Genomic DNA, 56,572 nt, shown 5'->3' with positions numbered 1-56,572 from the left:
TTCTCGTGCCACAGATGCGTGGCGTAATCCATGTTGAGCAAGGCCTCACGGTCAGCCACCTCCTTGCGGATGGCGTTGATCACCAGCCGGCCGCCGGGCCTGAGGTTCCTGAGCGCCTCCACCACCGGCGTCCAGGCCGGCGTGGTATCGATAATCCGGTCCAGCGGTTGTGGTGCCGTGGCCTTGGTGTCCCCGGCCCAAACGGCTCCCAGGCTGCGGGCAAACTCCTGCTCGCCGGGACTCCTGGCAAATACGTAGACCGCCACATCCGGGAATTGGTGGCGGACCATCTTGAGCACCAGGTGGGCGGAGGCACCGAATCCGGTCAGGCCGAGACGCTGGCCATCCTTGAGCTGGCAGAGGGAGAGCGAACGGTAGCCGATGGCACCGGCACACAGCAATGGGGCCGCCTGGACATCGGAAAAGCGCTGGGGAATCGGGAAGGCGAAGTCCTGATGCACGGTCATGAATTCGGCATACCCCCCATGGGCATCCCGACCGGTGGCGGCGAATTCGGCACAGAGGTTTTCCAGCCCGGCCCGGCAATGGTCGCAACGGCCGCAGGCCCGATGGATCCAGGCCACCCCCACCCGCGCCCCCAAGGCGAACCGGTCGGCGCCGGAACCGGCAGCAGCCACCCGCCCCACCACCTGATGGCCGGGAATCACCGGAAAACGGGGCGGCGGGGTACGGCCTTCGATTTCGTCCAGTTCGGTATGGCAGACCCCGCAGGCGGTGATCTGAATGAGAATTTCGGCGTCACCGGGATCGGGGACGGGAACGGTCCGGGGAACCAGGGGGGCATCCCCGTCCGCCAGATCGTGGACGCGGGTCAGCATCATGGCTTTCATTTGATTCATGGTCGCATCGCATTTGGGGTTGGAATGATAGGTTCGACAAATATATTATATTTTACCACGGGCCGGAGCAATTGGCCATCACTACCGCATTTGGATTGATTATGGACGCCGGTCGCCCGAAAAAACACTCAAGCCGACCCGGGCGGCGGCCGATAGCAAAACAAACCGCAACCAAGGAGTAACCAATGGATGTGAGTACCGTTTCCTCGAATACGCTGGCCATGGCCAGTGCGTCACAACAGATGCAAACCGTCATGCAAGCCCAGATGGCCATGCTGAGCGAACTGGCCGAAAACCAGCAGGAGGTCGCTCAGCTGCTTACGCAAAGCAGCCTGGGACAGAATATCAATGTGATGGCCTAGCCACCGACGCCCCCTATTGACCATCCATGAAATATGCCAGATCCGATCGCGAACAGGCCGCCGCCCAGGCCATCACGGGCCTGGCGTAACGCCCGAGGGCGGCAAGGCGCGCAAAATGGCGGTGCATCCGATCTTCCGGCAATCGCCCGCAGAAAAATAGCAGCCGGGGACAAAGCAGGGCATTGATGTGGAAAATGCCTTGCCGGCGGCACACCTTGACCGCTTTTCCGTCATCGATGATCACGAAACGGCCCCTGCCGTTCAGATAATGGTGCAGCGTATCGCGTTCCCCTTGATGCAGTCGCTGGAGATCGGCGCATGCCCGGGCGGGAAGGGCCCCCATGGGGTCGCCCAGCAGGCGGAAACCCGATCGCCGGCCGACCAGCCGGCGCAGTCCATCGGCCCCCGGCCGGTCGGGCACGGTGACCTCTTTAAAAACGGAACGGGTCATGAAAAGCTGCAGCATCGCACAGCAATCGGCGATCAGCTCCGCCTTGAACAGCAGAATCGCCGAGGACGCATCGATGATCGCCGCTGGCAGTACTGGGCCACAATCGCATCCAGGGTCATTCATGGCATCGGTTCAGGCCGGCTGAAGAAACAGATCAGATAAGCAGCCGCATCGGCAGCGGCCGTAAATCCCTCTCCCCCCACCTGCCAAATTTCGCTGGTAATCTGCAAAACGTCACCTCTGTCGGGTGGCCAAAGGAAAGCCGTCTCAGTCGAACAGGGCGCCGACACTTTCGCCGGTGTGGATCCGCCGGATGGCCTCGGCAAAAAGGGGCGCCACGGAAAGGGTGTGAATCTTCTCCCGCTGCTTGTCCGGCGGCAGGTAGACCGTGTTGGTCACAACCACGGAGGCCATATCGCTGTTCACCAGCCGTTCCACGGCCGGACCGCAGAGCACCCCGTGGGTGGCGCCCACGTGAATGCTGTTGACACCGGCATTGGTCAGGGTCTTGACCGATTCGGCCAGTGTCCCTCCGGTTGAGATTTCGTCTTCAAAAATGATGGCATCACGCCCCTTCACGTCACCCACCACCAGTCCCTGGACCACCTTGGTGTCGGCAATGCGCCGCTTGTCGATAATGGCCATGGGCAGATGAATGCGTTTGGCGAAACGGCCGGCCCGCTTGGCACCGCCGGCATCGGTGGCCACGACCACGGCGTTGTCCAGATCCAGCTGGCGGCGAAAATGCTCGACAAAATAGGGCACGGCGGTCAGATGGTCCACCGGCACGCTGAAAAACCCATGTACGGCATCCGAATGCAGGTCCATGGTCAGCACACGGTTGGCCCCGGCGGTTTTGATCAGGTCGGCCATGAGCCGGCCGGCGATGGAGATCCGCGGAGCATCTTTCTTGTCCGAACGGGCGTAGGAGAAGTAAGGGATCACCGCCGTGATCCGCCGCGCCGACGCACTGCGCAACGCATCCAGGATAATGAACAGTTCCATGATGGTGTCGCCCACCGGGGCCGTAAACGGCTGGACGACGAACACATCCTTTTCACGGACATTCTCCTGGATCTGGACAAACAGATTGTCGTTGGAGAAACGAGACACCTCCATCTGGCTGAGGCTGATCCCCAGGAATTGGCAGATCGATTCGGCCAGCTTCGGATTGGCGCTGCCACTGAATACCTTCAGATCGGTCGACATGGTTGAACCCCCTGGCTGGTATGGAAAAAGCCGTTTTATACGCCGGCAGGAAATAGGGATCAACCCTTTTCAGGCCATTTTTCGGCGGATCAACGCCCTTTGAGCGGACCGATTCCGACCAGATAGAGCAGGGCCCCGTCGCGGGTCAGCCCCAGCAGATCGGCCGCTTCCCGATCGTAAATCGCCCCGATGCCGCAGGCGCCCCAACCCAGTGCCGTTGCCGCCAGGTAGGCCTGCTGACCCAGGCGGCCGGCTTCGAGCATGGCGTAACGGTATCCCCGCGCCCCCCAAGCTTGATCCAGCGCCTTTGGATCGGACACGAAAAGCAGGTGGAAAGCGGCATTTTTCAGCCACATCTGATCCAGGCAGGCGCGCGCCATGGATTCCAGCATGGCGCCACCGGCCAGCTGACCCAGCCGGCGACCGTGCGGATCGAATAGATAGGCCCCGGGGGCGACGGGCGTGCCGGCACCGGCCAGCAGACCGATGGCAACAATTTCCCCCGTTGGCATGCAGGTGCCCGCGACAGACGTGGCCATCGGATCCAGAAAAGCGGCCAGGTGGTCCATGGATATGGATTGGGAAACGAAATTCCGCCGCGAGCGGCGCTGCCACAATAGCCGTGCGTAGTCCGTATGCCCGGCGGGTGACGATGGTGGCAGATCGATCCATGTCCGGGGATGCCAGCCGGGGCTGACAGGCTGGCGCTCCCTTCCGGTGGCTGTCGGCGCGGGTCCATAACCGGCACGATGGATCTCCTGAATTTCAGTGTAGGTCACCTCCCTGGCGGAGACTCTCGATGCGTCGCGGATATCGTTGGGCAACGGGGATGGGTCGGCGACCGGGGCAAGCCTGCCCTTTCCCCCCTCACTGGAAAAAAGATGAACGCAAACCAGCCCGCCCTCCCGGCCCTCATCCAGTCCCAACAGGGCCGCGACGCGGGCGTCATCGAAATCCGTATGAACGCAAAAGCCCAGCCCCAGGGCCGTCAGGGCCAGGCGCAGGTTCTCCAGCAGGTGCCCGGCATCCAGCAGCACATACCGATAGGCCCGGCCTCTGTACTTCCAGGCGCTGCGAAAAAAAATGCCGCTGATGTAAATGGTGGCCGCAACGCGCCTGGCGGAGGAGGGCGTCAACGGCACCGCCCCTTCGCGCAGGCGGGTCAGGGCGAAATCGAAAAGATCGTAGTGGTAAACCCCAGCCGCAACCCCTTGAACGTCGTGAACGGCCAGGTACATTTCAAAAGGATAGAGGGCGCCGGCCGAAGCGATGCTGCGATAGTAAAACGGCTGGTCCCCGTGCATGCTGCGGGCGGTCACGGCATGGGTCAGGTGAAAAAGGGCCGCCAGGGTGTTCAGATCCAGATCCGTTTGAGGCGCCGGCACCGATTGACCGGCTTGGCATACCAGATCGGCATAGTCCATCTCCGGCATGCTCAGATCGGTGGGAAACGGGATCCGGGCCAATTGCGGGTATGGTTTTCTCGGACGCGGCTGATGGGCCCAATCCAGGGCATGGGGCGTCAGTCGGCCACGCCGGTAGCCGGTCAACCGGTGATAGGCGCTGGCCGTGCGGGCGGACCGGCTCATGGCCGCCGGACCAGATCGGCCAGGGCACGGTCCAGGTCGCCAAAGCGGAATGGAAAGTGCTCCGCCAAAAGCTGCCGGGGATGCACCTTCTGGCTGGCCAGCAGCACCTGGGCCACCTCGCCCAGCACCAGCTTCAATGCCGGTGAGGGGGCCGGCAACCAGGCCGGACGGCCCAAGGCGTCGCCCAGTCGGCTGGCAAAATCTTTCTGGCGGACGGTTTGCGGTGCGCAAAAATTGTAAATGCCGGCGGCGGTCTCACCGTCCAGGAGATACTGGATCCCGGCCAGCACATCGGCCAGGTGAATCCAGGCGAACCACTGCCGGCCGCTGCCCAGCGGGCCGCCGGCAAACCGCCGAAAGGCCGGCAGCATCCGGGCCAGGGCTCCGCCGCCGGCCCCCAGCACCACGCCAAAACGCATGATGCTTACCCGAACGCCCTTTTCCCCGGCCTGACGGGCGGTCTGTTCCCAATCGACGGCCAGGCGGGCCAGGAAATCATCTCCCGGCGCAGAGTCCTCGGTAAGGTCTTCATCCCCCCGGCTGCCGTAATAGCCCACCGCCGATGTGCTCAGCAAGCGTTGATGCCCGCCTTTCATCGCCTCAACGATGTTGCCGGTGGTGCGGATCCGGCTGTCGACCATACGGGCCTTGTAGCCCCTCGTCCAGCGCTTGAAAATCGTACAGCCGGTCAGGTTGACCACGGCGTCGGCCTCGGCCACGGCCGTTTGCCATGGACCGGCCTGGGTGGTGTCGGCGGAAAGCCAGGTAAACGCCGGCACCGATTCAAAGGGGTGGGTGCGGGATCGTCCCACCCCCGTAACGGTGGTTCCGGCATCCAGCAGAAAACGGCTCAAGGCCGTACCGACAAACCCGGATGCACCGGCAATAAAGACATGCATGGGGGCCTCCTGAACGGCAAACGGGGATCAATGGTTTAAAAGCGGATACAGATAGCGTTCGATTTCCGCTTTGGGCAACGCACCGGCAGCCGTCTCCACCAATTTTCCGTCGCGGAAAAAGAGCAGTGTGGGCAGGCTCATGACACTATAACGGTTGGCGGTTGCCGGGTTCTGGTCGACATTGAGCTTGGCCACCTTCAGGCGGCCGGCATAGGTCCTGGCCAGATCGTCGAGGATCGGGCTCAGGGCCCCGCAGTAGGAACACCAGGTCGCCCAGCAGTCCATCAGCACCGGCAGCGGACTTTCCAGTACGTCACGGGCAAACGTGGCATCGGTGACCATCACCGGCCGACTGGTGACGGAAATGGCCGGAAAGGGCGTTTTGCAGCGCCCGCAACGGGGATTTTCCTGTAATCGGGCCACAGGAATCCGATTTCTCGCGCCGCAGTTGCGGCAGCGGATCAATACGGTCTCATCTGTCATTCAAACCTCCTTGCGCATCAAGCCTCAGATATCCTCCTCAACAAACCGCGTACCTTCACCGGGGTACACCGCCCGCTCGTCCGCCGTGGTTGCCCGGCGCACCGCTGGCCAGTGCCGGAAACGGGGCGTCTGGCGTAAGTCCACTCCAGCCACCGGCGCGCTGAACTCGATGGGAATATTAACACCCATCCCACCGCCGGCCATCCAGGATGGATCAACCTCCGGCCCGGCCATCGTCGCAGGGACCGTCGTCAGCCAACCCACGGGAATGCTCGGCCGTGGGAGACGCGGTGCAGGCCTGCAGCGGATCTTTGTCGGCAAGGGCGGCCAGGGCCTTGTCGTAATCGGGTTCCTGGGAGATCTCCTCCACCAGTTGGGTGTACGACACCTTGCCGGCACCGTCGATAACCACCACGGCACGGGCCATGAGACCGGCCATGGGGCCGTCACCGATCCGGGTCCCATAGACATCACCGAAACCGGGGTTGCGGAAGGTAGATGCCGAAACCACATGATCCAATCCTTCGGCCCCGCAAAACCGCGCATGGGCAAAAGGCAGATCCGCTGACACACACAGTACCACCGCGTTGTCATAATTGCCGATTTCGGCGTTGAATTTTCTCACCGACATGGCACACACCGGGGTATCGATGCTGGGAAAGATATTCAGGACAACGGTTTTGCCGGCGTAATCGCTCAGTGAGACATTGGACAGGTCACTCTTCGTCAGGGTAAAATCCGGTGCAAGGCTGCCCACCTGGGGCAGGTCACCGGCAAGCGTCACGGGGGTTCCTTTAAAAGCAGTCTTGGCCATAGGTTCCTCCTGTTGATATTTGATAGGATGGTTTCATTTTCGGATCAGTCGGGATTGTCAATGGCCATCGCACCGATCAGAAAAAAGGATTTGTTCAGGTTGTCACTCTAATTCATTCAACAAGCGTGCCAATTCGGAAACCGTTCTATCATCACTGGCATTGATATTGCTTGAATAAAATGTGTTCAATCCGAAAAACCTCAACCCCCAATCGGAGGACAAATCATGAGTAAAAAACGCTATCAAATCCAATCCGCCTGCCCCCAGTGCGGGTGCAGCTTTGCCCAGGTACTTTCCAAAGAGGAACTAATGAAACGGTATGGCGATACCCCGAATATCGAACTGGAATGTGGTGAATGCATGCTCAAGTTTCAGGCCGACCGGGAAAGCGCCTGTCCCGAGTGGGATGCGGAGTGTCGCATGAATGAGGAAAAAGCCTGATTTTTCAAGGCAGATTTCATTTTACGGTTGACAGCACTTTGCATAAGCGGGCATGTATCAGAAACGCTTCTTATGAAAAACATCCAGGTTGATGACTCACCCGATCCGAAAAGAAAGGCAAACCCCATCATGAGTTATGATTTTAATGCGGATGACGTCTTTGAGATGGCTGAGCAGATCGAAAAAAACGGCGCGGACTTTTACCGTGACGCGGCTGCCGGAACAACCGATCCGGATGCTAAAAAGTTCCTGTCGGATCTGGCCGCCATGGAAGATGACCACGAAAAGACCTTTGCCGCCATGCGTAAAAAACTGGGTACAACCGAAAAAGCCGAAACCGTATTCGACCCGCAAAATGAAGCCGCCGCCTACCTTAAGGCGCTGGCCGACACACGTATCTTTTTTAAGAAAGAAATTGACACCAGCTCCATGGAGGCGATTTTAAAGGCCGCCATTCTGGCTGAAAAAGATTCAATCGTCTTTTACCTGGGGATGAAAGAGCTGGTTCCCGAAAGCCTGGGCCAGTCCCGTCTGGACGATATCATCAAAGAGGAAATGTCCCACATCAAGCTTCTCAGCCACCGCCTCGTCGCCAGCAAATAGTCTTCATCCAATAGTGCCGGCAGGCGCACGCCAGTCGTATTCGGTTGGTGTGTCCTGCCGTTTTTCACCCCAACGTGTTTCATCCTTAGTATATGATACACCGGTGTATCATTTCCACACCTGATACGGTACATGGCCCCAATGGCGTGCAAGGCAACCGCCGCATAAATTGATCTCCCGGTGTCCAATGTATTTCAATACAGACATGTCTCACAATAAACCTGAGAATACAATTAACCCTTCGTTTTATTGTTGATTTTATCGGATTCAGCCCAATATTATTTTCTCATGTCCGGTATGCGGTCACCACACCCATTCGGGTTGGAGCAACCGCAGCAGTTCCAAAACATATATTTTTTTAAATAGTTAAATAGTATTTCGACGGCGTCTGAAGTCTTGGCACACATATTGATTGATGTATTGACATAACCGCTGATGCTGCCCTTGCACCGGCGGGAGCCAACCCCTTCGGAGAGTTTCAATTCGTGAAACGGTGCGACCACAATCTCAAAGAGACCATTCTGCTGGCCGAACGCATGATCAAGCTGGCAGACAAAGGAGACGGTGATCGGGAAGACACCGGTTGTGGCATTCTGTACGGCATGCTTCGCGATTCGGGCTACAAGATCAAACGAATGGCCGAGGACGAGAAAGTCAAGCACATCGCCAAAGGCTGGTGGGATAAAAAAACGTGTTAATCCGCATCAACAGGCAAACAAAAAACCCATAAAACTATACCGAGCAAGGAGGACAAAACGTGTCTAGCATTAAAGGAACCCAGACGGAAAAGAACATTTTGACGGCATTTTCCGGAGAATCCCAGGCCCGTAACCGTTACACCTACTTTTCCAAACAAGCCAAAAAAGAGGGCTTTGTCCAGATCGCGGACATTTTCGAAGAAACGGCCAACCAGGAGAAAGAACATGCCAAACGGCTGTTCAAGCTGCTTGAAGGCGGTGAGGTGGAAATCACCGGTGCATTTCCGGCCGGCGTGATCGGTACCACCACCGAAAACCTTGCCGAGGCGGCCGGTGGTGAGAATTATGAATGGACCACCATGTATCCCGATTTCGCCAAGGTTGCCCGCGAGGAAGGATTCGACCACATCGCCTTCATTTTGGAAGCCATTGCCGTGGCCGAAAAACAGCATGAGAAGCGCTATCTGGAACTGAAGGCGAATATCGAGTCCGGACGGGTATTCAAACGCGAAGCCGCCGTTACCTGGCGTTGCCGGAACTGCGGCTATCTGCATGAAGGCACCGAAGCGCCGGAAATGTGTCCGGCCTGTGCCCATCCCCAGGCCCACTTCGAACTCCTGGGCGAAAACTGGTAAATCAGACGAATTAAACCTTCCCCCAAACACTTAAAAAGGAGATAAAAAATGGCTGAAAGGTATGAGGTCTATAAATGCAATCTGTGTGGCAATATCGTTGAAGTCCTCGCTGGCGGTGCCGGTGAACTGGTCTGTTGTGGACAGCCCATGGAGAAGCTGACCGAAAATACCGTTGATGCGGCAAAAGAAAAACACGTGCCGGTCATCGAAAAGATTGACGGCGGATATAAGGTCAAAGTCGGTGATGTTCCTCACCCCATGGAGGAAAAGCACTTCATTCAGTGGATCGAACTGATTGCCGATGGTAAGTCCTGCTTCCAGTTTCTCCAGCCGGGGCAAGCCCCCGAAGCCGAATTCAAGATCGATGCGGCATCGGTTTCTGCCAGAGAGTACTGTAATATTCACGGGCTGTGGAAAGCCTGATTCCGTTTGGATTTTCCCTGGATGGCGGCGAGCGTTGGTTGCCGCCATCCAGTCCCCTCTTCTCCACCGTTCCGATGACGGTCCGGTGATCATTGATGAACCGCTGTCCGCCACGGGCAGACAAAGGCCATGTGATCAATTCACGCAAAGGAGGTTCTCATGGGCAACTGGAAATGCGGGAACTGTGGATATGAACTGCAGGCGGACGCACCACCGGAAAGATGTCCATCCTGCAAGGAAAAATGTGAATTTCTCGACAATACCTGTTACACCCCCGACTGCGCATCCGAGGGCAAGGATCCCCGGATTAAATAGCGAGCGCCCCGGAAAAAAGAAATTTCAGATGGATTAACAAAAAATGCAGCAAAGGAGCGATCAATGGCCAAAGCGCTGATTGTTTACGCCACCCGCACCGGTGCGACCGAGAAAATCGCCAACCTCATCGCCGAGGGAATTCGAATTTCCGGCCACGAAGCGAAAGTGGTAAAGGTTACCGACATCAAAAAAGAAGATGACCTGAATGGATATGACGCCGTTATCCTGGGTTCACCCACCTATCACGGCGAAATGGTCCAGGGGATGAAGACCCTTTTGTTCATGGCCGAAAAAGCGCAGCTGGAAGGCAAGGTCGGCGGAGCCTTCGGTGCCTTTGGCTGGAGCGGCGAAGCCCCCGATCGTATTTTTGAAACCATGAAAAACATCTACAAAATGGATATGGCCGGCAACCCGTTGCGGCTCAAGTCGGCCAATCTGGGCGGCGGGACCACCATGGCCCAGGATTACGGCCGTGAAATCGCCAAAAAGTTCACCTGACAACCAATAATCACCGTTACAACGACCCCGTTCCATATAAACGAATCAAGAAGGAGGAAACCATGACCACTCCCCAACATTGCCCCGGCTATGAAAATTTTAAGAACCTGAAATCGTTTATCTGTAAGTGCCCCGAATGTGGTGAGAGCAAAGAGATCTTTTCCGATGAATTCGATAAAAAACATACCTGCAGCAAATGCGGCAAACCCATCGACTTCACCCAATGCACTCTTGACGGCAGCGCCTGAAGCCGCCCGAAGACATCGTTTTAAGATACGGTATTCGTGAACTCATTTTCCGGCAGCCTTGCTTCCCGGGCAATGGCTGCCGCTTCTGCTCGAAGGAGGAATTTGTATGGACGTTGTCATGTTATCCCGGCTCCAGTTCGCCGCCGCGACCATGTTCCATTTTCTCTTTGTGCCTCTGACCCTGGGGCTGTCTGCGCTGGTGGCATACATGGAGACCCGATATGTAAAAACCGGGGATGAGACCTATCTGAACATGACCAAATTCTGGGGCAAGCTGTTCCTGATCAATTTTGCCCTGGGCGTGGTCACGGGCATCACCCTGGAGTTCCAGTTCGGCACCAACTGGTCCCGCTACTCCGCCTATATGGGAGATATATTCGGGTCGTTGCTGGCCATCGAAGCGTCCCTGGCCTTTTTTCTCGAATCGACCTTTATCGGCATATGGATCTTCGGCTGGAAGAAGCTATCCAAAAAGGCCCATGCCACGGTGATGTGGCTGGTGGCCGGGGCCGGCAACATTTCGGCCGTCTGGATCCTGCTGGCCAACGGCTGGATGCAACAGCCGGTGGGTTTCACGATTCGCAACGGCCGCGCCGAACTGACCGATTTCCTGGCTGTGGTGACCAACCCGTTCGGCCTGCTGGAAATCGTCCATACCATTCCTTCGGCATTTTTGCTCAGCGCTTTCTTCATCATGGGCATCAGTGCCTGGCACCTGCTCAAAAAAGAGCACATCGATTTTTTTACCCGTTCCTTCAACATCGGCCTGGTGGTCGGTCTGGTCACCTCCCTGGTGGTCGTGATCACCGGCGACCTGCACGCCGTTCACGTGACCCGGACCCAGCCGGCCAAGCTGGCCGCCATGGAATCGCACTGGGAAACCCAGGCCCAGGCCCCCATCGTCCTGTTTGCCATCCCCGACGAAGCCAATGAAGGCAATAAAATAGAAATCGGCAGCCTGCCCGGCGTGCTCAGTTTCCTGGGGCATCACGATTTCAACGCAACGGTCACCGGCCTCAGGGATATCCCCAAAGACGAACGGCCGCCGGTGCTGCCGACGTTTGTCTCTTTCCGGACCATGGTGGCGCTGGGTACCCTGTTCCCCCTGCTCACCATCGTGGGCATGTTTTTGAGGAAACGGCTGCTCGAATCCCGCTGGTACCTTTGGACGATGCTGCTTGCCATTCCCCTGCCCTACCTGGCCATGGAGATGGGCTGGGTGCTGGCCGAGGTCGGCCGTCAGCCCTGGATCGTCTACGGCCTGCTGAAAACCGCTGCGGCGGCATCGCCCATCGCTGAAGCACAGGTCATGACCACCCTGGTGGGATTCATTCTGGTCTACGGCCTGCTCGGCATCGCCGGGTTCTACCTGATTGCCAACTTTGCCGGCAAGGGCCCGCAAACGGCATCCGAAAACAGCTGATTCCATCGAACGGATAACAACAATCGATAAGAACACGGGGGTTTAAATGCTTTTACAATCCGTATGGTTTTTTCTATGGGGGCTTCTCTGGGCGGTCTTTTTCATGACCGATGGCTTCGATATGGGGATCGGCTCCCTCTACCCGCTGCTGGGCAAATCAGAACGGGACAAACACATGATGATCCATGCCATGGGGCCGATGTGGGACGGCAACGAGGTCTGGCTGATCACTGCCGGCGGCGTGACCTTTGCCGCCTTTCCGCTGGTTTACGCGGTGATGTTCTCCTCCCTCTACTCAGCCCTGATGCTGATTCTTTTTGCCCTGATCCTGCGCGGGGTCTCCTTTGAATTCCGCAACAAGGTGGAGAGCGCCGCCTGGAAAAAGGTATGGGACACCTGTATCTTTTTAGGCAGTTTTTTGCCGGCGCTTTTGTTCGGCGTGGCCTTCGGCAATATTTTCCAGGGTATCCCCTTTGACGGCGATGGGGTTTACCAGGGCACCCTTTTGACCCTGCTCAACCCTTACGGTCTCCTGGCCGGCGTACTCTTTGTCTGCCTCTTCGTGATGCACGGCGCCCTGTGGCTGGCCATCCGCACCGACGGCGACCTGGCTGAGCGTGCGGCGCGCCTGGCCGGCAAACTGTGGCCGGTGCTAACCGGTGTGGCCGTGGTCTTTCTGGTGGCCACCTTTATCTTCACGTCGCTGTATGACAATTATCTGGCTACCCCGGTGCTGTTCCTGGTTCCGCTGGTCGCCGTGGCCGGCCTGGTGGGCATCCGTTATTTCCTGATGCAGCAGGCATTCTTCAAGGCCTGGTTCTCTTCTGCGGCCACCATTGTCGCCTGCACCTTCTTCGGCGTCATCGGGCTGTTTCCCAGCCTGTTTCCCTCGAGCATCGATACCGCCTTCAGCCTGACAGCCTTTAATGCCTCATCCAGCCCCCTGACCCTGCAGATCATGCTGATCGTGGTCGTACTGTTCATTCCGGTGGTGCTGGCCTACCAAATCTGGGCCTACAAATTGTTCAGCGGCAAGGTCACCGATGACGATCTGGCCCATGAGGAAACCTATTGATTGAAAAGGAATTCCTGTATGAAGCGCATTCTTTTGGGGATAGCCCTGCTCATGGCCGTTGTGGGCGCTTTCACGGCAACCGGCACCGCCGCCAACCGGGGACCGGCCGAAATCGATATTTTCGGTGGCAGCCGGGGTAAGGTCCCGTTCCCGCATGCCCGGCATCAGGACCGTATCGGTGACTGCGATGTCTGCCACCAATACTGTTCGGCACAGTCATTGATAAGAGTATTGAGCAATAACTTTGGCGATATTCACATCAAATATTTCTAACAAATTATTTTTTACTGCTAATAACCAGTGAAGACCAATTTTATAAAACTGTTTTAATTTTTCTCCAAGAAGAGTTACTAACCCGCAAACATATGGTCTTTTTGCATTTGAATTGGAGCATGAAGATGAAGTTAGCAAGGTTTCGTTCTTATTATTTTCTTCAGATTCATGCTCATCTTTTTCATTTTCTCTGCTTATTATTTCCGTATCTTGTTTGAATGATAATAACAATAGATAAGCAATCATATACAAGTAGAATTGTATCTGTACGCCATGAGGAGATTGGCTCATTAAGTGAATTCCCTTGAAGGTTCTTTTTATGAAGCGAAAAAAAAGTTCCACTTGCCACCTGTAAGCGTAAAGCATTATAATTTCGTAAGTTGTCAAATCATTTCTGTTTGTGATCAAAATGTAGTTTTCGCCCATAGCCGTAAAGCTAACAATACGATAACTTGCTTTGTTTTCATCGCTATTGAATATTATATTTGAATCTGTGATGTCACTGAAAAATTTCAAGAATGTATCCGGTACGGTGGCAGTGAGACACTCTTTTACAGTGTACGTCATATTCGACTTTCCGCGAATAATAAAAAATGCATTGCTGTCGGATATCTGCTTGAACAGATTGAAAGCGATATAGCCTCGATCACAGACATATGTAATGCCTTCGCGAAGAATTTGCTTAACAAATTCTTTTTCGGAAAAGTTACCTTCCGTACTGATAAATTCGGTTGGAATCATTCGGTTGAGTTCAAAAGATAAATGCATTTTGATCGCATTAGCGGTTTTCTTGTAACAAGCCCATGCCATATTGGAAATGGCCGGAAAAAGCGAACCATCTACAATTAGCATTTTTCCAAGATGACTGATTTCCGGAATTTTATGCAAATCCAATTCTTTTACCAACTGATGGAATATATCTTTAAATATTTCTGGGGGATAACGATTAAACGCTTCATTATACATAGACTTCGATGCGACGACCAATCCTAATGCCTTAGCAGTTGGTGATGTTTTGATCTCAGTGACGATTTGTCCAACGCTTTTAATTCTGGTTATTATTCCAAAAAGCAAATTTGTGGTGAACGATGATAATGAAAGCTTGTAAGTGTCCAAATCATTATGGAGACTATTTTGAGTAACCTCAATCAATGGTAGCACCGGTGATAGAATTGTTTGAAAAACATTTTTGTCGATGTGTTCGCTCATGGAGACCTCCTGGTTAATTAATTGTACCCACCATGATTAAAACACAAAGCGATCTTTTTGTCCAGCGCTATTTTTTATTTTAATAACAAGATGTTACGGCAATATGTATGCCGAACGGTATTGGTCTGCCACAGTGTCTTTCCCCAGGAAACGGGTGCCATAGAGACGATGAAAGCCAGCGGTGCGCTGACGTCGAAACAGGTCATGAACGCCCAGTGCATCAAGTGTCACAAAGCGGAAAAGCGGGCCGGCAAACCCTTTGGTCCGCTAACCTGCAACACCTGTCACGTCAGGTAGGATCAACGAGGAAGCCATCGGTCATGTTTATTCTGGGACTTCAAGGCAGCCCCCGCAAAAACGGCAACACAGACACCCTGCTGGCCGCCTTTCTGGAAAAGGCGGCTGCGGCAGGGGCGGCGGTTCACACCGTCCAGGCGGCACGGGCCGGGGTCACCCCCTGCAAAGGCTGCGGATACTGTGAAACCCACGGAACCTGTGTAATCAAGGATGACCCCATGTCAACCGAACTGTTCGGGCTGCTGCGCCAGGCCGACATGGTGGTGGCCGCCTCACCGGTCTACTTTTACGGTGTCAGTGCCCAGCTCAAGGTGCTGATTGATCGCTGCCAGACCTTCTGGTCCCGGAAATACGTCTACAAGCTCAAGGATCCCTTGGTCGCCACCCGTGAGGGGGTGCTGCTCAGTGTGGCCGCATCCAGGGGACGCCAGCTCTTCGACGGCATCCAGCTCACCGCCAAATACTTTTTCGATGCCATCGATGCCCGTTTCAGCCATGCGCTGACCTATCGGGGGGTCGAAAGCAAAGGCGCCATCCGAAGCCAGAGCCGGCTGGCCGAAGACATCGAGGCCATCATCGAAAAAAGCGTCCGTCCCATGGTGGCGCGCAAGAAGATTCTTTTCGTTTCCCGCCAGGGCGGCTGTCGCGCCCCCCTGGCGGCGGCCATGGCCCAGCAGCGCTATGGGGATCGGATTCGTACGGCATTCGGTGGCCGTCAACCGGCCGCAACGCTGTCCGTCCCCATGGTTCAGGCCATGCAGAAAATCGGCCTGGACCTGGGCTACCGCACCCCGTTGGCCATGGATAAGGCGTTTTATGGGATTTCCCCCGATCTGGTGGTGACCATCGGCACCACGGATACCGAGCCCCCCATGGCCGGCGTGGAGACGGTCAACTGGCCCATCCCCAACCCACCGGGCATGGAAGAGGCACAGATGGAAGGGCTGCGCCTGGATTTAGGAAACCATGTCGATCGGCTGATTCAATGGATTGAGCGTCCGTCGCCATGAACCCGAAACGATAAACAACACTGTCATTCACTTTCCCCGTCAAGGAGCAACTCACATGGCCGAACCCCATGAAATGTACCAGTGCCAGACCGTCAACTGCGGCTATATTTACAACCCCGACAAAGGCGACCGCAAAGGCAAGATCGCCAAGGGAACATCCTTTGAGGATCTTCCCGATGATTGGAAATGCCCTATCTGCGGCGCCGGAAAAAAACTGTTCCGGCCGCTTGGATAGCGGCGCATCCAAGCACCACCGGCATTCGCTTTGAATTAGACAGCCCAGGTGCTCCATGGTACATGACCAACCGATTGAATCCGAAGGCAATGTGATTTGATTCCCTTTTGAAGCACCATCCCTGTTACATGATCTTTTCAACATAAAGGAGGCAACTGATGGACAGATATGTTTGTACGATTTGTGGCTATGTTTACGACCCTGAAGCGGGGGATCCGGACAATGGCGTCGCCGCCGGCACCAAATGGGAAGATGTTCCCGACGAATGGGAGTGCCCGGTATGCGGGGCATCCAAAGAGGATTTTGAGAAAGAGGAATAATTCCGCGATTCTCAGGACGCTAATGATTCGCCACTGAAAGCTTTCGGATGCCCTTTTTCTTCCTGCGGGAAAAAGGGCATTTCGATTCTCCATCCATGTTAACCCGGATCCCGGCCAACTCTCCGGATCCACGGCTGCATGGCAAACCATGCAGCCAATTATCACCATTAGGAAAAAATCCATGAAACCGACCCAAATTGCAGATGGCATCTATGATGTCGGCGTCATCGACTGGAACATCAGAGATTTTCACGGTTACTCCACCTACCGGGGCAGCAGTTACAACGCGTTCCTGATCATCGACGAGAAGGTAGCCCTGATCGACACGGTCAAGGCGCCCTTTGCCGATCAACTGATCGGCAACATCTCCCAGATCATCGACCCGAAAAAGATTGACGTGGTGGTCAGCAACCATACCGAAATGGACCACACGGGCGCCCTTCCGAAAATCATGGCGCTGGTGGGTGCGGACAAACCGCTTTACTGTTCGAAACTGGGCGCCAAGAACCTGGCCGGACATTTTCCCGACAAATGGAACTACCACCCGGTCAAGGACGGAGAAGAACTCAGCCTGGGCAAGCGTACCCTCTCCTTTATCGAGACGCGCATGATCCACTGGCCGGACAGCATGTTCAGCTACCTGAAGGAAGATCACATTCTCTTCTCCAGTGATGGTTTCGGCCAGCACTATGCCGGATTCGAAAAATTCGACGACCAGGCCGACAGCGAGATGATGCTGCAGGCCAAAAAGTACTACGCCAACATCCTGATGCTCTATGCCCCGCGCATTCTCAAACTGCTGGAAAAGGTGGTCGCCTCGGGAATCCAGATCGACATGATCTGCCCCGATCACGGTGTGCTCTGGCGTAAGGACCCCGGTAAAATCATCGACGCCTACTTCAAATGGAGCCGGCAGGAAACCGAGAATAAGGCCGTGGTGGTTTACGACACCATGTGGAAGAGTACCGAAACCATGGCCAACGCCATTGCCGAGGGCATCTCGTCTACCGGCGCAATGGTTAAATTGATCCATATCCGCAGTTCTCATCGCAGCGAAATCATGACCGACGTGCTCGACGCCGCCGCCGTGATTGTGGGGTCGCCCACACTGAACAATCAGATGTTTCCCACCGTGGCCGACACGCTCACCTACATGAAGGGCCTCAAGCCGTTGGGCCGGATCGGCGGTGCCTTTGGCTCCTACGGCTGGAGCGGCGAAGCGGTGAAAATGGTGGCGGCGGAACTGGAAGCCATGAAGTTTACGATGATCGACGCCGGTCCCCGGCTGCAGTATGTCCCCGACAAAGCCGGTATCGAGGCCTGCATCGACTATGGCAAAAAAATCGGCGAGGCCATTAACGCCCGATAAGGGATCTATGAAAATACCTGTGGTTGATATCGGCCGCTGCACCTTGTGCATGGGCTGCGTGGCCGTCTGTCTGGAGGTGTTCCGCCAAAACGACGCCGGGTACATCGAGGTCGTCGAAATGATCGAATACCCGGAAGCGGCCGTGGATGAAGCCATTAAATACTGCCCGGAAGACTGCATCTGCTGGGAAGAACAGTGAATAGAGGGAAAAGAGGAAGTATGAAAAAAGTCGCACTTTTCGTTTTCAACGGCGATCCGGTCTGTTTTATTCACGTCCTGCTTAACGGCCTTGACCTGCAGGCCAAAGGAATGGCCGGCCGCATCATTGTGGAAGGGGCGGCAACGGCCCTTCTGCCCAAGCTGGCCGACCAGGGAAACCCCCTGCACAAATTATGGGAAAAGGCCAAAAGCCAAGGCATCGTGGATGGCGTCTGCAAGGGATGCGCCCACAAAATGGGCACCGCGGAAGAAGCCGTCAAACAGGGGCTGCCCCTTCTGGACGACATGTCCGGCCACCCCTCCATGTCCGCTTACATGGAGGCGGGCTTTGAGGTGATCTCCTTCTGACCCATAGAAATGGTACATCCGCATGGCTTACCGTCAGCTTAAGCGCCGTATCGGGGATCTGCTCGGTCAGGATGATTTTACCGCCGCCTTGGAAACCATCGGGCAGCTACCCGGTCGCCAGGCCATCAATCCCCTCTTCGGGTTCTTTTACTCGGGAGACGAAACGATCCGCTGGCGGGCCATCACCGCCATGGGAACAGTGGTCTGCCAACTGGCCGAAACGGCGATGGAATCGGCCCGCGTGGTGATGCGTCGGCTCATGTGGAATCTCAACGACGAGTCCGGCGGCATCGGCTGGGGTTCGCCCGAAGCCATGGGCGAAATCACCGCCGGCCATGCCGGACTGGCCGGCGAATACGGCCGCATCCTGATCTCGTACATTGATCCGGCCGGCAATTTTCTCGAGTACGAACAGCTTCAGCGCGGGTCGCTGTGGGGGGTGGGCCGCCTGGCCCATGCCCGACCGGTGCTGGTCCAACCGGCGGCCGACCATCTTTGCGCATTTTTTGACGCTGCCGATCCCACCCTGCGGGGAACGGCCATCTGGGCCGCCGCACCCATCCTTAACCCGGACATATGCACCCGCATAGCGGCCCACGGTTCGGATGATGCACCGTTGCGGCTTTACCGGCAAATGCGCATCACCAAGACCACAGTGGCCGAACTGGCCCGGGCAGCCCTTGCCGGCTGCGGACAGCATGATTGATATGGAAGAGACCATTCACCATTTCGATGCCTCCGCCGCTTTCCGGAACAGGCGATAGCATTTTAAATGAGAAACATAGTGATTAAGGCGATTGGCGGAAAAGAATATACCAGGATGCGTAGGATTTTCATTCGTATTCAAGGCGGGCTTTTTTACGCATAGTGGGGCTATGTGTGGAAAAGCCCAACGCAGAAGACGGATGAAAAGACAAGCAGGCAGGTATATTCTTTGACAGAAATCGCCTAAGATAATGTTTTTGGCAAGGCCAGAGGGAGGAAGCTGTATAATAATTACCGCGACGACCGATAACGCCGCCCAAAAACATTATCTTGAATGCTATAGATCAACACGAATGAGGAGGAGATATGCCGAGAGTTTCACTGCTGTTCCTGGTTAGCGGTCTCTTTCTGTTGAGCACCGTGTTTGGCGGATGTGCACCTCAGGATCGTTATCGCTACGAGACGATTAAAAGTGAGTACGCCGATTTTGCCTGCAACCTGGCCCGGCCGGCCACGGATAATCCGTCCGCCCCCCGTTGCGCCATCAACAGCCAGTTGGGTCTGAAGGATGTCCTCGAAATCGCCCAGGCCAACAACCCGGATCTGCTCATGGCCCTGGCGCGCATCGAACGGGCCCGGGCCATGCTCGCCAAATCCGCCGCCCCATTCTATCCGCAAGTCAATTTTTACACCGAATACATCCAGGGTGACGCCCCGTCGGCTTATCTCTTCAAAGCGATCGACCAGCGCAAACTGCCGCAAGCCACTGTCGATTTCAACGATCCGGGATGGTTTGAGAATTATGAAAGCGGTGCCAGCGCGGGCATCAACCTGTTCAATGGGGGCAAAGATTTTCTCAACCGTAAAATCGCCGAGACCGGCGTGACCATCTCCGAACTGGATCGCGACGGCATCAAAAACCGGATCATGGCCACCGCCATCGCCACCTACTACGACGTGCTGGCCGCCGACCAATTCACCATGGTGGCCAAGGAGTCGCTGCAGACCACCCGCTCCCAGTTGGAAATCATGGATGTCCGCTTCCGCTCGGGCGGCGCCCTGAAAACCGACCTGCTCTCCCTTCAGGTGCGCATGGCCGAATCCAAGGAGCGGCTTCTGCAAAGCCGCAACCGCCACCGTCTGGCCCAGGCCGCCCTGGCGGAAATCCTGGGTGTCGAACCGGATGTGCCCTTCAGCATTGCCGAGACCCGGTCCTATGCCATCGACATTCCCGGGGATCCGCTGTCTGCCGTGGGCTATGCCCTGCTGCATCGGCCGGAACTGGCCGGCGCGAGGGAAAAACTGCGTCAATCGAAAATGGCGCTGGACGCGGCAAAAGCCGGCTACCTGCCGACCCTTGATTTCATGACCCGCTACTATGTGGATGATCCGGCAATGAAGTACAACGCCAATCGGGACAACTGGACCGCGGGCCTCTACCTGAACTGGAAAATCTTTGACGGCTTTGCCACCCGCAGTGAGCGGGCCGCATCCCTGGCCCAGCTTCAGGAGGCCATGGCGGCCGACCGGAAAACCCTGCTGGCAGTCAAATTCGACGTCAAAAAGGCCTATTTCAATCTCGACGAGGCCGAGGAACGCCTGCGGGTGGCCTCGTCCAACGTCCAAACCGCCGCTGAGACCTTTCGGCTGGTCAAACGCCAGTATGAAGGCGGGGCCGCCAACATCACCCGCTACCTGGAAGCCGAACTGGCTCACAATCAGGCGCGCATCCGTGAAACCAGCGCCTTTTTCGACCGCGAAAAAGCCCGCGCCCAGATCGCCCGGTCCGTCGGCCTGTGGACCGGGCCCGGTGAAAGCAAAAAAGAGTAACAAATAATCAAACGCGATTACCCTGCGGGTCCGTCAATATAGGATTGACATCGCTTGTGTGATGACCTAACATCACTACCACCATGCCACTCACCGGACCGATAAAGAAACGAAAGCTGTCCGACGAAATCCTGGAACGCCTGCTGCTGCTCTTCGAAACCGGAAAATTGAAGCCCGAGGACGAGATGCCTTCCGAGCGCGAGCTGATGGAGCGGTTCATGGTCGGACGGCCCGCCGTGCGGGAGGCCCTTCAGTCCCTCGAACGGATGGGACTGATCGCGATCCGGCATGGCGAACGGGCCAAGGTCCTGAAGCCGACCGAAGCCGGAATTTTCGACCAGATCGATTTTGCCGCCCGCCAGTTGCTGGCCAGCTCCGGCCGGAATGTCGAATTCCTCCGCGAAGCCCGCCAGATCATGGAAGCCGGAATCGCCAAACTCGCCGTTCAGCACGCTACCCCCGCCGGTATCAAGGCCCTGAAAAAACACCTGGAGACCATGCGCAAGAACGATGGCAACCGGGAAGCGTTTATGGAGGCCGATCAGCATTTCCACATCGCCTTGGCCAAAATGACGCAGAACCCGATCCTCCATACAACCATGCGTGCGGTATTCGGATGGCTCTCCCAATACCATGCCGAACTGCTTTCGGTCCCCGGACTGGAAGACCTGATCATTAAAGAACACGAGGCAATCCTGAAGAAAATCATCGACAGGGATGCCGACGGTGCTTCCAAACAGATCAGCGACCATATCCTGCAGGTCAACGAGCTTTACCCCAAACATCGCCCGAAATAGATTGTGGTTCATGGAATTGACAGAAATCGCCTAAAGGCCGTTGCCCCCCCTTTGGCGACACGGCCTTTGTTCATTCAAAGGGCCATGGCGGCCCCCCCCCGGCATGGCCTACATCAGTTTGGCACCCAGGGGAACCAACCGGTCGGGCACGCATAGGGCCACGTCGCCGTCTTCGTTGGGGAATCCGGTCACCAGGCACTCGGACATCAGCGGACCGATCTGCTTTTTCGGAAAATTGACCACGGCCACCACCTGCTTGCCGACCAAGGATTCCGGCGAGTAAAGCCCGGTGATCTGGGCACTGGATTTTTTGATGCCGATGGCATCGCCGAAATCCACATGCAGAATGTAGGCGGGCTTTCGCGCCTTTGGAAACGGCTCCACACGAACGATGCGGCCTACCCGCAGTTCCACTTTCTCAAAATCATCCCACGAAATCGTAGTCATCGTTTTATCCCCCCATCCCGATCATCAGTCGGACCAGCCCGGCCAGCACCAGCATCCCCGCCATGCCACCGACAAACAGCCCCGCAAACCAGATCCACTGGCGCTGTTTCTCAGTAAGCCGCATCGTGCTCGTGGGACGCCTTGCCCCGGAAAACCCAAAAACAATAACCGGTGTAGGCCAGGATAATCGGCAAGAGAAATGCCGTTCCAAGCAGCATCATGGACTGGGACGCCGGTACGGCAGCGGCCTCCCGGAACGTAATCTTGAAGGGCACCAGCCATGGCCAGGTGCTTACCCCGATACCGATGTAATTCATCAGAAAAATGCCCAGGGTCAGCAGAAAAGGCCGGTATTCCCGCTCTTCACCACGAAGATCCCGCCAAAGCAGGATGAAGAAGAGCACCGACAGAATCGGCATGGGCTGCAGAAAATAGAAATTGGGCAGGCTGAACCACAGGTTTTTGATATCGGCATTCATCAACGGCATGGTCAGGCTGACCAACCCCATGAAAAGGGCCACGAAAAGCATCACATAGCGGGCACTCTTGCGGGCCCAGGCCTGGGTCTGCCCCTCGGTTTTCATGATCGTCCAGGTGGCGCCCAAAAGGGCATAGCCGCTGACCAGGGCGGCACCGGTCATGAGACTGAAGGGCGTCAGCCAGTCCAGGGGGCCGCCGGCAAAGCTGCGCCCCTCAACGGCGATGCCATGCACAAAGGTGCCCAGGACAATCCCCTGCATGAAGGTGGCCGTCAGGGAACCGAGGTGAAAGGAGAAATCCCAGATGCGCTGGGAACGGCCGGTGGCCTTGAAACGGAACTCAAAGGCCACGCCACGGAAAATCAGCCCCAGCAGCATGAGAATGATGGGAATGTAAAAAGCCGACATGAGAATGGCGTAAGCCAGGGGAAACGCGGCAAAGAGCCCACCGCCGCCCAGTACCAGCCAGGTTTCGTTGCCGTCCCAGAAAGGGGCCACCGAATTCATCATCCGGTCGCGGCATCGATCCGACGGAGCAAAGGGAAAGAGAATGCCCACGCCCAGGTCGAACCCATCGAGCAGGATATACAGAAAGACGGCCGTGCTGATCAGCGCATACCAAATGAGCGGCAAATCCAGAAAACTTTCGAAACTAAACATCTTTCCCTCCTGTCTGGGCGGCCATGTCCGTCACCAGGGGTGGTTTCTTGACCCCGTGGCTGCCGTAAGCGTCATCTTCCATGGTGTCGCTGTCCGGTCCTTTGCCGATAATTTTAAGAATATAGTAGGCCGCCGCCGTAAACAGCAGGCCGTAGGTTACCACAAAGGCGGTCAGCGAGGCGGCCACCGCTTCGCCGGCCACCGGTGAGACGGTCTCCGATGTACGCATCACGTTGAAAACCACAAAGGGTTGCCGCCCCACCTCGGTAACGAGCCAACCGGTCACCACGGCCACAAACCCGGCCGGGGTCATGGCCATGCACCACAGGTGAAACCAGCGCGTAGTGAACAGTTCTTTCCGGAAATAGAGCACCAGGGCCACCAGGCCGGTGACGATCATCAGCATCCCCAGCCCCACCATGATGCGAAAAGTCCAGAAGACCATGGCCACCGGCGGCCGATCCGCTCGGGCCCAGCTTCTCAGTCCCTTTACCTCTCCATTCCAATCATGGGTAAGGATCAGACTGGAAAGCTTGGGAATCACGATTTCAAAGCGATTGGTCTCTCCGATCTGATCCGGCCAGGCGAACAGCCTCAGCCCGGCCCCCTGTTCCGTCTCCCAGATGCCTTCCATGGCGGCCACCTTCACTGGCTGGTGTTCAAAGGTGTTCAGCCCGTGCATGTCCCCGAAAAGAAGCTGCATGGGCGACACGAAGATGGCCATGATCATGGCCATGCCCAGCATGATGCGCGCATGCCGCACATGCCACCCCCGCCACAGGTAATACCCGCCGATGCCGCCCACCACAAAGGCCGTGGTCAGATAGGCGCCGGTCACCATGTGGATGAAGCGGTAGGGAAAAGAGGGATTGAAAATTACCTGCATCCAGTCGGTGGGAAGCAACATGCCGCCGGAAGCTTCGCGGAAACCGGCCGGGGTTTGCATCCAGCTGTTGGCCGAAAGGATCCAGAAGGCCGAGATCAGGGTCCCCACGGCAACGATGAGGGTGGCGACGAAATGCATGCGCTTGCTGACCCGGTTCCAGCCAAAAAGCATGATGCCGAGAAACGACGCTTCGAGGAAAAAGGCGGTGAGCACCTCGTAGCCCAGCAGCGGCCCGATAATGTTACCCACTTTGTCGGAAAAGACGGACCAGTTGGTGCCGAACTGATAGGAGAGTACCACGCCGGTCACCACGCCCATGCCAAAGGCCACAGCGAAGATCTTCACCCACATGCGGTAGATCTGCGCATACAGCGGGTTGCCGGTCTTGAGCCAGCGCCACTCGACCACGGCCAGCCAGCTGGCCAGGCCGATGGTAAACGCCGGGAAAGTGATGTGGTAGGCCACGGTGAAGGCGAACTGTAAGCGGGCCAGGAAAACAGGATCAAGGTGGGAAGCCATAAACAGTACCTCGATGGGTTGAGTGGGTTGACAAGGGAAGGACAAAATCGAATGGGTCCCATAATAAAGGGTGGTCCGCTAAAGTCAAGCGAACGGTCGTCAGTGCAGCATTTGCCGGTTCAGAATTAGGGACGCGAAACGTGTTCAGCCGCCTCACGCAACGGGTCGATGGTGGCCACATAGGCCAGCGACAGCCTTAGCGGCTCGTTGGTGATCATGGTCCAGATCTGCCTGGGGTCCTCGTCGCTGGGCCGGATCTTCAAATCGACGTCCACCGCCTCACCCCCGTTGACATCCAGCGCAAAAGGGATGACCGGATGGCGCTCCAACTGGTGGATGACCCAGCCGGCCAGCCGATGGTCGCTGACGGCAAAGTATCCCCAGAAAGAGAGGATGAAATGGAGTTCTAGCAGGGCCTCCAGGCGAACCACCCGATGCAGGAAAAGGGTCACGTAGATCTGGTTGGTTTTAACAAAATCCCTGGGCCCGACCACCTCCCAAACGACATTCCATTCCGCGATCCCCGTCCTGGCGTACGCCTCCTTGAGAGAATCGATCACCGAGGCACAGGCGCGCTGAATCACGTCGGGGTCGTCCATCACCAGGCTATGGCCGGCCAGCCGCCCCAGAATCGATTCGATCTTGGGCAAAAGGGCCTGCATGTGGGTATGAAAATCGCGGGAAACCCCGACAATCACCGCATTCCGGAAAGCCAGGGTCCGTATCGACGCAGGCAGCTGGTCGGGATCCGGCATGGCCGTATTGCCGATCAGCACCGGCAGCAGTGGAATCTTCTCCGCAATGGCCGTCTCCACTTCGGCGCGTACCGGATCGTCGTCCTCGCCAATCCGTTCAAGCCACCGGGCGCCGATCAGAACCAGCATGAGGCGGCTATCGGCAATCGCCTGACGGATGAAATCGGAAAAACTGACCGCGACGGGAATCGTGGCCACGTCCATGAAGACATCGTCCTCACCGAACCGGCGGACCAGCCAGTCGTAAATACGGCAGGCTTGGGGACTGTCCGTACGACGATAGGAGAGAAAGATGGTTGCCATATCCCCTTTAAACCATATCGATATTTCCCGGTCAACGGTTGACAAACGAGGCCGAAACCTTTCTAGTAATTGGCAACGTGCCCCATTGATACCGGCAATAAGGCGATTGGCGGATAAGAATATACCCGGATGCGCAGGATTTTTCATTCGTATTCAAGGCGGGCTTTTTTGCGCATAGTGGGACTATGTGTGGAAAAACCCAACAAAGAAGACGGATGAAAAGACAAGCAGGCGGTTATATTCTTTGACAGAAATCGCCTAACCATTGCAGCGAAGGCAATGAAACCAGCGGTACCGAAAAAACCGGGCAAGATCGAAACCCGCCTCTCCATGGCCGTCCTGGCCGTGCTTGTGGCCATTGGTGTTGGAGTCGCCCTGCGTCAGTTCCGGATCAGCCCGGCGGTCCTCGCCCTGAGGCCGGAATCGCTGCATGAAGAGGCGGGATCCCCGGCGGATCGGGCTCCGATCATCGATCTGAAAGAAAGTGGCATGGTCCCCTTTTCCCCGCCCGAACGTTTCACCCCCGACACCCTTTATGAAAAAATAGACGGCCGCGCCGATCTGTATCTCGCAGCGGGCTTTGTTTCCCTGGCCACCCAGCGCTTCGCCCCGGACCATGCCCATGACCGGTGGGTGGAAGTCTTCGTTTACGATATGGGAACACAGCAGAACGCCTTTTCGGTGTTCAGCATGCAGCGCCGCGAAACGGCCCGCACCGATCGCCAGCTGCCCAACGCCTACCGCACGGAGAACGCGTTGTTCATGGCCCGGGGGCAGTACTATCTGGAGTGGATTGGCACGGATGGCACACCGCCGCTGCAGGAGCAGATCGGCATCCTGGCACGCCGGTTCTCGGACACCCACGGGGGTGCCGATGCCGCCGTCGTGCCCGGTGGCCGTCTTTTTCCCGAGGCCGGCCTCAGTGCTGACAGCCGGCAGCTGATCACGGCCAACGCCTTTGGTTACGAGCAACTGGACAACATCCACACGGCCGGCTATCTGATCCACGGCGTCCGTTTGACCGCTTTTGTCTCCGAACGGAAAAATGCGAGCGCCGCAGCGGCCCTGGCCGACAGCTATCGGCAAACCCTGATCGCCTATGGCGCCGACGCCGCAGCCGCACCGCCGGCGGTCGACGGGGCGGCCATGCTGCAGGTTTTCGATACCATGGAGATCGTTTTCAGCCGGGGAAACTATCTGGCCGGGGTTCACGAAGCCACCGATCCGACCGCGGCGACGATCCTGGCCCAGCGTCTGGCTGAGCATCTGGAGGGCCTTACCGGGCCCCATGCGCCGCCGCCCCAGGAAATCGGGGAGGCAGAGGAGAACAAGGAGCAGCAATGAGCGAAACCGCTATGGATCGCCGCGAATTTATCCGGCGCTGCACCCGGGCAGGAGTTTGCGTGGCGGCCGCCGGATCCCTGGGGGTGGCCTTTTACGACAGCCGCGCGCCGGCGGCGATCCCCGGCCCAACGGCAGCGCTAACCCTCCCCGACTATTCGGTCGGTCCCCTGCCAGGCAGGATCTGTATCGCCCGGGGCGTCGACCGAAAGCGCCTCGTCCGGCAGGCCTTCGCCGCCCTGGGCGGCATGCAGGCATTTGTCAACCCTGGAGAACGGGTGCTGCTCAAGGTCAATGCCGCCTTTGCCTCGCCTCCCGGCCTGGGTGCCACCACGCATCCGGATCTGGTGAAGGCGGTGGTGCGTCTCTGCCTGGAGGCCGGCGCAAAAAAAGTTACCGTTACCGACAACCCGATCAATGATCCGGCATCCTGTTTCGCCCTTAGTGGCATCGATGCCGCCGCCCGCCAGGCGGGTGCCGACGTGATCGTTCCCCGGCAATCCCTGTTCCAGCGGTTCAGTCTGACCGGCGGCCGCCTGGTCCGCGACTGGCCGGTGCTCGCCGCGCCCCTGTTGCAGGCGGATCGGATCATCGGCCTGGCACCGGTCAAGGACCACCACCGCAGCGGGGCGTCCATGACCCTGAAAAACTGGTATGGGCTTCTGGGCGGACGGCGCAATATCTTCCACCAGGACGTGCACACCCTGATCGCGGAACTGGCCGTAATGATCCGGCCCACGGTGGTGGTGCTGGACGGAACGCAATCCATGATCACCAACGGCCCCACGGGCGGGTCGCTGTCCGATCTCAAGCCCACCGGCACCCTGATTGTCAGTACCGATCCGGTGGCGGCCGACGCTGCCGGGGCCGCCCTTCTGGGAAAACAGGCACAGGATCTGCCGTTTATCGCCAGGGCGGAAAAGGCCGGCGCCGGAACCACCGACTATCGCGCCCTGAATTTGAAGGAAATAAAGGCAATTTAATGTCAAAGGCCAAATGTCCATTGTTCGCCTGAAAGAACCCATCAATTAAGAGTACTGAGATTCAATGCGTATCATTACCACCCGACGCATCAGTCAAACCTTCTTCTTCCTGCTCTTCCTCTGGTTCTGCGCGGTTTCGACCCTGGGCGAGCAGGTGTGGCAGCTGCGCGGATGGCCGGTGGGCTGGCTGCTGGAACTGGACCCGCTGGTGGGCCTGGGCACCCTGCTGGCCACGGGAACCCTTTACGCCGGTCTGCTGTGGGGGCTTCTGACCGTTGTCCTGACCATTTTTCTGGGCCGGGTTTTCTGCGGCTGGATCTGCCCTTTCGGCGCCCTTCACCAGGCGGTGGGCTGGCTGGCAGGCCGCAAGCGCAGCGCCGCCGTGCAAATCGCAGCCAACCGCTATCGACCGGCCCAACGCATCAAGTACGTCATCCTGATTTTTTTGCTTTCTGGCGCCGCCGGCGATTTTCTTGCCTGGCTGCTGGACCTCTCCGTGGAGTCGTCCATTGCCGTCGCCGGCATTGCCGCCGCATCGCTGGCCTGCGGCATTGCGGCGGTGAGGGTCAGAAAAGCGTTCTGGCGCCGCTGGACCACCGTCCTGGTGCTGCTGATCATCGGCTGGGTGGGCCTGGGATTTCTCACGGACGGATCGCGGCTGTTGGCCGCCTCGCTGCAGACCGGCCTGCTGGATCCGCTGCCCCTTTTCTACCGTTCGGTGAACCTGACCCTGCTGCCGCTGCTGGATGGCCGGATGGCCGCGTTCTCTTCCCCCGGCCGTCTCTATCCGGGCAGCGTCGCCATCGGCCTGCTTTTCTGGACGGTGGTTCTGCTCAATCTCGTCATCCCCCGTTTTTACTGCCGTTTTATTTGCCCCCTGGGTGCGCTGCTGGAAATTTTGGGACGCAATGCCCTGTATCGCATGGGCCAGAAACCCGATGGCTGCACCGCCTGCGGCGCCTGCGACCGCCATTGCGAAGGGGCCTGTGATCCGTCAACGACCCTGCGCAGTGCCGAATGCGTGCTGTGCATGAACTGCCTGGACCGCTGCCCGCATGACGTGATGGGGTATGGCCTGCACCCGTCCGCCGCCGGCGAGATGGCCGGGCCGGACCTCTCGAAACGGGAATTCACTGCGGCGCTGGTATCCGGTGTGGCCGCCGTACCGCTACTGCGCCTGTCCGGGGGGGTGGATGCGAACTGGAACCCGGCGGTGATCCGGCCTCCCGGGGCACTGGACGAAGCCAATTTCCTGCGGCGCTGCATCAAATGCGGCCAGTGCATGCGCGTTTGCCCGACCAACGTCATCCATCCGGCCGGCCTGCAGGCGGGGATCGAAGGCATCTGGACGCCGGTACTCAACTTTCGCGTGGGCACCAGCGGCTGCCAGCGGGGCTGCATCGCCTGCGGCCAGCTCTGCCCCACGGCCGCCATCCGGCCCATCCCCCTGGACGAACGCCTGGGCCGGGGCGAGTTCGCCGACCGGGGGCCGATCCGCATCGGCACCGCCTTTGTGGATCGCGGCCGCTGCCTGCCCTGGGCCATGGACCGGCCCTGCATCGTCTGCCAGGAGAACTGTCCGGTCAGTCCCAAGGCGATCTTCACCCGGGAGGAATTCCGGCCGGTCCGCCTGAGCGGCGATCTGCGTCTCCGTGAAATGGTGGAGGACCGCCTGCTGTTCGACGGGCCGGCCCTGCCGGCCGAGCGGTTTGCCACCGGCGATTATTTTGTTACCCTGGAAGAGAGCCCGGATATCGCACCGGTCAGAATCAAAGATATCGGTTCCGGCGGGATTTCCCTGGCCGAGAATCCGTTCGTGGAGACCGCCTCCCCGGGAGCACGGATCACGGTCCGGGTGAAACTCCAGCTGCCCTTTGTGGACCCGTCGGCCTGCATCGGCTGCGGGATCTGCGAGCACGAATGCCCGGTCAAGGGCCGCCGGGCGATCCGCGTCAGTGCCGAAAATGCAAGCCGCGATAGGCAGCATCGGCTGCTGTTGTAGGACTGGGTGGATAGGCTGAAGGTGGTCAGGGATAACGCTTCAGGTCCGTTTCATCCGCAAAAAAACGTCACAAAACAGGTGATGCCATGAAAAAAACCATCCCTTCTCCCTCACGGCGCGCCTTTTTCAAAACCGCCGGTGCGGCCGGCCTGGGTGCGGCCCTGTCGCCGCTGGTGGGAAAAACCAAGGCAACGGCGGCCACGCCGGCCCGGGCGGCGGGTATCACCGCTGTGCCCACCCGCCCCTTCGGCCGTTCGGGCATTCAGGTACCGATTCTCTCCCTGGGAGGCATGTTCGACATTCCCTCCAACCAGACCCTGCTCAAGCAGGCCATCCGCTGGGGCGTCACCTACTGGGACACGGCTCACGTTTACAGCGGCGGACGCAGCGAGGCCGGCATCGGCCAGTATTTCGAGCGCTACCCCCAGCACCGCGAGAAGATCTTTCTGGTAACCAAATCCACCGGACGGAGTCCCCGGGAACTGAGCCGGGACCTGGATACCTCCCTGCGGCGCATGGGGACCGATCATATCGATCTTTTTTTCGTCCACGCCATCCGCAATGCCGATGTCATGGACAACCGCCTGCGGGCATGGGCGGACGAGCAGAAAGCCGAAGGCCGCATCCGGCTCATCGGTTTCTCCACCCATTCCAACATGGAGCAATGCCTGACGGACGCGGCCCGCCTGGGATGGATCGACGGCATCATGATGACCTACAATTTCCGGTTGATGCATACCCCGCGCATGCAGAGTGCCGTGGCGGCCTGCGTGGACGCCGGCATCGGGCTCACCGCCATGAAGACCCAGGGCGGCGGCGCCGTGGGCACCGGGTCGACCCGGGATTTGGAACTGGCCGGCCGCTTCGTCCGCAAAGGCTTTACCGACAAGCAGGCCAAACTCAAGGCGGTATGGGAAAATCCGAATATATCGGCCATCTGCTCCCAGATGCCGACCATGAGTATTCTCATGGCCAACATCGCCGCCGCGGTGGACCGCACCGCGCTCACACGAAACGACCACCGGCACCTGAACCGCTACGCCCGCGACACCTACGCCGGCTATTGTGCCGGCTGCACCCGGATCTGCGAGAATGCCCTTGCCGGAAAGGTCCCCGTGGGCGATGTGATGCGCTATCTGATGTACGCTCAAAATTATGGCGATACCCACGACGCCCGTTTGAAATTGGCTGCGATTCCCGAAGCCGTCCGGCGGCGACTGGCGGAGACAGACTATTCGGCGGCCGAGGCCAGGTGTCCCCGGCGGCTGCCCATCGGCCGGCTCATGGACAAGGCGCTCCGGGAATTGGCCTGAGCAGGCCGATTTTGCTTGACCCGCAAAGGGATTTGCGCAAAGGAGGCGCGAAAAAGCATGCTACATGCAACCGCTCAAACGAAAAATGGCGGAAGGAGATAGCATGGATTTGGAATGTGTCATCTACGACAAGAACGATGGTGTGGCCATTGCCCGGCTCAACCGGCCCCAGGTGCTCAACGCCATGAACAAACGGCTCTGGCTGGATATGCAGGCCGCCCTGGACGATGCCCGCGCGGATGAAACCGTCAAGGTGGTGGTCATCACCGGCGAGGGCCGCGCCTTCTCCACCGGCGCCGATCTCAAGGAATCCAAAACCCGTTCCATCGACGCCTACCGGGACTACCTGGTCTCCCTGCAGGAAGTCTCGCGCAGCGTGATCCGCTTCGAGAAACCGACCATCGCCGCCATCAACGGCTATGCCGTCGGTTCGGGATACGAGCTGGCCCTGGCCTGCGACATCCGCATTGCCGCCGAGGAGGCCAAAATCGGCAGTCCCGAGGCCAAGGTCACCTCGTCGGTCACCGGCGGCGCGTTCCGGCTGGTCCAGGATCTCATCGGCCCGGGGAAAGCCCGTGAACTGCTCTTTACCGGTGAATATATCGACGGCAGCGAAGCCATGCGCATCGGTCTGGTCAACCGCGCCGTGCCCCTGGACGCGCTCATGCCCACGGTGATGGAGATGGCCGCCAAAATCGCCGCCAACTCCGGATTCTCCCTGAAGATGATCAAGAAGGGGCTCAACATGGCCCGGGGCGAAGTAAGCCTGGAAGCGCTCATGGAGTTCGAGGTGGAGGCCTGCCTGGCCTGTGTCTCCACCAAGGAACGCCAAACATCCCTGACCGCTTTTGAGGAGAGAAAAAAATAGCCGGCTTGGGGGCCATGCCCCCGGATCGGGATAAACTGATGATAATGATTCCGCAAATGAAAAGGAAGGAGGCCCCATGGGACTGGATTACGTCCTGAACGCCCGGTCGGTCGCCGTTGTCGGCGCATCCAAGGTGCCCACCAAACGTGGATTCCAGACCATTCGAACCCTCCTGGACGAAGGTTATGAAGGCGCCATCTACCCGGTCAATCCCAAAGAGAAAAGCATTATGGGCCTGCCCTGCTATGCCAGCGTGTCCGAGATTCCCGGAGAGGTGGACGTGGCCCTGGTGGCCACGCCGGCGCGAACGGTGCCGGCGGTGCTGGAAGACTGCGGCCAAAAGGGTGTTAAAGGCGCCGTGATCCTGGCCACCGGCTTCGGCGAAACCGGCAAGGCCGGCAAGGCCCTGGAAAAAGAGGTGCTCAGCGCGGCCGGAACCCACCACATCCGCCTCATCGGCCCCAACACCTCCGGCATGATCAACCTCAAAGCCAACCTTAACCTGGTGGGGCTTCATGACACGCCCAAAGGAGATATCGCGCTGCTCACCCAAAGCGGCAACATGGCCCTGACCCTGATCACCGAAGCCAAACTGAAGAGCCGCAAGGGGTTTACCTATTACGTGGGCGTGGGCAACGAAGCCGACATCCGCTTTCACGAGTACCTGGAATTCTTCCAGCAGGATCCCGATACCCGGGCGATTCTCATGTATGTGGAGGGGATGCGCGAGGGTCGCAAATTTCTCCAGCAGGCCTATCGCACCACGGAAACCAAACCCATCGTGCTGCTGAAAAGCGGCCGATCCACAAAAGGCAAGCAGTCCGCCGGCTCCCACACCGGCGCCCTGGCCGGCATGAGTGAAGTGGCCAAGGGGGCCTTCGAACGGGCCGGCATCATCGTCATCGAAAACTCTGACGAACTCTTTCCGGCGGCCGAGACCCTCTCCAGCCTGCCGCCCATCAAGAACAACCGGATCGCCATTCTGGCCGATGGCGGCGGGCACGCCACCATCGCCGCCGACACCCTGACCGATCTGGGTGTGGAAATCCCGGAACTCGATGAAAAAACCCAACGCAAGCTGCAGGCGATCCTGCCCGGCGGAGCGGCGGTGAGAAACCCCGTGGACGTGGCCGGCGGCACCGACGACAACCCATCGGTGTTTGCCGACTGCGCCAACATCATCCTGTCCGACCCTAATATCGGCGGTCTGCTGATCGTGGGGCTGTTCGGCGGTTACGGCATCCGGTTTGCCGCCAGCCTGGCCATGATGGAAGAGGACGCGGCCCATCGCATGGGCAAGATGGTCAAAAGCCGCAAGAAGGCCATCGTCGTGCACAGCCTCTACAATTCGGAAAAGCCCCACAGCCTTGACCTTCTGCGCTACTACGGCGTACCGGTGTACGGCAGCCTGGACGTGGCCTGCAAGTGCATGGGCGTGCTGGCCCAGTACGGCCGCTACCTGAAGAGTTACCACGCCGTTACCAATTTTGTCTTCAACTGGGGCGCCAAGGCCAAACCCGAGGGAAAGAAAATCATCGACCGCGCCTATGCCGAGGGCCGCGGGGCATTGCTGGAAAGCGAGGCCAAGCATCTGTTCAAGCTCCACGGCGCGCCGGTCACCTGTGACGTTCTGGTCACATCCGCCGAGGAGGCGGCCAATGCGGCGGCAGCGATCGAAGGCCCGGTGGCGCTGAAAATCGTCTCCCCGGACATTCTGCACAAAAGCGATGCCGATGGCGTACGGCTCAACCTGACCAACAAAAAACAGGTCAAGAAGGCCTATGCGGAAATCGTGAGAAGTGCCAAAGCGTACCAAAAGGATGCCCGCATCGAGGGCGTCCTGGTCTCCCCCATGGTGGCCAAGGGCGTCGAGGTGATCATCGGCACCAAAATCGACGACCAGTTCGGTCCGGTGATCATGTATGGCCTGGGTGGGGTACTGGTGGAGATCATCAAAGACGTCACCTTCCGCGTCCTGCCCATCACTCGGCGGACGGCCCAGCGGATGCTCAGTGAGACCAAGTCCCATCCCATTCTGGATGGCGTCCGCGGAGAGCGGCCCTACGACAAGAAAGCCCTGGTCAACCTGATCCTGACCTGCTCGGAAATGATCGAGGCCTATCCCCAGATCCATGAACTGGACCTCAATCCGGTGATCGTGCACCACGAGGGCCTGAGCATCGTCGATGCCCGCATCATCCTCAAACCGCAGGAAGAAACGCAGCCGTCACCGGCTGCGGAAGCGGTTTGAAAACCTAATAAATATAGCGTTTGAGATAATGTTTTTGGCAAGGCCAGAGGGAGGAAGCTGTATCATCCATACCGCGACGACCGATAACGCCGCCCAAAAACATTATCTTGAATGCTATCAACCTCCAAACCTGAATGTGACACTGACGCATGGACATCAAACGGCTGATCGCGCCTTACCGCAAACGGGTCATCGACACCCGCCGCGACCTGCATCAAATCCCCGAGGTGGGATACACCGAGAAAAAAACCAGCGCCTATGTGGCCGACTACCTGAAGCGGGAGGGATTGGCCGTCACCACTGGCATCGCCCGCTACGGCGTGGTGGGTCTCCTGGACACGGGCCGGCCCGGCCCCACCCTCATGATCCGGGCGGACATGGATGCCCTGCCCATCACCGAGGAGACCGGCCTGCCCTTTGCGTCCCGGCACCCCGGCGTCATGCACGCCTGCGGCCACGATGCCCACACGGCCATGGCCCTGGTCGCCGCCACAGCCCTTAAGGAACTCAAAGACCGCTTCAACGGCGCGGTCAAATTTGTCTTCCAGCCTGCCGAGGAGGGGCCGGGCGGGGCCAAACCGATGATCGCGGCCGGAGTCATGGAAAATCCGCATGTGGATTATGCCCTGGGATGCCATGTCTGGCCCACGATCCCCGAAGGCACCATCGGCATCCGTGCCGGTGCGCTGATGGCGGCCGCCTCGCGTTTCAAAATCACCATCACCGGCAAAGGAGGCCACGGCGCCCATCCGCACCTGTGCGTGGACGCCCTGGAAACCGGCTGCCAGGTGGTCGGAGCCCTGCAACGCATCGTCAGCCGGAAAATCGACCCGCTGGCCCCAACGGTGGTCAGCGTGGGCCGGTTTGAAGCCGGCAGCACCTTCAACGTGATACCGGAAACGGCGCGTCTCTGGGGCACGGCCCGGACGTTTGACCTGGCGACCTGGCAGCGCTGGCCGGAAATCATCGAAACCGTCGTCAAAGGCGTCTGTGAGTCAATGGGGGCCAGCCATACCGTCAAGTACCGGGCCGGGTATCCGCCAACAGTCAATGATCCCGAGATGGCCGCTCGGCTGGAACGGATTGCCGCAACAGTGGTCGGTAAAGACCGGGTGATCGTACCGGAGAAAAGCCTGGGAGGCGAGGACATGGCCTATTTTCTGGAAAAGGCCAAAGGCTGTTTTTTCTGTCTGGGGTCCGGCACGGACGCCGGTATGACCATCCACAATCCGCGTTTTGATTTCAACGAGGAAATTCTGCTCACCGGTGTCGAAATGTATTGTCGCGCCACCCTTGATCTGTTGAGGATAGATGCGGCATAGACGATCGTTAGCCGTCTAAATCAAGTGAATGTCCGCCGGGTCGATGGCCAGGTTCACGGCGGAACCCTGGCGCAGATCCAGGGCCAGCATCCGGCTGGTAAGCATAATGGTGGTAAAGGTCACCCCGGCGGCGGCCACATGCAGTTCGGCAAACGTGCCCTGGCTGGCGATGGCGGAAATCGTCCCCGCCAGGCCTGGCAATCGCTCACCCGCCACGGGGTCTGCCGGCCGCAGGTGAACATCTTCCGGCCGGATCGCGGCCAGATGGGGGTTGCCGTTATCGCTGGACAGGGGCAGGGCCCAGTCGCCGATGGCCATCCGGCCGTCATCCACGCTCACGGGGAGCAGATTTTTCATACCCACGAATTCGGCCACAAACGCCGTGGCCGGTTTTCTGAACACCCCGGCAACCGTGCCGGTCTGTTCGATGCGGCCGTTGTTCAGGATGGCCACCCGGTCGGCCATGCGGTGGGCATCGGTGAAATCGTGGGTCACCATCAGCACCGTCAGGCCGGTTTCCTGGTGCAGGCTGCAGAAAAGGGAGCGGATCTCCTCACGGAAGCAGGGATCCAGGGCCGCCAGGGGCTCATCCAGCAGCAGCACCCGCGGGGCCGTAACCAGGGCCCGCGCCAAAGCCACGCGCTGTTTCTCACCCCCGGAAAGACGCATCACCGATCGCTGCAACAGCGGCGCCAGCCCCAGCCGTTCCACCAGATCATGGTGGCGGGTCCGGGCGGCACCGCGGCCGCCGTTGTGGTAACGCAGACCATATTGGATGTTGCGGGATACGTTGAGGTGGGGAAAAAGGGCGCAGTCCTGATACACCATGCCCACCCCGCGGCGTTCCGGCGGCAGGCCGGTGACGTCCCGATCGGCCACCACGATCCGCCCGGCAGCAGCGGGGATGATGCCGGCCACCGACTCCAGGACCAGGGTCTTACCCGCACCGGTGGGCCCCAAAAGGCAAAAGAACTCGCCCTGCCCCACCGCAAGATCGATTCCCTGCAGCGAAAACCCCGGCAGGTTGACGCGCAGCCCGTCGATCCCGATCATACCGCCGCCTCACGATCCGGGGAAAAAATTCTCAGCAGCAGAAAGAGCAGCAGACAGACCAGAATCAGCCACACCGCCACAGGCTGGGAGTACTTGAGCCCGTATGCTGTAAAGCGCTCATAGATCATCACCGGCGCCACCATGGGGTGATAGGCCACGATCACCACGGCACCGAATTCACTCACCGCCCGGGCCATACACATGATGGCGCCAACCAGCATGTGGCGCCAGGCCAGTGGCAGGGTGACCCGCAGGAATGTGGCCCCGGCCGACGCCCCCAGACTGCGCGACACATTCTCCAGGCGTGGAGAGATCTCCTCGAAACCGGCCTTGACCGTATTGATGTAAAAAGGCAACCCCACAAAAGTGAGCACGACGATCAGCCCGCTGACGGTGCCCATGAGGGTTACCCCCGCAGCCTGCATCAGCCGGCCGATGGGATGGTTCCGGCCGGCGATGCTGAGCAGGGCGATACCCACCACCGGGTGGGGAATCATGATCGGCAGATCGATGATGCTTTCAAGAACCTTCTTGCCGGCAAAGCGACGCCTGGCCAGAAGGTAGGCGAGTGGCGTGCCCAGCACCAGGGAGACCATCGCCGCCGCACCGGAGGTGACCATGCTGAGGCGGATGGCGCGGACAACGTCCCGGTCCGCCAGGGTCTCTTTCAGGGCCGCCATGGTGGGCTGGGTCATCATCTCCACCAGGGGCACCACGATGAATGCCACGATAACGCCGCTGCAGGCCACCGCCAGCCAGAAAAACGGGTCGCGCTGCTGATAGCGGTACGGCCGGATGGCACGCACCGCTGCCGGTCCGCTGGTACTATTCACGGACCTCCACCAGGCTCGGCAGGCTGCCGGGCAGGCCGTCCTTGACCGCCTGACTGGTCACGCGGCAGGGAATGAAAGGCGGCTGGCCCATCTCCTTGAGGACTTTCAGGCCGCCGTCCGCCGCGAGCAGATACTCGAGAAAACGGGTGGCGCCGGTGGGGTTGGGGGCATCCTTGACCAGGGTAATCCCGTAGGTCACCGACTGGCCGGTGCGCGTCATCCAGGTCCCCGGTTTCTTGCCGGTCACCTTGACCTGGGCCTGTTTGTAGAATTCATCGTACTGGTAGTTGCCCAGGTTGATATGGTCGTCCAGGGTGAGATATTTGAGTTCGTGCTGGATGGCTACGGAGAGATATTCCCAGGCGTAATCCATGTTGCCGGTCTTGAGCATGGAAACCAGTTCCACGGATTTGGGCCGGACATTCTTCTCCGGCCGGTTGGCGATCAGCCGGTCGTACAGTCCCGGCTGCCGGTAGAATTTCTCGGCCAGCTGGAGCACCATCAGGCTGCGGTAGCCGCAAGGATCGAGGTTGGGATCCGAATGGCCCCAGACCACATCTTTTTTCAGCAGGATGTCGGTCCAGTTGTCGGCATTGATCGTGTCGGCATAGCGGCTGTTGTCCGTGTAGCAGAGCACCAGCTGATTGGTGGCAAAACGGATGTTCCAGTCGGCCTTGGCCGGGATGAGGGTTTTGTCGATCACCTTGTAATCGGCCGAGGCCATGATATCGGCCGGTTTGCCCAGCTCGGAAATCATGCGCGCCATCTTGGTGCTGCCGCCGGCCTCGCGCAGCACGTCGATGCCCGGGTTGGCCGCTTCGAAATCTTTTTCGATCTGTGCCAGGGGCACCGTCAGGCTTCCCGCATGAAAAACAATTACTTTCTCCATAGCTATCGCTCCTGTTGGAAACGTCATTCCCAGGGTCAAACCCATTAACAGGCAGAACACCGACCGTGACCGTTTGAAAACTGATGGATTCATTGATTCTCCTCCTCGATTCAATGCGAAAAGTATACTATCATCCTATACAAAACAATGTTTTCATATAGAAAAGCGATAATTGGTAAGTCAACTGGTTTCTTGCACATCATCTCGCTATGATCCATAAACAACCGATACCGACCATTACCGACAGGAAACCATTTCCAATCGGGACGCTCAGGCCGTGATATCCAATCGGCCAACCGCATCGGCAAAGAGGAAAATCAATGGCTGACACAGACATTGACTCAGCCCAAAAACCTTCTTATTTTTGTGACCAATTCCGCTGATCCGGATCCCCGGTCAGTGACTATAGTATTTAAAATAATGTTTTTGGCAAGGCCAGAGGAGTAGCCCTCCGGGCGGCCTCAAGCGAGGAAAACGATGACCAGCAAACCCACCGCCGCCGGCAAAAGCAGCTTCGATTTGATCGATGTGGATACCTTTTTTAATTCCTTGAACCTTAATGAAGAGATGACGTTTCTGGATCTGGCCTGCGGCGTCGGCAACTACGCCGTGGCCGTGGCCGAGCGGATCCGGGGAACGGTGCATGCCCTGGACCTGTGGCCGGAAGGCATCGATACGCTCAAACAGCGCGCCGAAAAGAAAGGACTGGGGAATATCAACGCGGCCGTATGCAACGTGAGCCAGTCGCTGCCCCTTGAGAAAAACATCGTCGATGCCTGCCTCATGGCCACGGTGCTCCACGACCTGATCCGGGACGGCACCCACACGGATGCGCTGGCGGAGATCGTGCGCGTGCTCAAGCCGGACGGCCGCCTGGCCGTGGTGGAGTTCAAGAAGCAGCCCGGCCCGCCGGGGCCGCCGGAGCACATCCGTTTGTCGCCCGAGGAATTGGATGCGGTGCTGGCGCCATTGGGGTTTGGTTGCCGGGAGACTGTGGACTTGGGTGCGGCCGTCTACATGTCTTTATATCGTCCAGAATGACGACAGGAATTTCCCATGCAGCCCTGTTGGTCTGTCGCGGTCAATGCCCGCTTTTACAACCCAGCGTTGCAGGCCTGCACGATTTTCTGTCTTAAGAGCTGGCCACACCTGCGATAATAGGCAGATAGCATTTTAGCCTGAAAGCTGAAGGATAGTCGGCAGACTACCCACTTTGTAATCCAAAGGCCATCCATGCTTCGGCTCGTAGGAGCTGGCCACGCCTGCGACATCATTCAATCGATCAACATCCTTTATCGCGGCCATGGACCGCTCCTACACGTTTACTTGAAACCTCTTCTACTCTTCACCATTCACGCCCAAACCGCGTCCCAAAACGAATAATCCCCGACCCGTTCCACCAAACCGGCACGCACCGGATTGCCGATGATGTACCGGGCCACCGTCTTCAAATCCTCGTCCGAACGCAACGCATGATCGTGATAGGCCCGCGCCCACAACGCCCCATTTCTTCCAAATAGATGTATCATTAGTGGTCATCGGCCCCGGCCTGATTGCGTTATTGTGTCAAAACACCGTCCCGTAAAAGCTGGCCATGCCTGCGATAATAGGCAGATAGCATTTTAGCCTGAAAGCTGAAGGATAGGCGGCAGACTACCCATTTTGTAATCCAAAGGCCATCCACACTCCGGTTGTAGGAGCTGGCCACGCCTGCGATCCATCCTATCGATCAACGTCCTTTATCGCGGCCATGGGCCGCTCCTACAGCACCCCGACATCCGGTCCACCGCCTCCGGGACGAGTCAACCGGCGACCTGCTCCGCGACGGTGCGCCGGTCGCCTCACCCTCCGGCTCACTCACCTGGCTCACCCGGCTGACCTGGAAGGCAGACAAGCCGGAACCCGAAACCGCCGCCCCGGAAGCCGGGCTCGCTCCCGATCCGGATAGCCGCCCGGCAGAACTCGGCGGGGCTGCCCCAGGAGCCGCCGCGCAGGACACGGTTCGTGCCATCTGATGGACCTGTGGGGTCCGGTACTGTTTTCCGGGGATACTTACCATACCAATCCTGGCACCACTCCCACACATTGCCGGCCAAATCGTTTAATCCATTGGCGCTCTTTCCCTTTGGAAAACAGCCCACCGGGCTGGTCGATGAGATGCCGGTTTCATCGTAATTCGCTTTCCCGGGGTCGATCTTCTCATCGCCCCAGGGGTACTGACGCGCATCCGTCCCCCGGGCCGCTCTTTCCCACTGGGCTTCGGTGGGCAGGGCCACCCGAAGCCCGCGGTCCTTCAACTTTTCCGTCAGCCACCGGCAATAGGCATTGGCGTCATCCCAGGGGACAATGACCGCCGGGTGGTTATCCAGCCGGTTGTATCGCTCCCAGCGCTCATCCAGCTGGTGGCCGGTATCTGCTGTAAAGGCCTTATACTGGGCCACGGTGACCGGATACTTGGCCATAGCATAGGCCGACAACACCACTTCATGACGCTCATCGCCCTCACCCATCATGAACGATCCGGCCGGGATCTTCACAAATCCCAAATCCCCATCGTGGGGTAAAAACCAGTTGCCAGGATCAAAACGCGGATCGCCCAGTCGACTCAACGCGTTCCCGGCCGCCACCCGTTCTTTGGGCTCCAACCGACCGGCTTCTACCAGTTCGACCAGCTTCTTTCTGATTCGTTCCAAAAGATCCTGTCCCAATTGGCTATCTTGGACCCGATTGAGACCGATCTCCACCAGCACCTCGCCTGCCATCCATATCTTACGCCAGGCTATCTCGTCATCCGCCGTCTTGGTGGGACACAGTTCCCCAGCCAAGGCCAATGGTTTATCAGCGTCTCCGGTGAGATAGACCAAGCGGCCCACGGCCAGGAGAACGACTTCCCGCCAGAAATTTCCCGATTCGATCAACCCGACGGCTTTTTTAGCGAAATCCGATTGGGACGACAAATGGGCACCGGCCAGGTATTCCTGGAATGTGCGATGGGGGAAGGAATAGATTTCAGGCTCCCGTTCAATCAGCAGTCCGGCCCGCATTTTTATCGTTTCGATGACCTGGGTCGCCCAGTCCTTGCTGCCCGACGGGTGCAGACCGGCCAACCCTTTGAACAAATCCCACTCCTTGATGTCGGCCAGCAAATTGTCGTCAGCCTGGTGGGTTTGCCCATGAGCTTCATAGGCCAGTTGCCAGAGTACTTTCTTCAGATCCACATCGGCTCGTCCGGCTTCCAGGAGCAACGTTTGCAAGCGGGGTTTCAACTTGTCCCCGGCCATCTTGACCTGCTCCCACCGCCAGAGCAGAATGTCCACGGTCTCTTCGTAAAGCAAGGCGCGCGCATCGGGGAGGCGGCCCTTGTGGGTGTGAACCAGGGCCATGACTGTCAACAGCAGCGGATTGGGGGCCAGCTGCCATAAATCCGGCCGGCGCACGGCCTCCTGCAAACGGCTGCTCTGCCGATCGGCATCCTGGTCGTCCTTTAATACCTCTAACCGTCTCAGATCCCGGTACTAGGCATGAATAAAGGCATCGATTTTGTTTTCGTCTAAAGGTGCCAGCTCAAACTCAGGAAAATCGACGTCATTCAAGCGCCACTCCGGATTCTGGTATGAAAGCGTACGGCAGGTAACAATGAAGCGACACTTGCCATAACGCTCGGCAAATGCGGCCACCGCATCCCGCACAAACCGCCTTTTTTCCTTGGTTGGAATTTCATCCAGACCGTCCATCAAAACGATGGCCCGCCCTTTTTCCAGCGCCTCCTCGATTACAGGGATGACCGCAGCCAGTCTTTGTCGATCCATTCGGTGCTCAATAAATTTCCACAGCCACTGCGCTTCGGCCGTTTCATCGGCATCTTTGATCCAGCTGGCAAAATCCCGCAACACCACATGCACGGGTACGACGTCTGCCTCCTCTTTGGGCCAGCAAACAAGTGTATCGCAGGTTTCCTGAGCCATGCCATCCAGCAGCAGGCGAAGTGCGAGATGATTGAGGAATGTCGTTTTTCCGGATCCGGGATCGCCCAGAATCACCAGTCGCCGGTTATTGGCCGACGCTTCCAGGGCAGTTAGAGGGCGCGTATCTCGTACACTGAAACGATCCGTTTTCTTGATTGCCTTTTTCTCGGCGTCCGACAATTTAACTTGGGTCAGGGTATCCAAGGCCACATACACCTGGTCCAATGCCAGGTAGCACTGATTTCCTGCCGGGTCGCTGGTTTTTTCATCGAGGCCCCGTAGCGTGAGGCTCTTAAATGAGTTTAACAGCGTGTGGCGATAGACGCCCAATAGTTCCTTCGAATCCATACTGGCATCGGCATTGGTATGGAAATGGATGCCGCCCTTCACCCTGGCGCCATCGCCGATGATGCCGGTCTGCCCGCCGCTGAGATGGATCTTTTTCTCCGCCATTGACGGCATCGGTTCAGGATTATTTTCGAGTTTTCTGACTATGGCCTTTGTAATTTTGAGCAATGTTTTTCTCATCGATTCCATCCTTAGGAAAAGGAGCTGGCCATGCCTGCGATAATAGGCAGATAGCACTTTAGCCTGAAAGCTGAAGGATGGGCGGCAGACTCCCCAATTTGTAATCCAAAGGCCATCCATGCTTCGGCTCGTAGGAGCTGGCCATGCCTGCGACCCATCCTATCGATAAACGTCCTTTATCGCGGCCATGGACCGCTCCTACACGCTTTCTTGAAACCTCTTCTACTCTTGACCATTCACGCCCAAACCGCGTCCCAAAACGAATAATCCCCGACCCGTTCCACCAAACCGGCACGCACCGGATTGCCGATGATGTACCGGGCCACCGTCTTCAAATCCTCATCCGAGCGCAATGCGTGATCGTGATAGGCCCGCGCCCACAACGCCCCATTTCTTTCAAATAGATGTATCATTAGCGTTCATCGGTCACGGCCTGATTGCGTTATTTTGTCAAAACACCGTCCCGTAAGAGCTGGCCATGCCTGCGACATCATTCAATCGATCAACGTCCTTTATCGCGGTCATGGACCGCTCCTACACGCTTTCTTGAAACCTCTTCTACTCTTCACCATTCACGCCCAAACCGCGTCCCAAAACGAATAATTCCCGACCCGTTCCACCAAACCGGCACGCACCGGATTGCCGATGATGTACCGGGCCACCGTCTTCAAATCCTCATCCGAGCGCAATGCGTGATCGTGATAGGCCCGCGCCCACAACGCCCCATTTCGCCCCAATATACGGTTGACCGATCTGGCGCTGGCCGATTTCAAGCGGGCGACGACATCTCCCAACGCATCCCTCGCCCCCAGTTGGATCAACCAATGGGCATGATCCGGCATCAGCACCCAGGCCAACATGCGTGCGTCGCCCAATGATGCGGTGGTTTCGAAACAGCGGCAGGCAGCACAGGCAGCGTTGAAGTCATCAAAGAACCGTTGCCGTTTATCCGTCGTGGTGGTGATCAGATAGACATGGTTGGGCAGGGAGACCCGGCCCCGTCTCAGGGCTCGGTGACCGGGTTTGTTCTTCGGGAAACGTTTGGATGTATCACTGGCGTTCATCGGTCACGGCCTGATTGCGTTATTGTGTCAAAACTCCGTCCCGTAAAAGCTGGCCATGCCTGCAATAATAGGCAGATAGCATTTTAGCCTGAAAGCTGAAGGATAGGCGGCAGACTACCCATTTTGTAATCCAAAGGCCATCCATGCTTCGGCTCGTAGGAGCTGGCCATGCCTGCGACCCATCCTATCGATCAACGTCCTTTATCGCGGCCATGGACCGCTCCTACAAAGCCCCGGTATTCGGCCGGCCGCCTCCGGGACGAGTCAACCGGCGACCTGCTCCGCGACGGTGCGCCGGTCGCCTCACCCTCCGGCTCACTTGCCGGGCTCACCGGGCTGACCTGGAAGACAGACAAGCCGGAACCCGAAAAACTGGAACCGGTAGCCGGGGTCGAGCCAGTAGCGGAAGGCCGCCCGGCAGAACTCGGCGGGGTTGTACCACGCGCCGCCGCGAAGGACACGGTACGAGCCATCTGATGGCCCTGTGGGGTCCGGTCCTGTTTTTCGGGGATACTTTCCATACCAATCCTGACACCACTCCCATACATTGCCGGATAGGTCGAACAGTCCATTGGCGCTCGCTCCCTTTGGAAAACAGCCCACCGGGCTGGTCGATGAGATGCCGGTTGCAAGGTAATTCGCTTTCACAGGATCGATCTTCTCATCTCCCCAGAGGTACACACGCCCATCCGCCCCACGGGCCGCTCTTTCCCACTGGGCTTCGGTGGGCAGGGCAATCGTCCCCTTGACGAACAGTTTTGCCGTGAGCCACGCACAGTAGGCCATGGCATCATGCCAGGTTACCTCCACAACAGGATGATTGTCGTACTGATTGTCTGCCAACCAATCGCTATCCAACGCCCGACCCGTTGCCGTGGCAAACATCCGGTACTGGGCGACGGTCACCGGGTATCGCGCGATTTGGTAGTCAGACAGCACTACCGGATGCCGGGGCAATTCGTCGTCATTCGCCGACGGATCTGCCTGCTTGTCGCTACCCATCTGAAAAGTACCCGCCGGAATGTCCACGAAACCCAGATTGACATCACCAGGTAAAAAATATTGGGCCCGGCTGAAGCGTGGGTCGCCGAGTAGGCTGAGCACGTTGCCCGCCGCCACCCGATCCGGCGCCGCCAGGTGCGCATCATTGGCCATGGCGGCCAGCAGCCATTGCCTGACCTTTTTGAGGCGGCGCCTGCCCGTCGGTTCTCGTCTGACGCCGACCAGTCCGATCTCCAGCAAGGCCTCGCCAGCAATGGCCGCCAGGTGATCCATGGGTCGTCCATGGCACGCGTCTTGATCCTTGCAGTGAGAAAACAGCGCATCGATCGAGCCAATCGCTGCACTGAGACGGTGGGTTCGGGCGGCATACCCCGCGGCAAGAATGTAGACGATACGCCAGCGATCCGGGTTTTCGCACAAAAGGCGTGCGGATTGAGTCGGGTAATCATCCATTCCGACCAGATGGCAGGCGGCCAAAAATTCCTGAAACGTCCGGTGGGGAAAGGTGTAAGCAGCCTTTTTGTGCCTTATGAGCAACCCCGCCCGATCATGCACGTATTTGACGAATTCGCCGGCCTTGTCCCAACTATCGTTCAAAAAAGGGGCCAGCCGTTGACGCAGGTCCCCTTCGCGAATTTCACCCGCACCATCGCCGGAACCACTGCCGGCATGAATATCGAAGGCCACGGCATGAAAACCGGCTTCCAGATCAGTCATTTTCAGACCGGGCATATCCAGCGACTCCAGAATGCCCTTTTCACCGACATGCCGGCTTTCCCAACGGCGCAGCAACAGATCCACCGTCCATTGATACAACTCGACGCGATCATTGGGCAGCTCACCGCGAAAGCTGTGCAGCAATGCCATGACAGTCATGAGCAGCGGACGTTCGGCCAGGCCGATTAGGTCGGATCGCGTGGCTGCCTTTGAAAGTGTTTCTGATCGTTGCGCCGCTTCATATAAGGAATTCGAGCAGCAAGCCGGCGTTGCCCGATTTTACATCGGCAGGCAGGTTCGCCGCGAATTCTTTCAGGACGATGCGGACCGGCAGCATTGCCCCACGAGACCATGGGCCGTTTTTTCTCAGCGTTTCAAGCCATCTTCCCATTTCGGCAAGATCGGCCCTGGCGAGGACATACGTCAGGTAGTTGAGGAAAGTCGACTTTCCGGAGCCGGGGTCGCCCAGCAGGATCAGCCGCGAGCTGGTGTCAACCATTTTCTGGGCGGATATGCGGCGGGATTCCTCGTCACCGCTCATGTGACGGCGAACGGTTTCCTCGGAATCCAACCTTTCTATGGCGGTGGTATCCAGAGGGGTGTAAATATCGACGAGCATTAAGTTTTCGCCGCGTTTGGGATCGGCGTAGTTGTCATCGACATTGACCCATGGAAGATAGTTGCTCTCGGCGGCGATTTGTTGAAGATATTGCCGCATTAACGATCCCGGGGGTTCCCCGTCGGCACGCACGGTCAGATTTTTGATAACGAGGGCAACGGCCTGGTCTTTGGCAAAGGCCACATCCCCTTCGGCATGGAGATCAATGTGGTCGCCAGTCTTAAGCAGGACCCCCAACGCAGCTTCAAGCTCCGGGTGGGCGGTGATGTCATACTCGGTCAACTCTTCCTTCAACTGCTGTTTCACACCCTCCGATTCGGGTTGCCGTTCCAGCCGGTTGATCACGTCGACAAGGTCGTTATCCTTCCCGAAAACCGCATTAAGCTTGTCTTTGAATACGCCCAGGGCATCGCGCAACGGCCGGGAGGCCTTGTCCTTGGCATGCTTCACGACAACATTCATCAACGCGCGCGCGATGTTATCCGGTAGTAGCTTCATGGCGCTCTCCCATGTTTCACTTTTCCTGTTTGATGTGAATGCCCCCTTTTATACTCGCATTGTTGCCGAGAACGCCGACCTGGGAATCGTTGATCTGAATGACGCTTTCATCATCCTTTGCAAAGGCAGAATGGTTTGCCTTGATATTAATATTGTCTCCGTTGGTACTTCTTTGAACAACACCTTTATTTTGGGTTGGAGACGGCGCCTCTTTTTTCCTCCGCAACAGCCATCCTACGAAGACAGACAAGATGGCCACGCCTATACCTGAAAAAACCCATTCCCACCATGTATTGTTCTGAACCAGTTCTTCCATGTTCTCATCTCCTTGAGTTTTTTTCGCGGCCATAGGCCGCTCCTACAAGGCCCCGGTATTCGGCCGGCCTGCTCCGGGAAGAGTCAACCGGCGGCCTGCTCCGCGGACGGTGCGCCGGTCGCCTCACCCTCCGGCTCGCTTGCCTGGCTCACCGGGCTGACCTGGAAGGCAGGCAAGCCGGAAACCATATTCGCTGCTCCAGACAGCGGGTGGGCTACTGAAGCGCTTGGCCGTCCGGCAGTCCTCTGCGGCGAAGTTCCACGCGCCACCGCGAAGGACACGGATCTCGATATCTGTTCGATCCACCCATGCACGGCCATTCGCAGGGGCGCCTTCATAGTTGTCGTGCCAATCATCCTGGCACCATTCATAAACATTGCCATGCATGTCATACAGACCGAATGCATTGGGTGCCTTTTCACCGACCGCATGCAGTTTGTTCCCAGAGTTATCCCTGTACCATCCCGCACGATCAAGATCCGCTTCTGAATCTCCGGTATGGTACCGGGTCGTCGTACCGGCCCGGCAGGCGAATTCCCACTGGGCCTCCGAAGGGAGTTGCAGCTTCGCCCATTGGGCGTATTGGTTGGCGTCATGCCAGCTCACCCCCACGACCGGCTGGCGCGGCTGGTTGTATTCACGATAGCCCCATAAACCGGGCTCCTCGTGTCCCGTCGCCTTAAGGAATCGACCATATTCCTCGTTGGTCACCGGATAGCGGCCCATGTAAAAATCCGGCAGCGTCACTTCATAAACCGGTTGCTCTCTTTCACTTTCGTCTGAGCCCATCAGAAAGGTTCCGCCCTTTATCAACACCAACTCGTAGCCCGACGGCTCTGGACGAATGACATCCTGGCGCGCTTGCCTGAACTTCTCTTCAATCCATTGCCGGATCTTATCAAAGGGGTGATCTTTCAGGCGATGGATAATGGATTCAAGCGCCTTTCCATCCAGCCTCGCCGCCATGCGCAGGGCCAGCAATTGGCGCCGCCAGAGTTCCGGATCCTTACCTGGACCGGTTTCAAGCAGTTCGATAAACGGCAGGGGTGATGGCTTGACCGCATCGTCCAGGCACATCTCCATTAGGTCGACATCTTTGGCGAACGCCGGTTGACCGACCACTTCCCGCATGAAGGGAACGAACAGGGGCGGATCTTCCAGGGCCAGGAGCAAAAGGGTTACCTCCTGCCACCAGCTTTCACCGAAATGGCCGGCCAGATTCTTCAACAGGTTTGAGCGACCCGTTTCGTTCATCTCTTGTTGAAACCGGCTGCGGATTTCACGGGCGGCCAAAAATTCCTGGAATCCTAAATGCATGAAACCGTAATTCTCCTGGTCCCAGCCGGTGAGCAGGCCACTTTCATCCCGAATGATGCGTAAGAAATCGTGCGTATCGCCGCCCGGCCATCGAATCTCCTTTAGTACCGGCTCGATGTAAGGCGTCAGTTCATCGGCCGTGGCCCGGGTTCTACCCTCTTTTTGGTGTAGCCACAGGGCCGCCGGCTGAAGTGCCAGGCGTCCCTGCAGGGCGTTTATCCCCAAAGCCAGTTCCTTGGCCTGACGCCAATGCTCCAACAACACGTCGATGCACTCTTCATAGAGCCGGGCGCGGCGCTGGGGCAGGGCGCCCCGGTGGCGGTGCACCAGGCAGATGTTGGTGAGCAGCAAGGGGTTACGGGTCAGTTCGTATACCCGGCGGGCCCTGAAATCGGGCTGTCGTAACCGGTCATTGAGATGGTCGGCCTTTTCCCGTGCGATGCTCGCGGCCTGCTCGACATCACTGGCCAGGCTTTTTTCGACCACCGCGTACCAGTTGTGCACGAACCGCTCGGCCTCTTTTTCCGACAGAGGCCGCACATGCATCTCCAGAAACTTGGCACCCAGCCGGACTGTGGGGCTGTAACCGGCAAACCGGCAGGTAACGACAAACCGGCAATCCGGGTAATCCGTGAACGCCTCTTCGATCCAGACCGAGACTGCCTCCCGCTGGGTCAGGTCGGCCACCTCGTCCAGCCCGTCCAGGAGAAAAAGCAGGTTGCCCCGTTTCATCAGGCGCCGCCCGAAATCAGTCCGCATTTTAAGATGACGGCTGGTGAGCTGATCCTGGATGAACCGATCGAGGCCGTCCTCCAGGTGATGCAGTTCCCGCAGCGGCAAAAACACCGGCAGCATACCTTTGGGAAGTCCCAGGCTCTCGGGTCCCTTGCGCAGGCACCAGAGCAACATACGTTTCATGTGGGAGGTTTTACCGGAACCGGGGTCGCCCAGGATCACCAACCCCTTTTGGTTGCGCTGTCGCGCCTCGGGAAAGGCCTCAACCAATCTAATTTCAAGATTTCGGTCGCATCCGGCAAGGCGTTTTTCCGCATCCAGGGCATCGCCGTAGCATTCGTGTTCCTCAATGCCCTTAAGATTAAGCACAGCCCGCAAAGGGATGTAAATATCCTCGATGTCGATGGGCACCTTGAGATGGGAGGCGAATCCGGCCACGGGCAGGTTTTCGTGCAGGGATTCTGCTTTAGCGCGGTAGGCCCGGATCTCGGCTTCCAGTTCGGCATCCGTGGGTTTGGCATACGCCTTGGCGGCTGGGACGGGCGGGCCGGGTTTTGGCGCTGATTTGTCGTTGGTGCTGCTGACGATGGGGATGTCATAATAGGGTAGGTTCGGCTTTCCCCTGCCCTGCCGCCACAGATGATCCGGCTCCCATGTGCCATTTAATTCGATGCGGCGGCGGGTGTGAACCCGTAAGGCCTTTGGCGAAAGTCGCAGCAGGTTGTATTGCAGGGGGCAGCCTGGCGTCCACTCCTTTGCCGGTGCGCCAAAGGTGCCCGCCCCGACCCCATGGACAGCTCGACCATCGGCGAGCATATCGTAGCGAAACAGACCAGCATCGGCCTTGTGGATGTGTCCATGCAGGCAGACCTGAAACCCAGCCTGGGCCAGGCGCTGCATGAATCCGAGGTCTTTGATGCGGTCTTCTTTGGGACTGTACAGCGGATGGTGCCAGACGGCGAATTTGAGGCAATCTTTAAATACCGGGTCGTCTCGCAGCTGGTCTACGGCGAGAGTAAGGGCATCCGGGTTGATGGAAATTCTTTTTTTAAAATGGTGATCCGCCTCCCAGACAGAATTGAAACCGACGATGACCAGGTTCAGCTCCGGCAGGTAGCAAAGGTCGGCCTGGGATTCCAAATCTACTGGGAAAGGCCGGCCGGTGACGTTTTCATGGAACTTGCCAAAGTGCCGGAAACGATTCGCATAGATGTCGTCATCCCGCAGCCGGATCACATTCTCACTCTCCCGGATAAATTGACCATCTATCAGCGGTCCGTCATGATCCTCCACATCCATCAGGCGGTAACCCCTCTTGGAGAGTTTCCAGTTGAGGTCGTGATTGCCCGGTACGATGATCAGCTGCGAGGCAGCCAGACCGAATTTGGTACATAACCGCTCGAAAAACACTTCCGCGGCCCGGTATTCATCCGGCTCGGAGAAATTGCCGATATCGCCAGAGATGATGACGGCATGCAGTTGCTCACAGCCCAATTCGCCGATCAGGTCGTCGGTCAGTTGACTGTGCCAATTTTTGGCATCGGCGACCGGATCGGAATTTTTCTCAGCACCAAAGTGGAGATCCGACAGGTGGAGGATGCTGGCGGCGCCTTCGGGATCGAAGATGATCTCTTCCCTGGTTGTGGTTGTCTGCTCGGCAGATTCGGTATCATTTGCATGGCTTTGATGGTGATGAAAATGGATACCTCCGTCAACGTGGACGTTGTCGCCGATGATACCGACCTGAGATCCCTCTACGTGAATCGTCTTTTGTCTTTTCTCTTCAGCCATGTTTTCCGTTCTCTTTTTATCGCGGCCATGGGCCGCTCCTACATGGCCCCAAATCCGGCAACCCACCTGCGGGACGAGTCAACCGGCGACCTGCTCCGCGACGGTGCGCCGGTCGCCGCACCCTCCGGCTCACTTGCCTGGCTCACCATGCTGACCTGGAAGACAGACAAGCCGGAACCCGACGTGACGGTACTTGGCGCCGGGGTCCCCATATTCTCGGTGGACCGACTGACAGTAAATGTCTGGGCTGTTCCAAGCGCCGCCACGAATGACACGGTACTCCCCCATTGATGGACCTATGGGGTCACGGACTTTGTCTTCTCTGCTGAGAGGATAATCTCCATACCAATCCTGGCACCATTCCCAAACATTGCCGGCCAGATCAAACAATCCAAATTCGCTCTTTCCCTTTGGGAAACAGCCCACCGGGCTCGTAGACGAAATGCCGGTCTTATTGTAATTCGCTTTCTCGGGATCGATTTCAACATATCCCCAGTAATATGAAAGCGCATCCAACCCCCGAGCCGCTCTCTCCCACTGGGCCTCGGTCGGCAGGGTCACCCGAAGCCCGCGGTGCTCCAACTTTTCCGTCAGCCACCGGCAATAGGTATTGGCGTCAACCCAGGAAACAAAAACCACCGGATGGTTGTCCAGCCGGTTGAACCGACTCCAACTCTCACTCAGTTGTTGACCGATATCAATCGCAAAGGCCTTATACTGGGCCACGGTAACCGGATACTTGGCCATGGCATAGGAAGACAATACAACTTCATATCGTTTTTTATCTTTGCCCATCACGATGGCATAGGACGACGATACAACTTCATGTCGTTTTTTATCTTCACCCATCACGAACGATCCTGCCGGGATCTCTATGAAACCCAAATCCCTATCATAGGGAAGAAATTCTTTTTCGAAATCAAACCTCGGGTCACCCAGTTGAACAAGAAAATTGCCGAAATATACACGCTGCCTAGCAGCCAGCACATCATCCGCGGTCATGGCCGCGACCAGCCATTCTTTAACCCGATCCATTAGAATCCGTCCCTCTTCCTCGCGCCTAACCGCCGCCAGGCCAATCTCAAGCAGTGCCTCCCCGGCAATGACCGCCCGGGTAAAAGCCGCGGCATCGATGGATTCCACCTCCGATACGGATCGAAGGCAAAGCTTGCCCACCGCCGATATGGCATTGCCCAATTGGGTGCGCCCGGCATGACCGGCGGCTAAAACAAATACGATGCGCCACAGGTCCGCATTTTCCCGCACTAGGCGGGCAGCCTCGTGCGGGTAATCCTTGAGTCCGGTAAGATGACAGGCGGCCATGAACTCCTGGAAGGTGCGATGGGGAAAGGTGTAGGCATCTGTTTTGTGTCGGATCAATAATCCAGCCCGCTCTCTCACGTATTGAACAAAGGCCTCGGCACGGTTCCAGTCGTCGCCAAGGAAAGGTTTAAGCTGCTTGAGCAGCACCTCCTCGGCAATATCGGCCGTGCCCTCTACACTACCCTGCCCTGCATGGGCCTGAAAGGCCACATGATAGAGCCCGGCCATCAGATCGCTCATCTTCAGTTGAGGCATGGAAAGCTGTGCCATCAGGCCGGACTCGCCCTGACCGACGTGGCCCTTCCAGCGCCTGAAAAGCAGATCCACGGCCCACTGGTAAAGTTCCACGCGATCCTCGGGAAGCTGACCATAGGACGTGTGCAAAAGGGCCATGACGGTCATGATCAAGGGACGCCCAGCCAGCGTCTTCAAATCGGATCGGTCGATGGCGGTTTTTAGCCCTTTCGCCAGGTCATCGGCCTTGGTTTGAGAAACCCGCTTCTGAAAGGCCAGTTCGTCGTACCAGGCCTGGATGAACTGATCGATCTGGTCGTCGTCGAAGGGCGCCAGGATGGTTTGCCGGAACCGACGCAGGCGATAGGCAGGATCGACGTAAGCATAAATCCGGCAGGTGACCAGAAAGCGGTTGTGTTGGTAGGTATCGCTGAAATCGTCGATCAGCCGAACCAATTGCTCCCGCAAGTCGGCCGGCACTTCGTCCAGGCCGTCCAGCAGAATCAGGTAAGGCGTGGAAGGATCTTGCAGACCTTCATGAAACACCGGCCAGAGCGATTCCAGACCGGCATCGATTAGGGTCTTACGAATCCACGCACCAATGGTATGCTGGCCCCCTTCCCCCGACGTCATCCAGGCGCCAACCTCCCGTAGGACAATGCGGATCGGAAGCAAGGGGCCATGTACCCATGGTCCTGCCTTGAGCAGACGCGAGAGGCATGCTTGCGAATCTTCATTAACACCCGCACGGGCCATGGTATGGGCGAGGAAATTGACCACCGTGGTCTTGCCGGAACCGGGGTCACCGAGTAGAACCAGCCGGTCATGGTCGTTGATCATCTGCTGGACGGGGATGCGCTCCATGTGATCCAGCCGGGCCAGGCATTTTCGCAGATCGTCTTCGCACTCTATCTGCTTGGGCTCGGTAGTGTCCAGGGCCGTATAGACGTCTGCCAGACGCAGGACTTCCCCTTGATCCGGTCCGGCCTGTTCCGGCGAAAGCCGTCCCCACGGCAGGCGATTGGTTTCGGCGGCCAGATCATTGAGGTAGCGGCGGAGCAAGCCCTGAGGGTCTTCCCTGCCGCCATAAAAATTGATGGGTCCTTATAGTGATTTGTGGTAATAGCCTTCATGGAAAGACAGCTCTTTGTCCTTCACGTTTATTTATTTTGAATTAGGGCCTTGCCCGTATAAAAATGGAGACGGACACAATAATGAAAGCCCTGGAAAGCCATAAACACCTTGTAACAGCGGCATTGATGATCGCCACGGTCGTCCTGGCAATTTTATATCAGGTTAACGATAATACGGAACAAAAAGAAACGGCCCCAACCTATTCCATCGACCGGTTTATCGCCGTAGACACCTGTGGCGGCTGCCACTCGGAAATTTTCGCCCAGTGGGAGCGGTCAACCCACCACCTTTCGCATACGGACACGGTTTATTTGGGAGTTTCGGATTTCCTGCGCGAAGGTCTAAAGGATCCGGACGAAATAAAGGAAGCCGAAGCCTGTGTAAAATGTCATACGCCGATTGGCGTGATTACCGGCTATCCGACCAAGTCTTCAGATGACAGAAGCAAAATCCCGGAGCTTGCCCAAATGGGCATTCAATGCGATTACTGCCATTCCGCCACTGCGGCCCACAAAATGTACAATAATGGTCTGATTATCGAGCCCGGGCATGGCGAGGACAACCCGGGAGTAAAGAGAGGCCCCTTCAAGGACTCCGAATCGGATTATCACGAAACCGCCTACTCAAAATTCCACACGAACGCAGAGATATGCGGGACGTGCCACAATGTCAAACATGTGGTCTTCGATACAGACCTGGAAACCACCTACACAGAATGGAAAAACGGTCCTTACTACTCCGATGATCTCAAGGAACGCGTCACCTGCCAGGGCTGCCATATGGTCCAACGGCCCGGTGTCCCGGCCACGGGAAGCACGAAGAGACCACTCAATCCCGGACAGGCCGTCGATGACGGCCCGCAGCGGGAGCACATCTTTACTCACTATTTTGTCGGCGCCAATGCCTATTTACCCAAGCTCAATGGCGATGAGGAGAAATCACAAATGGCCATTGCACGGCTTGAAAACACGGCAACGCTGGGCATCGACAAGACGCAGCTGGATCATCAGAAACTGATCATCGAGGTAAAAAATATCGGTGCCGGTCATTATCTGCCTACGGGCATGACCGAAATGCGCCAGATGTGGCTTGAAGTTGTCGTCAAGGATAAAAAAGGAAAAACCATTTTTTCTTCCGGCGTCAGGGATAACAATGAATATCTGACGGCGGATACAATCATTTTCAACACCGTATTCGGTGACGGCAAGGGAAATCCTGTGGAGAATATTGCCAAGGCCCGCGAGATTCTCAAAGACAGACGGGTTCCCCCCAAGCAGTCACTGTTTGAAACCATTGAATTGCCCCCGAAAAAGCTAAAAGGTGGCAAGGTCAGAGTAACCCTATTTTACCGAAGCGCCTCTCAAAAGATGCTGGACAAGGCCACGGGCAAAGACAAACATCGTCTGCCAATCATAAAAATGGCGGAGGTTCAAACCAGACTTTGAGTTCCAAGGTTCAATGCACCATTTTTTTTTCAGATCAACGGTCAAAACCGATTGGCATAATCCATGTTGCCGGTCTTGAGCATGACCAGCTCGACGGATTTGGGCCGGACATTCTTCTCCGGCCGGTTGGCAATGAGTTGATCGTACAATCCCGGCTTGCGGCAGCAACTTCTCAGCCAATTGCAATACCATCAAGCTAGCGTTTCAAGCAAACCAGGATGTCTCCAATCGGCATCGCGTCGATCCCGCTCACCGAAAAATAAATCCCTCCTTCAACGGATCGTCCGGATCAATGAGAAATTCGCTGCGGCCGGTGACCCAGGCGCGGCCCTCCACCTCGGGGATGACGGCGGCATGGGGACCGAAGGTAGTGGTCTCCACCACCTGGCCGGTAAAACGCGTGCCCAGGATGCTCTCGATGACCATCGGCTCGCGCACACCGATCTCCCCCCGAGCGTGGTGCAGCGCCAGCCGGGCGCTCACCCCGGTGCCGGTGGGGCAGCGGTCCACCTCGCCTTCGGCGAAGATGCAGACGTTGCTGGAGTGGGCATCATCCGTATGGGGCGGTCCGACGATGATGGTGCCATAAAGAAAGCTGAGATCCTCTTCGAAGGGATGGGGGATCGAACCGGCAGCCATGACGGCACGCTTGACCGCCATGCCCCGCTCGATCAGCCGGTTGAAATCCTCGTGCCGTGTACTCACCCCCAGGTCGGCCGCATCCACGAAAGCGTAGAATGCCCCGCCATAGGCGACATCGTAGCGCACCCGTCCCAGTCCCGGCACATCCACGGTGCGGTCCAGGGCCAGCACGAAGGAAGGCACGTTGTGAAAGAAGACGCCGTTCACCCGTCCGTTTTCGACCCGCGCATGGGCCGTGATCAGGCCGGCCGGCGCGTCGATGCGCACCGTGGTCAGCGGTTCGACCATCGGCACCAGGCCCGTCTCCACGGCCACGGTGGTCACGGCGATGATGCCGTGGCCGCACATGGAGCTGTACCCCTCGTTGTGCAGGAAAAGCACCCCGAAATCGGCGTCCGCCGAGACCGGCGGGGTGATGATACAACCATACATGTCGGCGTGGCCGCGGGGTTCCCACATCAGGGCCGTGCGGATGGAATCATAATTCGCGATCATGTCGCGCCGGCGCTCAAGGATCGTATCGCCGGCAAGCTGCGGCAGGCCGCCGGTGATGATCCGGAAGGGTTCGCCAGCAGTGTGGGCATCCAAGGTGGTAATCTTCCGCCAGTTTTCCGGCGGGGTCCATTGGCGTAAGGGGTCGAGCATGGGCATAATGACGCCTCCGTTGGGCAATTCCGAATCGGGTGATCTTTTCATGGTA

At 57.9% G+C, this 56,572-nt stretch carries 59 protein-coding genes (1 of these 59 running past the window's edge); 31 read left to right on the top strand and 28 right to left on the bottom strand.

What is annotated here, in order from left to right; all coding sequences use genetic code 11:
* Positions 1 to 860, bottom strand: partial view of a zinc-dependent alcohol dehydrogenase family protein gene (locus tag GN112_RS21865; protein ID WP_231717091.1) — the 5' portion only. It extends 184 nt beyond the left edge of the window; the window shows 860 of its 1,044 coding nt (coding positions 1-860); its start codon is at positions 858 to 860; the stop codon falls past the left edge of the window.
* A 185-nt stretch (positions 861 to 1,045) separates the two neighbouring features.
* On the opposite strand from GN112_RS21865, the gene GN112_RS21860 reads away from it, so the two are divergent.
* The gene (locus tag GN112_RS21860) at positions 1,046 to 1,222 is read left to right on the top strand and encodes a hypothetical protein (protein WP_155312158.1); all 177 of its coding nucleotides are present in this window, start codon (positions 1,046 to 1,048) and stop codon (positions 1,220 to 1,222) included.
* Positions 1,223 to 1,235: 13 nt separating this feature from the next.
* On the opposite strand, the gene GN112_RS21855 is transcribed toward GN112_RS21860, so the two are convergent.
* The 7 genes from GN112_RS21855 to tpx form a co-directional block, all read right to left on the bottom strand.
* A complete protein-coding gene (locus tag GN112_RS21855) occupies positions 1,236 to 1,796 on the bottom strand; it encodes a hypothetical protein (RefSeq protein ID WP_155312157.1) in 561 nt (186 codons plus the stop codon).
* A 144-nt stretch (positions 1,797 to 1,940) separates the two neighbouring features.
* Positions 1,941 to 2,882 (bottom strand): ribose-phosphate diphosphokinase, encoded by a 942-nt coding sequence (locus GN112_RS21850; RefSeq protein ID WP_155312156.1) that lies wholly within the window; start codon positions 2,880 to 2,882, stop codon positions 1,941 to 1,943.
* A gap of 89 nt (positions 2,883 to 2,971) precedes the next feature.
* Complete coding sequence (locus GN112_RS21845) at positions 2,972 to 4,471, bottom strand: SagB/ThcOx family dehydrogenase (protein ID WP_155312155.1); 1,500 nt, start codon at positions 4,469 to 4,471, stop codon at positions 2,972 to 2,974.
* Positions 4,468 to 5,370, bottom strand: coding sequence for a TIGR01777 family oxidoreductase (locus GN112_RS21840; RefSeq protein ID WP_155312154.1), 903 nt, complete (start codon positions 5,368 to 5,370; stop codon positions 4,468 to 4,470). Before GN112_RS21840 ends, GN112_RS21845 begins: the two co-directional genes overlap by 4 nt.
* A 27-nt stretch (positions 5,371 to 5,397) precedes the next feature.
* A complete protein-coding gene (gene trxA / locus GN112_RS21835) occupies positions 5,398 to 5,853 on the bottom strand; it encodes a thioredoxin (protein WP_155312153.1) in 456 nt (151 codons plus the stop codon).
* A 24-nt stretch (positions 5,854 to 5,877) separates the two neighbouring features.
* On the bottom strand, positions 5,878 to 6,042 hold the full coding sequence (locus GN112_RS21830; protein WP_155312152.1) for a hypothetical protein: 165 nt from the start codon (positions 6,040 to 6,042) through the stop codon (positions 5,878 to 5,880).
* 25 nt (positions 6,043 to 6,067) lie between these two features.
* Positions 6,068 to 6,667, bottom strand: coding sequence for a thiol peroxidase (gene tpx / locus GN112_RS21825; RefSeq protein WP_155312151.1), 600 nt, complete (start codon positions 6,665 to 6,667; stop codon positions 6,068 to 6,070).
* A gap of 225 nt (positions 6,668 to 6,892) precedes the next feature.
* Here tpx and GN112_RS21820 point away from each other — a divergent pair, with 225 nt between their 5' ends.
* From GN112_RS21820 to GN112_RS21775, 11 genes are all read left to right on the top strand, one after another.
* Positions 6,893 to 7,108, top strand: a complete 216-nt coding sequence (locus GN112_RS21820) for a hypothetical protein (protein ID WP_155312150.1) — start codon at positions 6,893 to 6,895, stop codon at positions 7,106 to 7,108.
* Between the two features lie 129 nt (positions 7,109 to 7,237).
* Positions 7,238 to 7,711 carry a ferritin-like domain-containing protein gene (locus GN112_RS21815; protein WP_155312149.1) on the top strand — a complete coding sequence of 158 codons (474 nt, stop codon included), beginning with the start codon at positions 7,238 to 7,240 and terminating at the stop codon, positions 7,709 to 7,711.
* A 485-nt stretch (positions 7,712 to 8,196) separates the two neighbouring features.
* Positions 8,197 to 8,409, top strand: coding sequence for a hypothetical protein (locus tag GN112_RS21810; protein ID WP_155312148.1), 213 nt, complete (start codon positions 8,197 to 8,199; stop codon positions 8,407 to 8,409).
* 59 nt (positions 8,410 to 8,468) lie between these two features.
* Positions 8,469 to 9,044, top strand: coding sequence for a rubrerythrin (gene rbr, locus GN112_RS21805; protein ID WP_155312147.1), 576 nt, complete (start codon positions 8,469 to 8,471; stop codon positions 9,042 to 9,044).
* Positions 9,045 to 9,092: 48 nt separating this feature from the next.
* Complete coding sequence (locus tag GN112_RS21800; protein WP_155312146.1) at positions 9,093 to 9,467, top strand: desulfoferrodoxin; 375 nt, start codon at positions 9,093 to 9,095, stop codon at positions 9,465 to 9,467.
* 159 nt (positions 9,468 to 9,626) lie between these two features.
* Positions 9,627 to 9,782: a rubredoxin-like domain-containing protein gene (locus tag GN112_RS33815; RefSeq protein ID WP_173179836.1), complete on the top strand. Its 156-nt coding sequence runs from the start codon at positions 9,627 to 9,629 to the stop codon at positions 9,780 to 9,782.
* A gap of 63 nt (positions 9,783 to 9,845) precedes the next feature.
* A complete protein-coding gene (locus GN112_RS21795; RefSeq protein WP_155312145.1) occupies positions 9,846 to 10,280 on the top strand; it encodes a flavodoxin domain-containing protein in 435 nt (144 codons plus the stop codon).
* 62 nt (positions 10,281 to 10,342) lie between these two features.
* Entirely contained in the window at positions 10,343 to 10,528 is a 186-nt protein-coding gene (locus GN112_RS21790) for a hypothetical protein (protein WP_155312144.1), read from the top strand.
* Between the two features lie 106 nt (positions 10,529 to 10,634).
* The gene (locus tag GN112_RS21785; protein ID WP_155312143.1) at positions 10,635 to 11,951 is read left to right on the top strand and encodes a cytochrome ubiquinol oxidase subunit I; all 1,317 of its coding nucleotides are present in this window, start codon (positions 10,635 to 10,637) and stop codon (positions 11,949 to 11,951) included.
* Positions 11,952 to 11,997: 46 nt separating this feature from the next.
* Complete coding sequence (gene cydB, locus GN112_RS21780) at positions 11,998 to 13,026, top strand: cytochrome d ubiquinol oxidase subunit II (RefSeq protein ID WP_155312142.1); 1,029 nt, start codon at positions 11,998 to 12,000, stop codon at positions 13,024 to 13,026.
* Between the two features lie 18 nt (positions 13,027 to 13,044).
* Positions 13,045 to 13,299 (top strand): cytochrome c3 family protein, encoded by a 255-nt coding sequence (locus GN112_RS21775; protein ID WP_155312141.1) that lies wholly within the window; start codon positions 13,045 to 13,047, stop codon positions 13,297 to 13,299.
* Here GN112_RS21775 and GN112_RS21770 read toward each other — a convergent pair.
* Complete coding sequence (locus GN112_RS21770; protein WP_155309288.1) at positions 13,243 to 14,508, bottom strand: IS4 family transposase; 1,266 nt, start codon at positions 14,506 to 14,508, stop codon at positions 13,243 to 13,245. The two genes, GN112_RS21775 and GN112_RS21770, sit on opposite strands and share 57 nt — an antisense overlap.
* A 90-nt stretch (positions 14,509 to 14,598) precedes the next feature.
* Here GN112_RS21770 and GN112_RS35355 point away from each other — a divergent pair, with 90 nt between their 5' ends.
* The 10 genes from GN112_RS35355 to GN112_RS21720 all read left to right on the top strand — a co-directional run bounded on the left by GN112_RS35355 (position 14,599) and on the right by GN112_RS21720 (position 21,638).
* Positions 14,599 to 14,805 (top strand): cytochrome c3 family protein, encoded by a 207-nt coding sequence (locus GN112_RS35355; RefSeq protein ID WP_155312140.1) that lies wholly within the window; start codon positions 14,599 to 14,601, stop codon positions 14,803 to 14,805.
* A 23-nt stretch (positions 14,806 to 14,828) separates the two neighbouring features.
* A complete protein-coding gene (locus GN112_RS21760; protein ID WP_155312139.1) occupies positions 14,829 to 15,815 on the top strand; it encodes an NAD(P)H-dependent oxidoreductase in 987 nt (328 codons plus the stop codon).
* A 55-nt stretch (positions 15,816 to 15,870) separates the two neighbouring features.
* Positions 15,871 to 16,050, top strand: a complete 180-nt coding sequence (locus tag GN112_RS21755) for a rubredoxin (RefSeq protein WP_155312138.1) — start codon at positions 15,871 to 15,873, stop codon at positions 16,048 to 16,050.
* A 158-nt stretch (positions 16,051 to 16,208) separates the two neighbouring features.
* The gene (gene rd, locus GN112_RS21750; protein WP_155312137.1) at positions 16,209 to 16,370 is read left to right on the top strand and encodes a rubredoxin; all 162 of its coding nucleotides are present in this window, start codon (positions 16,209 to 16,211) and stop codon (positions 16,368 to 16,370) included.
* 181 nt (positions 16,371 to 16,551) lie between these two features.
* A complete protein-coding gene (locus GN112_RS21745) occupies positions 16,552 to 17,739 on the top strand; it encodes an FprA family A-type flavoprotein (RefSeq protein ID WP_155312136.1) in 1,188 nt (395 codons plus the stop codon).
* Positions 17,740 to 17,746: 7 nt separating this feature from the next.
* Positions 17,747 to 17,938 (top strand): ferredoxin, encoded by a 192-nt coding sequence (locus GN112_RS21740; protein WP_155312135.1) that lies wholly within the window; start codon positions 17,747 to 17,749, stop codon positions 17,936 to 17,938.
* 20 nt (positions 17,939 to 17,958) lie between these two features.
* On the top strand, positions 17,959 to 18,306 hold the full coding sequence (locus GN112_RS21735) for a DsrE family protein (RefSeq protein ID WP_155312134.1): 348 nt from the start codon (positions 17,959 to 17,961) through the stop codon (positions 18,304 to 18,306).
* A 22-nt stretch (positions 18,307 to 18,328) separates the two neighbouring features.
* The gene (locus GN112_RS21730) at positions 18,329 to 19,012 is read left to right on the top strand and encodes a DVU0298 family protein (protein ID WP_155312133.1); all 684 of its coding nucleotides are present in this window, start codon (positions 18,329 to 18,331) and stop codon (positions 19,010 to 19,012) included.
* A 365-nt stretch (positions 19,013 to 19,377) separates the two neighbouring features.
* Positions 19,378 to 20,841, top strand: a complete 1,464-nt coding sequence (locus GN112_RS21725) for a TolC family protein (protein WP_155312132.1) — start codon at positions 19,378 to 19,380, stop codon at positions 20,839 to 20,841.
* A gap of 83 nt (positions 20,842 to 20,924) precedes the next feature.
* Positions 20,925 to 21,638: an FCD domain-containing protein gene (locus GN112_RS21720; protein WP_155312131.1), complete on the top strand. Its 714-nt coding sequence runs from the start codon at positions 20,925 to 20,927 to the stop codon at positions 21,636 to 21,638.
* Positions 21,639 to 21,746: 108 nt separating this feature from the next.
* Here GN112_RS21720 and GN112_RS21715 read toward each other — a convergent pair whose 3' ends face one another.
* The 4 genes from GN112_RS21715 to GN112_RS21700 form a co-directional block, all read right to left on the bottom strand.
* The gene (locus tag GN112_RS21715; protein ID WP_155312130.1) at positions 21,747 to 22,085 is read right to left on the bottom strand and encodes a tRNA-binding protein; all 339 of its coding nucleotides are present in this window, start codon (positions 22,083 to 22,085) and stop codon (positions 21,747 to 21,749) included.
* Between the two features lie 110 nt (positions 22,086 to 22,195).
* Complete coding sequence (gene cydB, locus GN112_RS21710) at positions 22,196 to 23,224, bottom strand: cytochrome d ubiquinol oxidase subunit II (RefSeq protein WP_155312129.1); 1,029 nt, start codon at positions 23,222 to 23,224, stop codon at positions 22,196 to 22,198.
* Entirely contained in the window at positions 23,217 to 24,629 is a 1,413-nt protein-coding gene (locus GN112_RS21705; RefSeq protein WP_155312128.1) for a cytochrome ubiquinol oxidase subunit I, read from the bottom strand. Before GN112_RS21705 ends, cydB (GN112_RS21710) begins: the two co-directional genes overlap by 8 nt.
* 125 nt (positions 24,630 to 24,754) lie before the next feature.
* Entirely contained in the window at positions 24,755 to 25,687 is a 933-nt protein-coding gene (locus GN112_RS21700) for a TIR domain-containing protein (protein ID WP_162459064.1), read from the bottom strand.
* A 279-nt stretch (positions 25,688 to 25,966) separates the two neighbouring features.
* Here GN112_RS21700 and GN112_RS21695 point away from each other — a divergent pair, with 279 nt between their 5' ends.
* The 7 genes from GN112_RS21695 (at position 25,967) to GN112_RS21665 (ending at position 35,767) form a co-directional block, all read left to right on the top strand.
* Positions 25,967 to 27,031: a DUF6599 family protein gene (locus tag GN112_RS21695; protein WP_155312126.1), complete on the top strand. Its 1,065-nt coding sequence runs from the start codon at positions 25,967 to 25,969 to the stop codon at positions 27,029 to 27,031.
* Positions 27,028 to 28,011, top strand: coding sequence for a DUF362 domain-containing protein (locus tag GN112_RS21690; protein WP_155312125.1), 984 nt, complete (start codon positions 27,028 to 27,030; stop codon positions 28,009 to 28,011). The genes GN112_RS21695 and GN112_RS21690 overlap by 4 nt, the downstream gene beginning before the upstream one ends.
* A gap of 64 nt (positions 28,012 to 28,075) precedes the next feature.
* Positions 28,076 to 30,013 (top strand): 4Fe-4S binding protein, encoded by a 1,938-nt coding sequence (locus tag GN112_RS21685; RefSeq protein ID WP_155312124.1) that lies wholly within the window; start codon positions 28,076 to 28,078, stop codon positions 30,011 to 30,013.
* Positions 30,014 to 30,099: 86 nt separating this feature from the next.
* Complete coding sequence (locus GN112_RS21680) at positions 30,100 to 31,326, top strand: aldo/keto reductase (RefSeq protein ID WP_155312123.1); 1,227 nt, start codon at positions 30,100 to 30,102, stop codon at positions 31,324 to 31,326.
* Between the two features lie 103 nt (positions 31,327 to 31,429).
* Positions 31,430 to 32,194, top strand: coding sequence for an enoyl-CoA hydratase/isomerase family protein (locus GN112_RS21675; protein WP_155312122.1), 765 nt, complete (start codon positions 31,430 to 31,432; stop codon positions 32,192 to 32,194).
* Between the two features lie 76 nt (positions 32,195 to 32,270).
* Positions 32,271 to 34,445: an acetate--CoA ligase family protein gene (locus tag GN112_RS21670; RefSeq protein ID WP_155312121.1), complete on the top strand. Its 2,175-nt coding sequence runs from the start codon at positions 32,271 to 32,273 to the stop codon at positions 34,443 to 34,445.
* 149 nt (positions 34,446 to 34,594) lie between these two features.
* Positions 34,595 to 35,767, top strand: coding sequence for a M20 metallopeptidase family protein (locus GN112_RS21665; RefSeq protein WP_155312120.1), 1,173 nt, complete (start codon positions 34,595 to 34,597; stop codon positions 35,765 to 35,767).
* A 15-nt stretch (positions 35,768 to 35,782) separates the two neighbouring features.
* Here GN112_RS21665 and GN112_RS21660 read toward each other — a convergent pair whose 3' ends face one another.
* From GN112_RS21660 to wtpA, 3 genes are read right to left on the bottom strand one after another with little or no spacing between them, the layout of a single operon-like run.
* Entirely contained in the window at positions 35,783 to 36,820 is a 1,038-nt protein-coding gene (locus GN112_RS21660) for an ABC transporter ATP-binding protein (protein WP_155312119.1), read from the bottom strand.
* A complete protein-coding gene (locus tag GN112_RS21655) occupies positions 36,817 to 37,653 on the bottom strand; it encodes an ABC transporter permease (protein WP_231717090.1) in 837 nt (278 codons plus the stop codon). The genes GN112_RS21660 and GN112_RS21655 overlap by 4 nt, the downstream gene beginning before the upstream one ends.
* Positions 37,646 to 38,635, bottom strand: coding sequence for a tungstate ABC transporter substrate-binding protein WtpA (gene wtpA, locus GN112_RS21650; RefSeq protein WP_155312118.1), 990 nt, complete (start codon positions 38,633 to 38,635; stop codon positions 37,646 to 37,648). The genes GN112_RS21655 and wtpA overlap by 8 nt, the downstream gene beginning before the upstream one ends.
* Positions 38,636 to 39,019: 384 nt before the next feature.
* On the opposite strand from wtpA, the gene GN112_RS21645 reads away from it, so the two are divergent.
* Complete coding sequence (locus GN112_RS21645; RefSeq protein ID WP_155312117.1) at positions 39,020 to 39,583, top strand: class I SAM-dependent methyltransferase; 564 nt, start codon at positions 39,020 to 39,022, stop codon at positions 39,581 to 39,583.
* Positions 39,584 to 39,715: 132 nt separating this feature from the next.
* On the opposite strand, the gene GN112_RS34910 is transcribed toward GN112_RS21645, so the two are convergent.
* The 11 genes from GN112_RS34910 to GN112_RS21595 form a co-directional block, all read right to left on the bottom strand.
* The gene (locus tag GN112_RS34910) at positions 39,716 to 39,847 is read right to left on the bottom strand and encodes a hypothetical protein (protein ID WP_269434946.1); all 132 of its coding nucleotides are present in this window, start codon (positions 39,845 to 39,847) and stop codon (positions 39,716 to 39,718) included.
* Between the two features lie 47 nt (positions 39,848 to 39,894).
* A complete protein-coding gene (locus tag GN112_RS21640; RefSeq protein WP_155312116.1) occupies positions 39,895 to 40,071 on the bottom strand; it encodes a transposase in 177 nt (58 codons plus the stop codon).
* A gap of 324 nt (positions 40,072 to 40,395) precedes the next feature.
* Positions 40,396 to 41,979: a formylglycine-generating enzyme family protein gene (locus GN112_RS21635; RefSeq protein ID WP_155312115.1), complete on the bottom strand. Its 1,584-nt coding sequence runs from the start codon at positions 41,977 to 41,979 to the stop codon at positions 40,396 to 40,398.
* Between the two features lie 78 nt (positions 41,980 to 42,057).
* The gene (locus GN112_RS21630) at positions 42,058 to 43,035 is read right to left on the bottom strand and encodes an NACHT domain-containing protein (RefSeq protein ID WP_162459063.1); all 978 of its coding nucleotides are present in this window, start codon (positions 43,033 to 43,035) and stop codon (positions 42,058 to 42,060) included.
* Positions 43,036 to 43,271: 236 nt separating this feature from the next.
* A complete protein-coding gene (locus GN112_RS21625; protein WP_197743366.1) occupies positions 43,272 to 43,448 on the bottom strand; it encodes a hypothetical protein in 177 nt (58 codons plus the stop codon).
* 159 nt (positions 43,449 to 43,607) lie between these two features.
* On the bottom strand, positions 43,608 to 44,099 hold the full coding sequence (locus GN112_RS21620) for an REP-associated tyrosine transposase (protein WP_155312113.1): 492 nt from the start codon (positions 44,097 to 44,099) through the stop codon (positions 43,608 to 43,610).
* 315 nt (positions 44,100 to 44,414) lie between these two features.
* A complete protein-coding gene (locus tag GN112_RS21615; protein ID WP_162459062.1) occupies positions 44,415 to 45,968 on the bottom strand; it encodes a formylglycine-generating enzyme family protein in 1,554 nt (517 codons plus the stop codon).
* A gap of 88 nt (positions 45,969 to 46,056) precedes the next feature.
* Positions 46,057 to 46,935, bottom strand: coding sequence for a Het-E N-terminal domain-containing protein (locus GN112_RS21610; RefSeq protein WP_155312111.1), 879 nt, complete (start codon positions 46,933 to 46,935; stop codon positions 46,057 to 46,059).
* Positions 46,936 to 46,951: 16 nt separating this feature from the next.
* A complete protein-coding gene (locus GN112_RS21605) occupies positions 46,952 to 47,284 on the bottom strand; it encodes a hypothetical protein (RefSeq protein WP_155312110.1) in 333 nt (110 codons plus the stop codon).
* Between the two features lie 90 nt (positions 47,285 to 47,374).
* The gene (locus GN112_RS21600; RefSeq protein WP_155312109.1) at positions 47,375 to 51,094 is read right to left on the bottom strand and encodes an SUMF1/EgtB/PvdO family nonheme iron enzyme; all 3,720 of its coding nucleotides are present in this window, start codon (positions 51,092 to 51,094) and stop codon (positions 47,375 to 47,377) included.
* A gap of 129 nt (positions 51,095 to 51,223) precedes the next feature.
* Positions 51,224 to 53,713: an SUMF1/EgtB/PvdO family nonheme iron enzyme gene (locus GN112_RS21595; RefSeq protein ID WP_155312108.1), complete on the bottom strand. Its 2,490-nt coding sequence runs from the start codon at positions 53,711 to 53,713 to the stop codon at positions 51,224 to 51,226.
* Between the two features lie 152 nt (positions 53,714 to 53,865).
* Between GN112_RS21595 and GN112_RS21590 the strand changes: the two genes are divergently transcribed.
* The gene (locus tag GN112_RS21590; protein ID WP_162459061.1) at positions 53,866 to 55,230 is read left to right on the top strand and encodes a multiheme c-type cytochrome; all 1,365 of its coding nucleotides are present in this window, start codon (positions 53,866 to 53,868) and stop codon (positions 55,228 to 55,230) included.
* A 249-nt stretch (positions 55,231 to 55,479) separates the two neighbouring features.
* Here GN112_RS21590 and GN112_RS21580 read toward each other — a convergent pair whose 3' ends face one another.
* Entirely contained in the window at positions 55,480 to 56,568 is a 1,089-nt protein-coding gene (locus tag GN112_RS21580) for a proline racemase family protein (RefSeq protein ID WP_231717089.1), read from the bottom strand.
* Positions 56,569 to 56,572: the final 4 nt, after the last annotated feature.

The sequence above is a fragment of the Desulfosarcina ovata subsp. ovata genome, from assembly GCF_009689005.1.
Lineage (GTDB): Bacteria > Desulfobacterota > Desulfobacteria > Desulfobacterales > Desulfosarcinaceae > Desulfosarcina > Desulfosarcina ovata.
This window is presented reverse-complemented; position numbering and strand designations above follow the sequence as displayed.

Bases quoted from the DNA above. Each gene is read 5' to 3' on its own strand.
- GN112_RS21800 (WP_155312146.1), top strand. From the start codon at position 9,093: ATGGCTGAAAGGTATGAGGTCTATAAATGCAATCTGTGTGGCAATATC.
- GN112_RS21740 (WP_155312135.1), top strand. From the start codon at position 17,747: ATGAAAATACCTGTGGTTGATATCGGCCGCTGCACCTTGTGCATGGGC.
- GN112_RS21660 (WP_155312119.1), bottom strand. From the start codon at position 36,820: ATGATCGGGATCGACGGGCTGCGCGTCAACCTGCCGGGGTTTTCGCTG.
- tpx (WP_155312151.1), bottom strand. From the start codon at position 6,667: ATGGCCAAGACTGCTTTTAAAGGAACCCCCGTGACGCTTGCCGGTGAC.
- GN112_RS21680 (WP_155312123.1), top strand. From the start codon at position 30,100: ATGAAAAAAACCATCCCTTCTCCCTCACGGCGCGCCTTTTTCAAAACC.
- GN112_RS21820 (WP_155312150.1), top strand. From the start codon at position 6,893: ATGAGTAAAAAACGCTATCAAATCCAATCCGCCTGCCCCCAGTGCGGG.
- GN112_RS21615 (WP_162459062.1), bottom strand. From the start codon at position 45,968: ATGGCATTGCTGCACAGCTTTCGCGGTGAGCTGCCCAATGATCGCGTC.
- GN112_RS21675 (WP_155312122.1), top strand. From the start codon at position 31,430: ATGGATTTGGAATGTGTCATCTACGACAAGAACGATGGTGTGGCCATT.
- GN112_RS21815 (WP_155312149.1), top strand. From the start codon at position 7,238: ATGAGTTATGATTTTAATGCGGATGACGTCTTTGAGATGGCTGAGCAG.
- GN112_RS21830 (WP_155312152.1), bottom strand. From the start codon at position 6,042: ATGGGTGTTAATATTCCCATCGAGTTCAGCGCGCCGGTGGCTGGAGTG.
- GN112_RS21850 (WP_155312156.1), bottom strand. From the start codon at position 2,882: ATGTCGACCGATCTGAAGGTATTCAGTGGCAGCGCCAATCCGAAGCTG.
- GN112_RS21670 (WP_155312121.1), top strand. From the start codon at position 32,271: ATGGGACTGGATTACGTCCTGAACGCCCGGTCGGTCGCCGTTGTCGGC.
- cydB (WP_155312129.1), bottom strand. From the start codon at position 23,224: ATGTTTAGTTTCGAAAGTTTTCTGGATTTGCCGCTCATTTGGTATGCG.
- GN112_RS21600 (WP_155312109.1), bottom strand. From the start codon at position 51,094: ATGGCTGAAGAGAAAAGACAAAAGACGATTCACGTAGAGGGATCTCAG.
- trxA (WP_155312153.1), bottom strand. From the start codon at position 5,853: ATGACAGATGAGACCGTATTGATCCGCTGCCGCAACTGCGGCGCGAGA.
- GN112_RS21720 (WP_155312131.1), top strand. From the start codon at position 20,925: ATGCCACTCACCGGACCGATAAAGAAACGAAAGCTGTCCGACGAAATC.
- GN112_RS21755 (WP_155312138.1), top strand. From the start codon at position 15,871: ATGGCCGAACCCCATGAAATGTACCAGTGCCAGACCGTCAACTGCGGC.
- GN112_RS21730 (WP_155312133.1), top strand. From the start codon at position 18,329: ATGGCTTACCGTCAGCTTAAGCGCCGTATCGGGGATCTGCTCGGTCAG.
- GN112_RS21685 (WP_155312124.1), top strand. From the start codon at position 28,076: ATGCGTATCATTACCACCCGACGCATCAGTCAAACCTTCTTCTTCCTG.
- GN112_RS21590 (WP_162459061.1), top strand. From the start codon at position 53,866: ATGAAAGCCCTGGAAAGCCATAAACACCTTGTAACAGCGGCATTGATG.
- GN112_RS21790 (WP_155312144.1), top strand. From the start codon at position 10,343: ATGACCACTCCCCAACATTGCCCCGGCTATGAAAATTTTAAGAACCTG.
- GN112_RS21840 (WP_155312154.1), bottom strand. From the start codon at position 5,370: ATGCATGTCTTTATTGCCGGTGCATCCGGGTTTGTCGGTACGGCCTTG.
- GN112_RS21785 (WP_155312143.1), top strand. From the start codon at position 10,635: ATGGACGTTGTCATGTTATCCCGGCTCCAGTTCGCCGCCGCGACCATG.
- GN112_RS21745 (WP_155312136.1), top strand. From the start codon at position 16,552: ATGAAACCGACCCAAATTGCAGATGGCATCTATGATGTCGGCGTCATC.
- GN112_RS21630 (WP_162459063.1), bottom strand. From the start codon at position 43,035: ATGAGAAAAACATTGCTCAAAATTACAAAGGCCATAGTCAGAAAACTC.
- GN112_RS21700 (WP_162459064.1), bottom strand. From the start codon at position 25,687: ATGGCAACCATCTTTCTCTCCTATCGTCGTACGGACAGTCCCCAAGCC.
- GN112_RS21605 (WP_155312110.1), bottom strand. From the start codon at position 47,284: ATGGCCGCGAAAAAAACTCAAGGAGATGAGAACATGGAAGAACTGGTT.
- GN112_RS21855 (WP_155312157.1), bottom strand. From the start codon at position 1,796: ATGAATGACCCTGGATGCGATTGTGGCCCAGTACTGCCAGCGGCGATC.
- GN112_RS21620 (WP_155312113.1), bottom strand. From the start codon at position 44,099: ATGAACGCCAGTGATACATCCAAACGTTTCCCGAAGAACAAACCCGGT.
- GN112_RS21640 (WP_155312116.1), bottom strand. From the start codon at position 40,071: ATGATACATCTATTTGGAAGAAATGGGGCGTTGTGGGCGCGGGCCTAT.
- wtpA (WP_155312118.1), bottom strand. From the start codon at position 38,635: ATGAATCCATCAGTTTTCAAACGGTCACGGTCGGTGTTCTGCCTGTTA.
- GN112_RS21770 (WP_155309288.1), bottom strand. From the start codon at position 14,508: ATGAGCGAACACATCGACAAAAATGTTTTTCAAACAATTCTATCACCG.
- GN112_RS21760 (WP_155312139.1), top strand. From the start codon at position 14,829: ATGTTTATTCTGGGACTTCAAGGCAGCCCCCGCAAAAACGGCAACACA.
- GN112_RS21795 (WP_155312145.1), top strand. From the start codon at position 9,846: ATGGCCAAAGCGCTGATTGTTTACGCCACCCGCACCGGTGCGACCGAG.
- GN112_RS21610 (WP_155312111.1), bottom strand. From the start codon at position 46,935: ATGAAGCTACTACCGGATAACATCGCGCGCGCGTTGATGAATGTTGTC.
- GN112_RS34910 (WP_269434946.1), bottom strand. From the start codon at position 39,847: ATGGCCGCGATAAAGGATGTTGATCGATTGAATGATGTCGCAGGCGTG.
- GN112_RS21625 (WP_197743366.1), bottom strand. From the start codon at position 43,448: ATGATACATCTATTTGAAAGAAATGGGGCGTTGTGGGCGCGGGCCTAT.
- GN112_RS21735 (WP_155312134.1), top strand. From the start codon at position 17,959: ATGAAAAAAGTCGCACTTTTCGTTTTCAACGGCGATCCGGTCTGTTTT.
- GN112_RS21775 (WP_155312141.1), top strand. From the start codon at position 13,045: ATGAAGCGCATTCTTTTGGGGATAGCCCTGCTCATGGCCGTTGTGGGC.
- GN112_RS33815 (WP_173179836.1), top strand. From the start codon at position 9,627: ATGGGCAACTGGAAATGCGGGAACTGTGGATATGAACTGCAGGCGGAC.
- GN112_RS21695 (WP_155312126.1), top strand. From the start codon at position 25,967: ATGAAACCAGCGGTACCGAAAAAACCGGGCAAGATCGAAACCCGCCTC.
- GN112_RS21725 (WP_155312132.1), top strand. From the start codon at position 19,378: ATGCCGAGAGTTTCACTGCTGTTCCTGGTTAGCGGTCTCTTTCTGTTG.
- cydB (WP_155312142.1), top strand. From the start codon at position 11,998: ATGCTTTTACAATCCGTATGGTTTTTTCTATGGGGGCTTCTCTGGGCG.
- GN112_RS21645 (WP_155312117.1), top strand. From the start codon at position 39,020: ATGACCAGCAAACCCACCGCCGCCGGCAAAAGCAGCTTCGATTTGATC.
- GN112_RS21845 (WP_155312155.1), bottom strand. From the start codon at position 4,471: ATGAGCCGGTCCGCCCGCACGGCCAGCGCCTATCACCGGTTGACCGGC.
- GN112_RS21580 (WP_231717089.1), bottom strand. From the start codon at position 56,568: ATGAAAAGATCACCCGATTCGGAATTGCCCAACGGAGGCGTCATTATG.
- GN112_RS21665 (WP_155312120.1), top strand. From the start codon at position 34,595: ATGGACATCAAACGGCTGATCGCGCCTTACCGCAAACGGGTCATCGAC.
- GN112_RS21715 (WP_155312130.1), bottom strand. From the start codon at position 22,085: ATGACTACGATTTCGTGGGATGATTTTGAGAAAGTGGAACTGCGGGTA.
- GN112_RS21705 (WP_155312128.1), bottom strand. From the start codon at position 24,629: ATGGCTTCCCACCTTGATCCTGTTTTCCTGGCCCGCTTACAGTTCGCC.
- GN112_RS21860 (WP_155312158.1), top strand. From the start codon at position 1,046: ATGGATGTGAGTACCGTTTCCTCGAATACGCTGGCCATGGCCAGTGCG.
- GN112_RS35355 (WP_155312140.1), top strand. From the start codon at position 14,599: ATGTTACGGCAATATGTATGCCGAACGGTATTGGTCTGCCACAGTGTC.
- GN112_RS21690 (WP_155312125.1), top strand. From the start codon at position 27,028: ATGAGCGAAACCGCTATGGATCGCCGCGAATTTATCCGGCGCTGCACC.
- rd (WP_155312137.1), top strand. From the start codon at position 16,209: ATGGACAGATATGTTTGTACGATTTGTGGCTATGTTTACGACCCTGAA.